At 37.6% G+C, this 57413-nt stretch carries 57 protein-coding genes and 2 tRNA genes; 4 read left to right on the top strand and 55 right to left on the bottom strand.

The features are described from left to right. Positions 1 to 541: 541 nt before the first annotated feature. The 19 genes from lysS to spoIIE all read right to left on the bottom strand — a co-directional run bounded on the left by lysS (position 542) and on the right by spoIIE (position 20870). Entirely contained in the window at positions 542 to 2041 is a 1500-nt protein-coding gene (lysS, locus tag H9655_RS20215; RefSeq protein ID WP_191817041.1) for a lysine--tRNA ligase, read from the bottom strand. 236 nt (positions 2042 to 2277) lie between these two features. Next, positions 2278 to 3279: a tRNA dihydrouridine synthase DusB gene (gene dusB / locus H9655_RS20210; protein ID WP_191817035.1), complete on the bottom strand. Its 1002-nt coding sequence runs from the start codon at positions 3277 to 3279 to the stop codon at positions 2278 to 2280. Positions 3280 to 3296: 17 nt separating this feature from the next. Beyond that, positions 3297 to 3521: a helix-turn-helix domain-containing protein gene (locus tag H9655_RS20205; RefSeq protein WP_191817034.1), complete on the bottom strand. Its 225-nt coding sequence runs from the start codon at positions 3519 to 3521 to the stop codon at positions 3297 to 3299. Continuing rightward, a complete protein-coding gene (gene folK / locus H9655_RS20200; protein ID WP_191817033.1) occupies positions 3437 to 4000 on the bottom strand; it encodes a 2-amino-4-hydroxy-6-hydroxymethyldihydropteridine diphosphokinase in 564 nt (187 codons plus the stop codon). The genes H9655_RS20205 and folK overlap by 85 nt, the downstream gene beginning before the upstream one ends. Then, entirely contained in the window at positions 4000 to 4362 is a 363-nt protein-coding gene (gene folB, locus H9655_RS20195) for a dihydroneopterin aldolase (protein WP_191817032.1), read from the bottom strand. The genes folK and folB overlap by 1 nt, the downstream gene beginning before the upstream one ends. Then, the gene (gene folP, locus H9655_RS20190; RefSeq protein WP_191817031.1) at positions 4355 to 5191 is read right to left on the bottom strand and encodes a dihydropteroate synthase; all 837 of its coding nucleotides are present in this window, start codon (positions 5189 to 5191) and stop codon (positions 4355 to 4357) included. Before folP ends, folB begins: the two co-directional genes overlap by 8 nt. A gap of 10 nt (positions 5192 to 5201) precedes the next feature. Continuing rightward, positions 5202 to 6062, bottom strand: coding sequence for an aminodeoxychorismate lyase (gene pabC, locus H9655_RS20185; protein ID WP_191817030.1), 861 nt, complete (start codon positions 6060 to 6062; stop codon positions 5202 to 5204). Beyond that, a complete protein-coding gene (pabA, locus tag H9655_RS20180; protein WP_191817040.1) occupies positions 6052 to 6654 on the bottom strand; it encodes an aminodeoxychorismate/anthranilate synthase component II in 603 nt (200 codons plus the stop codon). The genes pabC and pabA overlap by 11 nt, the downstream gene beginning before the upstream one ends. Further along, positions 6651 to 8060 carry an anthranilate synthase component I family protein gene (locus H9655_RS20175; RefSeq protein WP_191817029.1) on the bottom strand — a complete coding sequence of 470 codons (1410 nt, stop codon included), beginning with the start codon at positions 8058 to 8060 and terminating at the stop codon, positions 6651 to 6653. The genes pabA and H9655_RS20175 overlap by 4 nt, the downstream gene beginning before the upstream one ends. Positions 8061 to 8230: 170 nt before the next feature. Beyond that, positions 8231 to 9154 (bottom strand): cysteine synthase A, encoded by a 924-nt coding sequence (cysK, locus tag H9655_RS20170; protein ID WP_191817028.1) that lies wholly within the window; start codon positions 9152 to 9154, stop codon positions 8231 to 8233. Between the two features lie 177 nt (positions 9155 to 9331). Beyond that, positions 9332 to 10204: a peptidyl-prolyl cis-trans isomerase gene (locus H9655_RS20165; RefSeq protein ID WP_191817027.1), complete on the bottom strand. Its 873-nt coding sequence runs from the start codon at positions 10202 to 10204 to the stop codon at positions 9332 to 9334. 107 nt (positions 10205 to 10311) lie between these two features. Then, positions 10312 to 11190 carry an Hsp33 family molecular chaperone HslO gene (hslO, locus tag H9655_RS20160; protein WP_191817026.1) on the bottom strand — a complete coding sequence of 293 codons (879 nt, stop codon included), beginning with the start codon at positions 11188 to 11190 and terminating at the stop codon, positions 10312 to 10314. A 36-nt stretch (positions 11191 to 11226) separates the two neighbouring features. Next, on the bottom strand, positions 11227 to 12006 hold the full coding sequence (locus tag H9655_RS20155) for a type III pantothenate kinase (RefSeq protein WP_191817025.1): 780 nt from the start codon (positions 12004 to 12006) through the stop codon (positions 11227 to 11229). A gap of 434 nt (positions 12007 to 12440) precedes the next feature. Further along, complete coding sequence (gene ftsH, locus H9655_RS20150) at positions 12441 to 14438, bottom strand: ATP-dependent zinc metalloprotease FtsH (RefSeq protein ID WP_191817024.1); 1998 nt, start codon at positions 14436 to 14438, stop codon at positions 12441 to 12443. A 122-nt stretch (positions 14439 to 14560) separates the two neighbouring features. Continuing rightward, a complete protein-coding gene (gene hpt / locus H9655_RS20145) occupies positions 14561 to 15106 on the bottom strand; it encodes a hypoxanthine phosphoribosyltransferase (protein ID WP_095371268.1) in 546 nt (181 codons plus the stop codon). Positions 15107 to 15130: 24 nt separating this feature from the next. Then, a complete protein-coding gene (tilS, locus tag H9655_RS20140) occupies positions 15131 to 16522 on the bottom strand; it encodes a tRNA lysidine(34) synthetase TilS (RefSeq protein ID WP_191817023.1) in 1392 nt (463 codons plus the stop codon). 98 nt (positions 16523 to 16620) lie between these two features. After that, positions 16621 to 17568: a protein kinase domain-containing protein gene (locus tag H9655_RS20135; protein ID WP_318245525.1), complete on the bottom strand. Its 948-nt coding sequence runs from the start codon at positions 17566 to 17568 to the stop codon at positions 16621 to 16623. Further along, on the bottom strand, positions 17543 to 18280 hold the full coding sequence (locus H9655_RS20130) for a VWA domain-containing protein (RefSeq protein WP_191817021.1): 738 nt from the start codon (positions 18278 to 18280) through the stop codon (positions 17543 to 17545). Before H9655_RS20130 ends, H9655_RS20135 begins: the two co-directional genes overlap by 26 nt. Positions 18281 to 18395: 115 nt before the next feature. Beyond that, positions 18396 to 20870 carry a stage II sporulation protein E gene (spoIIE, locus tag H9655_RS20125; RefSeq protein ID WP_191817020.1) on the bottom strand — a complete coding sequence of 825 codons (2475 nt, stop codon included), beginning with the start codon at positions 20868 to 20870 and terminating at the stop codon, positions 18396 to 18398. 326 nt (positions 20871 to 21196) lie between these two features. Here spoIIE and H9655_RS20120 point away from each other — a divergent pair. Continuing rightward, positions 21197 to 21273 (top strand) — tRNA-Met (locus H9655_RS20120). A gap of 9 nt (positions 21274 to 21282) precedes the next feature. After that, positions 21283 to 21354: transfer RNA gene (locus H9655_RS20115), tRNA-Glu, on the top strand. A gap of 931 nt (positions 21355 to 22285) precedes the next feature. Here the strand turns inward: H9655_RS20115 and H9655_RS20110 are convergent. The 26 genes from H9655_RS20110 to metG form a co-directional block, all read right to left on the bottom strand. After that, positions 22286 to 22732 (bottom strand): S1 domain-containing RNA-binding protein, encoded by a 447-nt coding sequence (locus H9655_RS20110; protein WP_095371273.1) that lies wholly within the window; start codon positions 22730 to 22732, stop codon positions 22286 to 22288. Between the two features lie 95 nt (positions 22733 to 22827). Next, positions 22828 to 23238, bottom strand: coding sequence for an FtsB family cell division protein (locus H9655_RS20105; protein WP_191817019.1), 411 nt, complete (start codon positions 23236 to 23238; stop codon positions 22828 to 22830). Between the two features lie 22 nt (positions 23239 to 23260). Beyond that, entirely contained in the window at positions 23261 to 23893 is a 633-nt protein-coding gene (gene yabQ, locus H9655_RS20100) for a spore cortex biosynthesis protein YabQ (RefSeq protein ID WP_191817018.1), read from the bottom strand. Then, the gene (yabP, locus tag H9655_RS20095; protein ID WP_191817017.1) at positions 23890 to 24189 is read right to left on the bottom strand and encodes a sporulation protein YabP; all 300 of its coding nucleotides are present in this window, start codon (positions 24187 to 24189) and stop codon (positions 23890 to 23892) included. Before yabP ends, yabQ begins: the two co-directional genes overlap by 4 nt. A gap of 82 nt (positions 24190 to 24271) precedes the next feature. Further along, complete coding sequence (locus tag H9655_RS20090; RefSeq protein WP_191817016.1) at positions 24272 to 24535, bottom strand: RNA-binding S4 domain-containing protein; 264 nt, start codon at positions 24533 to 24535, stop codon at positions 24272 to 24274. A 32-nt stretch (positions 24536 to 24567) separates the two neighbouring features. Next, on the bottom strand, positions 24568 to 26010 hold the full coding sequence (locus H9655_RS20085; RefSeq protein ID WP_191817015.1) for a bifunctional methyltransferase/pyrophosphohydrolase YabN: 1443 nt from the start codon (positions 26008 to 26010) through the stop codon (positions 24568 to 24570). A gap of 43 nt (positions 26011 to 26053) precedes the next feature. Further along, entirely contained in the window at positions 26054 to 27616 is a 1563-nt protein-coding gene (locus tag H9655_RS20080; protein ID WP_225230778.1) for a putative polysaccharide biosynthesis protein, read from the bottom strand. A gap of 448 nt (positions 27617 to 28064) precedes the next feature. Then, positions 28065 to 28601 (bottom strand): stage V sporulation protein T, encoded by a 537-nt coding sequence (gene spoVT, locus H9655_RS20075; protein WP_191817014.1) that lies wholly within the window; start codon positions 28599 to 28601, stop codon positions 28065 to 28067. Between the two features lie 410 nt (positions 28602 to 29011). Then, positions 29012 to 32548 carry a transcription-repair coupling factor gene (mfd, locus tag H9655_RS20070; protein ID WP_191817013.1) on the bottom strand — a complete coding sequence of 1179 codons (3537 nt, stop codon included), beginning with the start codon at positions 32546 to 32548 and terminating at the stop codon, positions 29012 to 29014. A 332-nt stretch (positions 32549 to 32880) separates the two neighbouring features. Further along, complete coding sequence (locus tag H9655_RS20065) at positions 32881 to 33111, bottom strand: anti-sigma-F factor Fin family protein (RefSeq protein ID WP_191817012.1); 231 nt, start codon at positions 33109 to 33111, stop codon at positions 32881 to 32883. 74 nt (positions 33112 to 33185) lie between these two features. Beyond that, the gene (pth, locus tag H9655_RS20060; RefSeq protein ID WP_191817011.1) at positions 33186 to 33749 is read right to left on the bottom strand and encodes an aminoacyl-tRNA hydrolase; all 564 of its coding nucleotides are present in this window, start codon (positions 33747 to 33749) and stop codon (positions 33186 to 33188) included. 75 nt (positions 33750 to 33824) lie between these two features. Continuing rightward, positions 33825 to 34433 (bottom strand): 50S ribosomal protein L25/general stress protein Ctc, encoded by a 609-nt coding sequence (locus tag H9655_RS20055; protein ID WP_191817010.1) that lies wholly within the window; start codon positions 34431 to 34433, stop codon positions 33825 to 33827. 148 nt (positions 34434 to 34581) lie between these two features. Next, positions 34582 to 35535: a ribose-phosphate diphosphokinase gene (locus H9655_RS20050; protein ID WP_095371283.1), complete on the bottom strand. Its 954-nt coding sequence runs from the start codon at positions 35533 to 35535 to the stop codon at positions 34582 to 34584. 19 nt (positions 35536 to 35554) lie between these two features. Further along, complete coding sequence (glmU, locus tag H9655_RS20045) at positions 35555 to 36928, bottom strand: bifunctional UDP-N-acetylglucosamine diphosphorylase/glucosamine-1-phosphate N-acetyltransferase GlmU (RefSeq protein ID WP_191817009.1); 1374 nt, start codon at positions 36926 to 36928, stop codon at positions 35555 to 35557. Positions 36929 to 37134: 206 nt separating this feature from the next. Further along, positions 37135 to 37428, bottom strand: a complete 294-nt coding sequence (spoVG, locus tag H9655_RS20040) for a septation regulator SpoVG (protein WP_095371285.1) — start codon at positions 37426 to 37428, stop codon at positions 37135 to 37137. A gap of 238 nt (positions 37429 to 37666) precedes the next feature. Beyond that, positions 37667 to 38041, bottom strand: a complete 375-nt coding sequence (locus H9655_RS20035; protein ID WP_191817008.1) for a RidA family protein — start codon at positions 38039 to 38041, stop codon at positions 37667 to 37669. 24 nt (positions 38042 to 38065) lie between these two features. Next, positions 38066 to 38887, bottom strand: a complete 822-nt coding sequence (purR, locus tag H9655_RS20030) for a pur operon repressor (RefSeq protein WP_191817007.1) — start codon at positions 38885 to 38887, stop codon at positions 38066 to 38068. A gap of 65 nt (positions 38888 to 38952) precedes the next feature. After that, a complete protein-coding gene (gene ispE, locus H9655_RS20025; protein WP_445662508.1) occupies positions 38953 to 39831 on the bottom strand; it encodes a 4-(cytidine 5'-diphospho)-2-C-methyl-D-erythritol kinase in 879 nt (292 codons plus the stop codon). A 376-nt stretch (positions 39832 to 40207) separates the two neighbouring features. Continuing rightward, a complete protein-coding gene (locus tag H9655_RS20020; protein WP_191817005.1) occupies positions 40208 to 40381 on the bottom strand; it encodes a small, acid-soluble spore protein, alpha/beta type in 174 nt (57 codons plus the stop codon). A gap of 146 nt (positions 40382 to 40527) precedes the next feature. Then, a complete protein-coding gene (gene veg / locus H9655_RS20015; RefSeq protein ID WP_095371290.1) occupies positions 40528 to 40791 on the bottom strand; it encodes a biofilm formation stimulator Veg in 264 nt (87 codons plus the stop codon). 270 nt (positions 40792 to 41061) lie between these two features. After that, positions 41062 to 41970, bottom strand: a complete 909-nt coding sequence (yabG, locus tag H9655_RS20010) for a sporulation peptidase YabG (RefSeq protein WP_191817004.1) — start codon at positions 41968 to 41970, stop codon at positions 41062 to 41064. A gap of 209 nt (positions 41971 to 42179) precedes the next feature. After that, entirely contained in the window at positions 42180 to 43061 is an 882-nt protein-coding gene (rsmA, locus tag H9655_RS20005) for a 16S rRNA (adenine(1518)-N(6)/adenine(1519)-N(6))-dimethyltransferase RsmA (protein WP_191817003.1), read from the bottom strand. Continuing rightward, positions 43054 to 43614 (bottom strand): ribonuclease M5, encoded by a 561-nt coding sequence (gene rnmV / locus H9655_RS20000; RefSeq protein WP_191817002.1) that lies wholly within the window; start codon positions 43612 to 43614, stop codon positions 43054 to 43056. Before rnmV ends, rsmA begins: the two co-directional genes overlap by 8 nt. A 247-nt stretch (positions 43615 to 43861) precedes the next feature. Then, the gene (locus H9655_RS19995; protein ID WP_191817038.1) at positions 43862 to 45064 is read right to left on the bottom strand and encodes a G5 and 3D domain-containing protein; all 1203 of its coding nucleotides are present in this window, start codon (positions 45062 to 45064) and stop codon (positions 43862 to 43864) included. A 444-nt stretch (positions 45065 to 45508) separates the two neighbouring features. Beyond that, entirely contained in the window at positions 45509 to 46276 is a 768-nt protein-coding gene (locus tag H9655_RS19990; protein WP_191817001.1) for a TatD family hydrolase, read from the bottom strand. A gap of 204 nt (positions 46277 to 46480) precedes the next feature. Continuing rightward, positions 46481 to 48442 carry a methionine--tRNA ligase gene (gene metG / locus H9655_RS19985; RefSeq protein WP_191817000.1) on the bottom strand — a complete coding sequence of 654 codons (1962 nt, stop codon included), beginning with the start codon at positions 48440 to 48442 and terminating at the stop codon, positions 46481 to 46483. A gap of 521 nt (positions 48443 to 48963) precedes the next feature. On the opposite strand from metG, the gene H9655_RS19980 reads away from it, so the two are divergent. Next, a complete protein-coding gene (locus tag H9655_RS19980) occupies positions 48964 to 49254 on the top strand; it encodes an AbrB/MazE/SpoVT family DNA-binding domain-containing protein (protein ID WP_191817036.1) in 291 nt (96 codons plus the stop codon). Positions 49255 to 49290: 36 nt separating this feature from the next. Here the strand turns inward: H9655_RS19980 and rsmI are convergent, their stop codons facing one another. From rsmI to H9655_RS19930, 10 genes are all read right to left on the bottom strand, one after another. Next, positions 49291 to 50166 carry a 16S rRNA (cytidine(1402)-2'-O)-methyltransferase gene (rsmI, locus tag H9655_RS19975; RefSeq protein WP_191817037.1) on the bottom strand — a complete coding sequence of 292 codons (876 nt, stop codon included), beginning with the start codon at positions 50164 to 50166 and terminating at the stop codon, positions 49291 to 49293. A 5-nt stretch (positions 50167 to 50171) separates the two neighbouring features. After that, positions 50172 to 50441 (bottom strand): GIY-YIG nuclease family protein, encoded by a 270-nt coding sequence (locus H9655_RS19970; protein WP_191816999.1) that lies wholly within the window; start codon positions 50439 to 50441, stop codon positions 50172 to 50174. After that, a complete protein-coding gene (locus tag H9655_RS19965) occupies positions 50431 to 51171 on the bottom strand; it encodes a tRNA1(Val) (adenine(37)-N6)-methyltransferase (RefSeq protein WP_191816998.1) in 741 nt (246 codons plus the stop codon). The genes H9655_RS19970 and H9655_RS19965 overlap by 11 nt, the downstream gene beginning before the upstream one ends. Positions 51172 to 51308: 137 nt before the next feature. Then, a complete protein-coding gene (gene yabA, locus H9655_RS19960; protein ID WP_191816997.1) occupies positions 51309 to 51665 on the bottom strand; it encodes a DNA replication initiation control protein YabA in 357 nt (118 codons plus the stop codon). 13 nt (positions 51666 to 51678) lie between these two features. After that, complete coding sequence (locus H9655_RS19955) at positions 51679 to 52503, bottom strand: PSP1 domain-containing protein (protein WP_191816996.1); 825 nt, start codon at positions 52501 to 52503, stop codon at positions 51679 to 51681. Further along, positions 52496 to 53503 carry a DNA polymerase III subunit delta' gene (gene holB, locus H9655_RS19950; protein ID WP_191816995.1) on the bottom strand — a complete coding sequence of 336 codons (1008 nt, stop codon included), beginning with the start codon at positions 53501 to 53503 and terminating at the stop codon, positions 52496 to 52498. Before holB ends, H9655_RS19955 begins: the two co-directional genes overlap by 8 nt. Before the next feature lie 13 nt (positions 53504 to 53516). Further along, positions 53517 to 53957: a YaaR family protein gene (locus tag H9655_RS19945; protein ID WP_095371305.1), complete on the bottom strand. Its 441-nt coding sequence runs from the start codon at positions 53955 to 53957 to the stop codon at positions 53517 to 53519. Between the two features lie 18 nt (positions 53958 to 53975). Continuing rightward, complete coding sequence (locus H9655_RS19940; RefSeq protein ID WP_191816994.1) at positions 53976 to 54305, bottom strand: cyclic-di-AMP receptor; 330 nt, start codon at positions 54303 to 54305, stop codon at positions 53976 to 53978. Positions 54306 to 54398: 93 nt separating this feature from the next. After that, positions 54399 to 55037 (bottom strand): dTMP kinase, encoded by a 639-nt coding sequence (gene tmk / locus H9655_RS19935; protein ID WP_191816993.1) that lies wholly within the window; start codon positions 55035 to 55037, stop codon positions 54399 to 54401. Then, complete coding sequence (locus H9655_RS19930; protein WP_191816992.1) at positions 55030 to 56463, bottom strand: aminotransferase class I/II-fold pyridoxal phosphate-dependent enzyme; 1434 nt, start codon at positions 56461 to 56463, stop codon at positions 55030 to 55032. Before H9655_RS19930 ends, tmk begins: the two co-directional genes overlap by 8 nt. 166 nt (positions 56464 to 56629) lie before the next feature. On the opposite strand from H9655_RS19930, the gene H9655_RS19925 reads away from it, so the two are divergent. Next, positions 56630 to 56818 carry a sigma factor G inhibitor Gin gene (locus H9655_RS19925; RefSeq protein WP_318245524.1) on the top strand — a complete coding sequence of 63 codons (189 nt, stop codon included), beginning with the start codon at positions 56630 to 56632 and terminating at the stop codon, positions 56816 to 56818. Positions 56819 to 57413 lie beyond the last annotated feature (595 nt).

Below are 57413 nucleotides of genomic sequence, written 5' to 3'. Positions count from 1 at the left end.
CTTTGTTGCTGATAAATCAGCTTTTTTAGAATTACGCTTGACGTTTTATGTTCGTTCAGTTTTCAAAGAACAATCTCATTCGCTTCAGAAGCGACTTTATTATCTTAACATCCCGTCATCATCATGTCAACTATTTTTTAAAAATAATTTTTGATGAATGATTGAGCAAATCTCTCTCTTTCTTGGGGACAAAAACTACTATATCACGATTAAAAAGTGTTTGCAATATAATTTTTAAAGTTTTTATAAAGAAACTTCTTTTTTTAAAAAACAAACTTCAAATCTGTCATTTAGCTTCTCAACTAATCTTTTAATAAGTTTTTTCTATTGTACTATTACTTTAATTAAATAAGTAAAATCTTCACCATTAAAAACCAGTCTCTTTTTATATTCTATACCGAATCCTTATACAAAAACATCTATTTGTTCCTTAACTTCCACATAACCTCCATTCACACCGCTTCATCATATTTAAGTACAATCAAAGCCAGTGGAAGTCCCCTTTTGTGAACTTCCACTGGCTTTTTTCATCAATTAATATTTATTTCTGACGCATATGCGGGAACAACAATACATCTCTAATAGAAGCTGCGTTTGTTAGTAACATAACTAAACGGTCTACACCAATACCTAGTCCACCTGTTGGCGGCATTCCGTATTCTAGTGCTTCAATAAAGTCGTTATCCATCATATGTGCTTCATCGTTTCCTTGCTCACGCTCTTTTAACTGCGCTTCAAAGCGTTCTTTTTGATCAATCGGATCATTAAGCTCAGTGAATGCATTAGCGTGTTCTCTAGCGACTATAAATAACTCAAAACGATCAGTAAAACGTGGATCGTTCTCATTCTTTTTCGCAAGAGGAGAGATTTCTACCGGGTGTCCGAAAATAAAGGTAGGTTGAATTAACTTCTCTTCCACTTTTTGTTCAAAGAATTCATTGACGATATGACCATATTGCATATGCTCGGTAATTTCCACACCATGCTCTTTTGCAAGTGCACGTGCTTCCTCAACTGATGTTTCTTTCCAGAAGTCTACACCCGTATATTCTTTCACCGCATCTACCATATGAAGTCTTTTCCACTCTGGTTTCAGATTAATTTCATATTCTCCATACTGAACAGTTGTTGATCCTAGTACTTCTTCTGCAATATGTGCAATAAGGTTCTCTGTCAAACTCATAATATCACGATAATCAGCATAAGCCTCATATAGTTCAATCATCGTAAACTCAGGGTTATGTCTTGTAGACACGCCTTCATTACGGAATACACGACCGATTTCATACACTTTCTCCATCCCACCAACAATCAGGCGTTTTAAGTGTAGTTCAATGGCAATACGCATATATAATTCCATATCTAACGCATTATGATGAGTAATAAAAGGTTTGGCTGAAGCCCCACCTGCAATGGCATGCATCATTGGTGTTTCTACTTCTAGATAACCCTGATCGTCTAAATAACGTCTCATAGATTGTATAATACGACTACGTGTAATGAAGGTATGTTTACTTTCTTCACTCATAATCAAATCTAGGTAACGCTGGCGATATCTTTGCTCAACATCTTTTAAACCATGGAATTTATCAGGTAAAGGACGAAGCGCTTTTGTTAATAGTTCAAATTGTTTTGCTTTAACAGACAGTTCCCCTACTTTTGTTTTGAAAAGAACACCTGAAATACCGACAATATCACCCAAATCTGCAGATGTAAAAACTTCATATGCTTCTTCACCAACAGCATCCTTACGAACGTATAATTGGATTTGTCCAGATAAATCTTGAATATGTGCAAAACCCGCTTTACCTTTACCGCGTTTTGTCATAATTCTACCTGCAATGGTGACAGGAATTTCTTTTTCCTCTAATTCCTCTTTTTCAAATTGAGAGTATTCCTCAACCAATTGCTGTGATTGATGTGTGCGATCAAATCTTTTTCCGAAAGGATCTACGCCTTGTTCACGAAGACTGTTCATCTTTTCACGTCTAACCACTAATTGGTCGTTTAATTCTTCATGATTTTGACTCACAGATACCATCTCCATCTTAAATCTTTTATGTAGACGCCTATGGGCGGTTTACGAAGATTTAGTATTTTATATCTCTATTATTGTACACAATACAACAACGACAGACATCTATAAAGTAAAAAATAGAATAAAAACTGCCAGCAAGTGACTGGCAGTCGTTCATTATTTCACAGAAATATTATAGTTAAATATAAAAATGATGTCAAACCAGCTATTGAACGCTGATTGCCACTAATTGTAGTTAATCAGACTGCTTTTGAAGCTTGTCTTTCTTTTTCTTCCATTTCCACTACTAACGAAGAAAGGACGTTTACAACATCTTCCCTTGTATTACATTCATTAATAGCAGCACGAGCTTTTGCATTTCCTTTGATTCCCTTTAAATACCATGCCGCATGTTTACGCATTTCACGGACAGCAATATGTTCATTTTTCAGTTCAATCAATCGATCCATATGCAATGTGCAGACATCCATTTTCTCACGAACGGACGGCTCCCCCATTAGTTCCCCTGTTTCTAGATATTTGACTGTTCGATAGATCATCCACGGGTTTCCTAAAGCTGCACGTCCAATCATCACCCCATCTACACCTGTTTCATCTAACATTCTTTGTGCATCTTGGGGAGTCTGTACATCTCCATTACCGATTAACGGGATTTGAATATTTTGTTTTACTTCTCGAATGATGTCCCAGTTAGCTGTACCTTCATACATTTGAACTCTCGTACGACCGTGCAACGAGACTGCTTTACCTCCAGCACGTTCAACCGCTTGGGCATTTTTCACAGCGTATATATGGTCTTCATCCCAACCCATACGCATTTTGACCGTTACAGGCTTTTCTACCTCCGATACGACCGCTGAAACCATCTCATAGATCTTATTTGGGTCTAAAAGCCATTTGGCACCCGCATCACACTTTGTAATTTTCGGCACCGGGCATCCCATATTAATATCGATAATATCTGCATTAGTATTTTGGTCAACAAATTTCGCAGCCTCAACCAGGGTTTCTTTTTCCCCTCCGAAAATTTGTAGACTTAACGGCTTTTCACGCTCATCTATATACAGCATATTCATTGTTCTTTCATTTTTTAAAATAATGCCCTTATCGCTCACCATTTCGGCACATACAAGCCCCGCTCCGAATTCTTTCACTGTTAATCGGAATGCGGAGTTACACACACCAGCCATCGGTGCAAGGACCACTCGGTTCTTGATGTTCACATCACCAATTTGAAACATGTCCGAGAGACCTCCTTCTATTTATGGATTTCCTCCTCTTTAGGTGGAGCTAAATCCTCCATTGTCACATGTAGTAATGTTGTGATTTTTTCCAGTAATTGTTCCGTAGGCATACGATTACCTCTTTCAATCTCACCAATAATAGAAACTGATATACCTAACTTTTTCGCAAAACCTTCTTGGGTGTATCCTTTGAGCTTTCGAAAAGCGCGAATACGTCTCCCCCATTTTTCCGCTTCCATATCCGAACTCCTTTTTTGTCTGGGATTGCCTCTAATTTCTCATGTAAAGGCTGTTCCTCATCCGGTAAGCAAATGTTGGGTTGAATCTCTAGAAGTGGAATGAGCACGAACGCTCTCTCATGCATACGTGGGTGTGGAACGATTAACGTCTCTGTCTCAATATTTTCTTGATTATATAGTAAAATGTCAAGGTCTATATTTCTTGGACCCCAGCGAATAATCCTTTTTCTACCAAGATCTTGCTCAATTCTCAGTAGTGCTTTTAATAGTTGCGAAGAAGATAATGTCGTATGAACTTGGATGACCATATTCAAAAATTGCGCTTGGTCTTCAAACCCAACGGGATCCGTCTCATATATCGAGGAATAATTCACCACCTCAATCTCTGTATTCTCCAGAAGGGTAGTAATTGCCTCATATAAATGTACGTCTCGATCTGTCATATTTGAGCCTAAGCCGATAAAAGCTATATTTGTCACTATTTCCTACTCCTTGTCATTTCTATTGCTACAGAATCATAATGACCTGGAATAGGGGGATCCGGTTTGACTACTTTTACAGTTATTTGAGAAATTTGTTGAAAGTTGACCAATGCTTCTGAGGCAATTTTTTCCGTTAGTGCCTCTACTAACTTGAATGGTTTCCCCTCTACTATTTTCTTACACAGCTCATATAGATCTGCATAATTGATCGTATCATTTAAATCATCACTTTTGCCCGCGTCTCTTAAATCTAACTCAATTGTTAAATCCACATAAAAACGTTGACCTAATCGATTCTCTTCAGTAAATACCCCGTGATATCCATAAAACGCCATGCGATTTAAATAGATTTTATCCAAGATTAACATCCTTCCCAATGAGTGCATCCATCATTTTGGCCATACGGCTCATTTCCTTTACATCATGTACACGCATAATCTGACAGCCTTTTTGAATACCATAGCAGACTGTCGCCCCTGTCCCTTCCATTCTTTCATCAACAGGTAAGTTAAGTACATTGGCAATCATTCTTTTCTTTGATGTACCTAGCAATACAGGATAACCAAACGCCACAAGCTGATCAAGATGGCGCATCATTTTTAGATTATCTTCATGGCTTTTCGCAAATCCTATGCCTGGATCTAAGATGATATTGTCATCCCTAACTCCCGCTGCCTTAGCAATCGCGATACTTTCATATAAGTCATTCATACAATCTCTAAAAAACGAATCATATTTTTCATTATCTCGATTATGCATTAAAATAATGGGGACATCTTTTTCAGCAGCTAATGGTGCCATTTCTTTATCTCTCTTTGCCCCCCAAATATCATTAATAATATGCGCACCTGCTTCTAGGGCATGCTTCGCCACTTCCGCTTTATACGTATCAATAGATAGAGGAACCCGGACTTCCTTTACAATCGCTTCTATTGCAGGAACCACTCGTGCAATTTCTTCCTCAACGGAAATCTCTTCATATCCTGGCCGCGTAGATTCGCCACCAATATCGATAATATCTGCTCCAGCTTCTACTAATTCCTTCGCTCTCTCTACCACATTCTCTAATTGATTATATTTTCCACCATCAGAGAAGGAATCAGGCGTGATATTAAGTATGCCCATGATTAATGTCTTCTTACTATAATCTAAGGTATAAGAACCACACTGTAATAAACTGTTTGTCATGCTTTTCCTCCTAAAGTGAATCTCTACTCCACAAAATCTCTCTTTGTTGTTTGTATACACTCTGCAACAAGGTCACCATCGCTCCATTTAGACCCGGAAGCTGTCGACCTTCCATTGTTTTAAGCGGGACAATTTCCTGAATAGAGTTGGTAATAAATATCTCTTCAGCCGCAACGATCTCGTTATAGTGAAATACACCTTCTTCAACCTGCCATCTTAACTTTTTAGCTATCATTATAATAAATTGCCTCGTAATACCGTTTAAAATACCCGTTTCAATCGCTGGTGTGTATAATACTTTTCCTTTCGTCCAAAAAACATTAGATGAAATACCTTCAGCCAAAAAACCATCCTTCGTTAAGAAAATTCCCTCTAACGTATCATCTGCACCTAATTCCTGTTTAGCTAAAATATTGTTTAAAAAGTGGTGTGACTTTAAACGCTCAGCCCCTTCTGGTGTATTTCTTCTAATAGAAAGGATTTTTCCGTTTTTTTCAACCGGGAGGGGGGCTTGAGGCAATTCATTGGCAAAAATAATAACGGTAGGTTCTAGATAATGGTCAGCTCTTAAACCTACTTCGCCTATTCCCGCAGAAACATTTACTCTTATTCTAGCATTTCTTAATTGATTCATTTCTAATAAGCCAGCTAAATGAGATTGTAACTCTTCTCGTCCATTAAATGGACTACGAATACATACAGCATCTAACCCTTGATTCAAACGTGCTAAATGGTCATCCAATAAAAACGGATGTCCATTGTATATACGAAAGGTCTCAAATAAGCCTAAACCATATAAATATCCATGATCAAATGGAGAAATACTCGCTTCTTCTTTTCGCACAAGCTTGCCATTAACACTAATATACAACGTGTTTGCCCCCTTGTTGAAGGAGGTCATGCTGGATTAAAAAGTTTAAGAGCAAGTCTTTTCCTGCTGATGTCATAATGGATTCAGGATGAAACTGGACTCCTTCAATTGGTAGGTGTCGATGTCTTAACCCCATAATTTCACCTTCCTCCGTCCACGAAGAAACTTCGAAACAATCTGGAAGGGTTTCTTTTTCCACAATTAAAGAATGATAGCGCGTAGCTAAAAATGGCACTTCAATCCCTTTATAGATCGTTTGTTTGTTATGAAAAACGGGTGAGGTTTTCCCATGCATTAATCTATCTGCCCGGACCACCTTGCCTCCAAATACTTGTGCAATTGATTGATGGCCTAAACATACACCGAAGATAGGGAGCTTCCCAGCAAAGGCTTCTATGGCTGCTAAACTAATGCCTGCTTCATCCGGACTACATGGTCCTGGTGAGATCATTAAGCACGAGGGGGATAGTGCTTCAATATCAGCAATTGTGATTTCATCATTACGCTTAATAACCATTTCCGCACCTAATTCCCCTAAATATTGCACCAAATTAAACGTAAAAGAATCAAAGTTATCAATCATTAATATCACTTTTCCCATTCCCCCTTCTTTTCTGCTAACTCTTTTGCCCGCCATAGCGCCTTCGCCTTCTTTAACGATTCTTTATATTCTAAATGAGCTTCAGAATCAATAACGATTCCCGCTCCTGCTTGTACATACGCCATTCCCTCTTTGACTAGCATTGTTCGAATCATAATATTCAACTCTAAGTCACCATTAAAGCCGATCCAACCAAGTGATCCTGTATAGATACCTCTTCTTACTGGTTCTAATTCATCAATTATTTCCATCGTTCTAATTTTCGGTGCACCTGTGATTGTGCCGCCTGGAAAAGAGGCATCTATTAAATCGTACCCATCTCTACCGTTAGCTATTTTCCCTCTTACATTCGACACAATATGCATAACGTGGGAGTATTTTTCAATCACCATAAATTCATTGACTTCAACCGTACCATATTGGCACACACGTCCTAAATCATTCCGTTCTAAATCAACAAGCATAACGTGCTCAGCTCGTTCTTTTTCATTTTCAATCAATTCATTGGCTAATCTAAGATCCTCTGCTTCATCCTGACCACGTGAACGAGTACCTGCAATAGGTCTTGTACTCACTTCATCGCCTTTTTTCTTTACTAATAATTCCGGTGAACCACTGACAATTTGGTAATCAGGGGTATTTAAATAACCCATATAAGGAGATGGATTCAGTTCACGTAAATGACTGTACACTTCAATAGGAGGAACGTTCAGCTTTTGAGTACCCCTTACAGAAAGATTGACTTGAAACACATCACCACTCGCAATATATGCCTGTACCTTTTCCACTGCTCGAACAAATGTTTCTTCACTGATGGAAACGTCTTTTAAAGTAGGTTCCTTATCCCCAGCTAACTGATCCTCTCCTTGTTCCACTTCCTCTGTCCAACAATTCAGCCATGCGGTTTCCCTTAAGGTGATATCGTCTCCTTTATCATGGACAAATATCAACCATAATTCTTCTGTATCATGATCAAAAACGAACCATTCTTCAAATAAGAAAAAATGCGTATCAGGCATTTCTAAATCATCTTCAGTCAAGTCTGGTAAGTTTTCAATATAACGTCCGTAATCATAGCTTACAAATCCCAATACACCTCCGTGAAAATCTGGTAAATTTCCTAAAGGCTCTTCGATTTCATATTGCTTTAACCACTTTTTCATTTCATGTAATGGGTTACCATGTGCCACGTGCAACCCTTCACTTGTTTTTATGTATAGCTTACTATCTTTCCCCTTAAACTCAACAACTGGACCAAAGCCAGCCACACTATAACGGCCACTTCTACCGCTCTCTAATAAAATATGTATATCATAGTCCTTAGCAATCTTTTTGTATAATGGAAAAAACCATTCCTTCGAATAGCTTAACTTTTTGGTATGGATCATTTTTTTCATTGAATCTCACCTCATACTCATCATACCGAATTGCTTACAAATTGCTAGTCATTTCCTCATTGTAATAATTGTTAATCAAAAATGAAGGCTAGTCACCAAGTAGAATGGTGCCAGCCTTCATATTAAAATAAAAAACAGCAGTGCTCATCACTGCCGTTTTCTCTATCGTTTTAATCAAATTGATAAAGTGGTGTACTTAAGTAACGTTCTCCATTACTTGGGATAACCGCCAATACTTTCTTGCCTTCTCCTAGCTCTTTGGCTACCTTTAAAGCCGCGTGAATAGCTGCACCTGAAGAAATACCACCTAAAATCCCTTCCTCTTTAGCCGCTCGACGTGCTTGAGCAAACGCATCTTCATTGGCAACAGCGATGATTTCATCATATACCTTCGTATCTAAAATCTCAGGTACAAATCCTGCACCAATACCTTGAATTTTATGCGGTCCCGGCTTCCCACCTGAAAGAACGGGAGAATCAGCAGGCTCAACTGCATATATCTTAATATCCTTGTATTTTTCCTTCAGTATTTGACCAGCACCTGTAATCGTTCCACCTGTACCAATACCAGCAATAAATGCATCTAATTGATCGCCCATTTGCTCAACAATTTCTTTTCCTGTTGTCTCGCGATGTACTTCAGGATTTGATAAGTTTTCAAACTGTTGCGGCATGAAGTATCCATGCTCTTTCGCCAACTCCTGCGCTTTTCTGATTGCTCCGCCCATACCATCTGGACCCGGTGTTAACACTAATTCCGCTCCATAAGCGCGAAGTAGATTCCTTCTTTCCATACTCATCGTCTCAGGCATCACCAAAATCGTTTGATACCCTTTTGCTGCAGCAACCATAGCAAGACCAATACCTGTATTCCCGCTGGTTGGTTCAATAATCGTATCTCCTTCTTTTAACTCACCACTTTTTTCTGCGGTTTCTATCATTGCATTGGCAATACGATCTTTTACACTGCTTCCAGGATTCATATACTCCAGTTTTAAGTAAATATCCGCACTTCCGTCTTCTACCATACGATTAAGCTTCACTATTGGTGTTTGTCCAATAAGTTCAGTAATTGAATTAGCAACACGTACCATCTTCTCCACTCCTTATTCCGAGTATTATTATTGGTTTTATTTAAATTTATCAATCACACAACCAATTGTCAATGAATATGCAGGCAGAAAGCCCTTGTATTATTAGAAAATTTAAAACTTTATACCTGAGCGATTCATGTTAGCTTATGCTAAATGAACTCTATAAATAACAAAAAACTACAATGCCCCATCATAAAAAGTTTCGATGTCCACTTCATCCTTAAAAGGCTCAGTAGAAACAGGAAGATCCATTTGCTCTAAAGCCATTTGTCTCCGTATTTGTGATTTGACATCCTTAAAGGAATACGTTTCCCCCTCAACAAACTCTTGTAACAAAACGATGGCATACCCTTCATCGGTTTTTACAGGGTTAGACCATTCTCCAGCTTTTAAATCTTGCGCTGCTTGAATGATGGTTTCATAATTATCGTCATCAACTGTCACATAACCAAGGTCACCACCCTGTGCAGCTGTTAATGTATCTGTTGATTTCTCCAACGCCATGGCTGTAAAGCTTGAGCCATTGTCTAATTCTTTCACTGTTTGTTCTGCTTCTTCCTTAGTAGCCAGTACAATTTGTGATAGATGATATGTATCCTTGATTTCATATTGAGCTTGGTTATCTTCGTAGTATTGTTGCAGCTTTTCCTCAGAAATACTAACTTCCTTTGTTAAAAGCTCCTCAAGCATTAAACTATCTTTAATTTGCTTTCTCCATTGTTCTTCGTTGATTGATAAAGCAGCCGCAGATGTGCCATACGCTGATTTTAACATTTTGATTTCACGGTCAATCTCTTCTTTACCAATTTGAACATCGTATTTATCTCCAGCAGCCTCGATAACCTTCCCATCAATCATTTCGTCTAGCACTTCTTTCCCGTAGCGACCCTCCATTTCATTTAACCAATCTTGCCTTGTAATTTCATCTTTTCCAATCTGCGCCACCACTTCAGATTGACTCGGTTCGCTCTTCCCAAGAAAATAAGCAACGCTCATAAAGTTAATCGCAACTAGTATGATTATGATTAACCATAAATGTTGTCTTTTCAAAGCTCCTCCCCCTACTACTTTGCATATATTTCTATAAAAAAAGACTTAGGTGCACCTTCCATTCCCCTATTGTTCTTAAGAATCAAGATACGCCTAAGCCCTCACATTTAGTTTGCTTCTTGTTTAAATGCCTCAAGTTCTTCTTTATTATAATGATAAGCTTCATTACAGAAATGACATTGTGCCTCTGCACTACCTTCTTTCTCTATCATATCTGCAATTTCCTCTTTTCCTAAACTAATAATCGCATTGCCAAACCGTTCTTTTGAACATGTACAAGTAAAACTAACATCCATTTTTTCTAAGAAATTCACTTGATCTTTACCGAGAACACTTTGTAAGATTTCTTCTGGTGTTAAGCCCTTTTCAATCATTGTTGAAACAGGTTCAATATTGGATAGTCTTTGTTCAATGGCTGTAATTGTTTCATCATCTGTCCCAGGCATTAACTGGATAATAAAACCACCTGCAGCTAATATACTATTGTCATCATTGACTAATACACCCACTCCAACAGATGATGGTGTTTGTTCAGATGTGACAAAGTAATACGTAAAATCTTCCCCAAGCTCTCCTGATACAATTGGTACTTGTCCAGAAAAGTTTTCTCGCATGCCAATGTCCTTTACTACTGTCAAAGTACCTTCTGTTCCAACCCCACGACGAACATCAAGTTTGCCCTGTGCATTAGATTCAAAATGAACTTGAGGATGAGTCACATAACCACGCACTTCCCCTTTTGCATTACTATCAACTAGGAGTGGGCCAAGTGGGCCATTACCTTCAATTTTAATTGTGATTTTGTCTTCTCCCTTTACCATTGCCCCCATCATTACACCAGCGGACATTGCTCTCCCGAGTGCTGCTGAAGCAACCGGCCATGTATGATGCCTTCTTTGCGCTTCTCCTACTGTTTCTGTTGAACGAACGGCAAATGCCCTCACTTGTCCTTCATAAGCTAAAGCTTTTACTAAATAATCACTCATTTTAATACTCCTTCCATGACGAATACAGACGTTATTCTACTTTTTTATCGTGTCCATATTCCGTTTATAAATAAGCTGTAAACCTTTTAAGGTTAAAAATGGATCAATAATATCTATGATCGTTGATTCCTTTGAGATCAGCGAGGCCAACCCACCTGTACCAATTACAAGCGGTTCCTCTTTTGCTTGTAACTTCATTCTACTTACAATCCCCTCTACTTGACCCACATAGCCAAAGAGAATGCCTGATTGCATAGCTGAGACAGTATTCTTTCCGATAATATCATCAGGCCTAACAATTTCTATCCGCGGTAACTTCGCCGCCCTAGAGTATAGCGCTTCAGTAGAGATACCAATACCAGGTGCAATCGCACCACCCATATACTGTTTATGCTCATTAATATAACAATACGTAGTAGCTGTGCCAAAATCAACAATTATGAGCGGTCCGCCATATTCATGAATACCTGCCACTGCGTTGACGATTCTGTCGGCTCCCACTTCTTTTGGATTATCATACTTAATATTCAAACCTGTTTTGATCCCTGGACCAACAACTAATGGTTTGATATGAAAGTATTTTTCACACATTCGCTCCAAAGCAAACATAATCGGAGGCACAACGGAGGAAATAATAATACCATTTATATCAGCAAAAGTTAATTGCTCATGCTCAAACAACGATTTCACAATCATCGCATATTCGTCTTCTGTTTTATGACGATCAGTCTCTATTCGCCAATGATACTTTAACTCATCTCGTTGATAAACACCCATCATCATATTCGAATTCCCTACATCAAAAACAAAGATCAAGCACCCTCACCACACTCACTTTAAAATAATTACACTTTAATACTGAGAACATCATATCACACCTCTGTTGCGATTATCCAAATTATGAAATGCAAACTTAGTACCTTGAATAATTATCTCCAATGGAAGATGCACCACTTGCCTTTGATAAGGCAATTCCTTTAAATAATTACTTAAATCCAAGCTTTAAGTCTATTGTTAGGCTTTTCAAAATCAATAAGGGTAAAAGGGAGAGTTATGTGATTACTGCACTGTTATAGACCAGGAATGATAAGTGGATAGCAGAAACGACCTTTGCTGAGCTATCTTTTGTGAATTGCCTTTCTCGTTACATGTAACACACGCGATTGTACTTGAAACGCCATTTTTATGATAGAACAGAAATCAACAATAAGAAAAAAGCACCTCATAGTGAGGCGCTTTTTCTTTATTGATTAAGATTTACGATCTTCATCAATTGCTGGAGGCTCTTCTTCTTCAGCAGGGGATTGTTTTTCCCTTGTTTCAGTGATTTCACCTTCATTATCTTTACGATCGTCATCTTTTCGAATATTTACTTTAATGTTTGAATCTTCAATTGTTTCATTTGATTTAGAAGCTGGGCGCTCAGGTAGTGTACCATGGTCAGATAGATGTTTAATTTGCTCTGCATCTAGCGTTTCCACTTCTAAAAGCGTTTTAGCAATGATATCTAGTTTGTCACGGTTCTCTGTAAGAATTTGCTTACAGCGTTGGTAACATTCTTTAATCATGCTTTGAATTTCTAAATCAATCTCATATGCAATGGCATCTGAGTAATTACGCTCGTTATTGAAGTCTCTGCCTAAGAATACTTGCCCACCTTGTGATTGACCAAATTGTAGCGGTCCAAGTTTATCACTCATACCAAATTCAGTTACCATTCGGCGTGCAATTCCTGTTGCACGTTGGAAGTCATTATGTGCACCAGTAGAAACTTCACCAAACACGATTTCCTCTGCCACACGTCCTCCAAGTAAACCAACAATCTTATCAAGTAATTCCGGCTTCGTTTGGAAGTAGCGATCTTCTCTCGGAAGCATAACAGCATATCCACCTGCTTGCCCACGAGGAACAATTGTTACTTTATGGACCATATCCGCTTCATCTAAGATTAAGCCGATGACAGTATGCCCTGCCTCATGGAAGGCCACAATATTTCTTTCTTTTTCAGATATCACACGACTCTTCTTAGAAGGACCTGCGATTACACGGTCAGTCGCTTCATCCACATCGGTCATATCCACCTTTTTCTTATTCTGACGAGCGGCAACGAGTGCTGCTTCATTTAATAAGTTCTCAAGGTCTGCACCAGAAAATCCTGGCGTACGTTGAGCAATCGTTTTTAAGTTAACCGACTCATCTAACGGTTTATTTTTCGCATGAACCTTTAATACCGCTTCACGACCGGTTACATCTGGGCGATCAACCGTAATTTGACGGTCAAAACGACCTGGACGTAATAACGCAGGGTCAAGGATATCTGGACGGTTTGTTGCAGCAATGATAATAATTCCTTCATTAGCACCGAAGCCATCCATTTCTACAAGCAATTGGTTGAGTGTTTGCTCACGTTCATCATGCCCACCACCGACACCGGCGCCACGCTGACGACCAACCGCATCAATCTCATCAATAAAGATGATACATGGTGCATTTTTCTTCGCATTCTCGAATAAATCACGCACACGAGAAGCACCAACACCGACAAACATTTCAACAAAGTCAGAACCACTAATAGAGAAGAAAGGTACGCCTGCTTCTCCAGCAGCTGCTCTTGCTAATAATGTTTTACCAGTACCTGGAGGTCCCACTAATAGAACACCTTTAGGAATTCTCGCACCAAGTTCTGAGAATTTCCGTGGGTCCTTCAAGAATTCAACAACTTCCACTAATTCTTGCTTTTCTTCGTCCGCACCTGCTACATCTTTAAAACGGACTTTCTTTTTACTTTCATCATATAACTTCGCTTTACTTTTACCGAAGTTCATTACACGGCCACCGCCGCCTTGAGCTTGGTTCAATAAGAAGAAGAATAAAATGAAAATAATGATGAATGGAATCATCGTTGTAAAGAATGTTACCCAGCCATTTGCTTCTTCTGCTGGTAGAATTTCTAATTTGGAATCACTTGCTAAATCTTCCACTCGGTCAATCACAGAGTCACTATTAGCAATATATGTGATAAAATATTTACCTTCTTCATAGTCTTCTAATTGACCACGTACTTCATAAACGCCTCTTACAGGCTGTAAACTAAGGCTTTCAACTTGACCAGACTCTAAATTTTCAACAAATTGGTCATAAGTCATTGCCTCTGTTGGCTCGTTATTGCCATTAAAGAAACTGACAACCCCTATAATGACTAAAAATATTAATAAATAAAAGATGGTGTTACGGAAAATCCGATTCATCCCTTACCTCCTCCCACGGTAAACAAACTACATAGTATCGTATCATACAAAATTGTGCATATACAAGGAATTACACTTGGTCAGACTGGGTTTTGTAAAGTATTTCACACATCGCTATTCACTTAATTATTATTGCTATACACCTCAGGTTTTAAGATGCCAATATATGGCAAGTTTCGGTATTTCTCGGCATAATCTAATCCATAGCCAACAACAAACTCATCTGGTACATTAAAACCTACGATATCCGCTTTAATTGCTGCTTTTCTGCCAGTTGGTTTATCAAGCAGAGTAACAATTTTTATCGATTTTGCTTTTCGATAACGGAATAACTCTACTAAATAGCTCAAAGTTAATCCACTATCAATAATATCTTCTATGATGAGGACATCACGTCCCTCAACAGAAGTATCAAGATCTTTCAAAATCTTTACCTCTCCTGAAGAGACCATAGAATTCCCATAACTGGATACATCCATGAAATCCATTTCAAGATGGGTATCAATTCGTTTAATTAAATCGCTCATAAATGGCATTGCGCCTTTTAAGACACCTATTACAAGAGGAAAACGTCCATCATACTCCTCTGTTAATAAGCCACCTAACTCTCTAACCTTTTGCTGAAGCTCTTCTTCAGTAATTAAGATTTTTTCAATTTCGTTTCGCATCTTATTCCTGTGCCCCCTAGAAGATCATTGCTTTATGTATTTCAGAAAAATATAGCTTGTATCAGGTGAATATTCAGCTGCTTGATCAGACTTTTTTAATCCTGGTAGCCATATTATGTTACCCATTGCATCCGTAACAACTGGCCATAAATCCCGTTTTTGCCGCGGAATTTTCTGATCGATAAAGATATCCTTTAACTTTTTGCTACCATTTATTCCTTTTAACTTCATCCTGTCACCATTTTGCCTTGTACGAATTGTTAATGGTAAGGCGATATCCGCTTTAACCAAAAGATAATTCATTTGTTGAAATTCCTGTAATGGTTGATCGGCATAATGCAAGCTGATTTCGCCTACTTCAGGAATAACAAACTTTCCTGGCTCTTGTATTTGAAATAAATACGGCTGTACGGCTGTTTTTTCACTAGTAGAGAAACAGCAACAATCATATGAACGTACAACGGTTAAACCATTTGGGAAATGTAAGGTTCCAGACGGATGAGGATGAGTAATTAAGGAAAAAACATTTTCAATATGTGTAGCGGATAAAGAAGATGGCCTTTCCTGATATAGATAATTTAATATTAGTTGAATCACTCTTCTTTGTAAAGGTTTTGGGACATCTGTAAATCTGTCAATATAAAGAAGAATTTCACTGGCACTTTTCCTCTCTGTTACACTATTCAATTGAGCTTCTGCTAATTCCTGCATAAATACCTCATCTTCGCTCAAATCCTCACTAAGGCGCTGAAAATGGTTGTGCACTTGAGGGTTTTCCCTTTTTAAAAATGGCAAGATATTTTTTCTAAAACGATTTCTACTATAGATTTCCTTTACATTGCTAGGGTCTATTCTAGGGTCTAAGTGATGAGTCTCCACATAGGAATCAATTTCTTTTCGACTTAAGCAAAGGAACGGCCGTATAATTGCCCCTCTACCAAAAGGTCGTATAACTGGCATACCGGCTCTAGCAAGACCACTACTCCCTCTTGTCATTCTCATTAACATTGTTTCAATTTGATCATCACCATGATGACCTAATGCGATGTAATCAAGCACTTCTCTTTGCATAACTTGTTCAAAGAAACGATAGCGACAGTCTCTCGCAGCAATTTGCGAGCTTTTTCCAGTTTCCTTCATATGTGCAGAAACATCAATTCGTTGCATATGAAAAGGAATGCCTGCCTTCTGACAATAGCGTTCTACAAACTTAGCGTCTTCAAATGATTCTTCGCCTCTAAACATATGATCGACATGAATCACTACTAATCGAAAACACTCTTGTTTACTTAAATGTTGCATAAAATGCAGTAAGCTTAGTGAGTCTGGCCCTCCTGAGACAGCAACTCCTACATGCTTACTTTCCAATTTAATGCTTTTTTGTGATAAAAATGCTTTGACCTTTGCATAAAACATAACATTCTTCCCTTATGTTAAACTATTACTTCTACTAAAAGGATATCACTTTTTTAATGTTTATTTCCAAATAAACGATTATTTTTGCCTAAGCCCACTCACACCATTTGACTATATAAATAGAAAAAGTAAATACAGCCAATAAATAAGATGACAACAATCGCTCCAGTTGTTCCATGGCGCTTTCTTTTAGTCTTTCTAGTTGGTTGCCGAGTTTGTGGGGACACACTGTTCCCCTTTGATCGAGTTTGCTTATATGAACAGGTGAGCAGAGCTTGTCTCATATCACTAGCACTTTTAAACCTGCCTTGAAGCGCTGGTATGAGTACGTCTTCATAGCATTTTAAGTTTTTATGTTTCTTTACCTTATCCGTTAATTGTTCTAAACCTCTTCCGTCTTTAGAGAAACGACTAGGATAGGCGCAGTGAATAAAAACCATAGCTGTTGAAAATAAATCATAAGTCGGCTCAGCTTTTCTACTACCAAGCCCCCAATACCCCCGATCATAAAATTCTGTAAACTCCTTAATTGCTCTGCCTTTTATTGTTGTTCCTCCTACATCTATACAACGAATGCGCGGGGCCCTGCCTGTAACAATCAGATTCTCAGGTTTTAAATCTCCAAATACCCACCCCGCTTTATGCAACTCCTCTAAATCAGAAAGTAATTGCAGCATGAGCACAGGCACCCATGCCTCTCCTTTCTGTTTAACAAAAGAGAGGAGGTCAGGACCGTGAATATATTCCATCACATAAAAAGAATACAGCTTAGAGGAAGATTGCCAATCATCTACATCCAACAAAGAAGGCCCTAGGGTAGACCCTTGGACCTTCGTAAAGGATTTAAGCACATTGACTTCAGAAGTTACTGTATACCCATTTTCACTTATTTTTAATGCAACGAGTTGCCCTTGGTATGTGGCAAGATAAACAACACCATTAGCCCCTGCACCTAGTTCTTTTTCGATGCGATAATGCTTGTGATGCCATTTCCCATTAATAACAGCACCTGATTGTAGATTAAATTGACTCTTCATAGTACTCATCGTCATCTCTAGAAATTAAATTACGTAATGATCGCTTCTTATCAAAATAGGTGATCGCCTCTCTTAAAGCTGGACCAGTAGGCGTAATACCACCTGTTGAGAGTTTAGCGAACACAGAAGTTAACGATTCGAGCTTTGGTGTCCAATCTAGCAATTTTTCGACATCATTCTTTTTCCCGGGAAATACAAACAGTGCAAATTTATTTTTTCCCGTTCGTGCATTTAAGCTTAAAGATAGATCGAATAAGGCTTCTTTTACTGTTGGCAGCTTATGTTTCATACTTGCACTCGTATCGACAAGAATCAACACTTCCATTTCAACCGTTTCCCCTAACTCATCCACGACCTCCATTACCTCGCCCCTTTGTTCTGGAGGCAAATCTTCAATCGTTTGTTTATTTCCTAAGATTTGCGTAAGTTCACGATTGACTACGCCTTGTAATGTTTGTGTCATTGCCTGTCTTGTTACCATTTGTACGGTATGCGACAACTGTCTAGCATATACGATTTGACTTACCCCACCACCAGAAAGGGCAATACTTTCAATTTCCTGCATCCCTTTCTCATCAATAACGTCATTTTCCATTACACCTATTACATTTACGGAAACTCCCTGCTCTTTTGCTAAAGCTGACATCGCTATAGGATCTTCACCAACGTTTGAACATCCGTCTGTAATAAGTAAAATCTGTTTTAGGCTACCTGTTTTCATCTTTTTCCCTCCTAATCTGATAGAAGTTACTTAGTGATTACTAACCATTTTCAACGGATTAGAAAAGAAATATACATAAAACTCGCATCTATTGGAGATTCTATTCTGTTTACCATTAATTTGCTTGTTTATGGAGTGGTATACTCGACCATTTCGGGATATTGTGCTTCACTTTTGCCACCATCACTGTCATATCATCATCAATACGTCCCGCTCTTGAACGAATTACCTCTTCCATAATTAAATCTGCCACCTCTTGTGGATCATTCGTTTTTAACTCGGTTATTTTCCTCTTCATCCAAAGATCAAAGTTCTCCACATGTTTCGGCCCTTCAAATACACCATCACTCATCATAATTAATAAATCCTCTGCTTTTAATTGCTTGCTGACAACATCCACATCGAATTCCTCAATCATGCCTATAGGTAAATTACTTGCTTGCACTTTCATTACTTGGCTGCCCCTTTTAATAAAACTCGGTGTGGAGCCTATTTTCAAAAATTTAGCATCTGCATTTTGTAAATCGATCATCGCCAAATCTAATGTGGAGAAAATTTCATCTGTTGTCCTTAATGAAAGAACAGAATTGACCGATTTAATGGCCACTTGCTCTTCAATACCTGATTGTAATATTTTCTGTAATAATTCTAACGTCTCTTTGCTTTCTATATGTGCTCGTTCTCCATTCCCCATCCCATCACTAATGGCAATGGCATACTTACCGCTACCTAATTCAATTGTTGAATAACTATCTCCTGAGATTAAACCACCGTCCTTAGCCGCATGCGCCACTGCCGTATCAATGACATATGCCTTTGCTGAGCGAAAGGTTACATGACAATAATCGTTGGCATAACTCGCACATTCCTCAGATTTAACTAAAATGGTTTCTCCTAATATATCTGAAAGCATTGGCGCAATTAATTTCTCACATTCCCCGTGCCCATTGCAGTAAGGAATCGTCATCTCTATATCAACATCCCCTTGCTCCAGGCTATAAATCTCCACCTGTTCTACCTCTACCCCAAACTCTTGGATGGCCTCTAAAATCAGTTCTTCTTGTTTATGATGATTCTCTCTTTCTCTTTGAATTTCTTTTGCGAAATCCCCCATCACTGCAGACACACCTAATAATTGATCAGCTACAAGCTTCCTACTTTCTTGCACCTGTTTTTTCAACCGCTGATTTGCTTTATAAAAAGTAAGCTCCTGTTGAATCACTTCTGTCGTTTTCTTTGACCGTGTACAGTGTTTTTCCCACTCTCTTTCTAACCGTGAAGAAATTTGTCCATCTTTTTCATCTAAATCATGCATAATGTTTTTCATATAATCATATGTTGTATCAAAGTTCCTTGCCCAACAATGATCCTTTTTAAAGCAAGTTTGGCATGTTTTCTCTGTGACATTACTTAGGAAATAATCCAATTCTCGATCTGTCTCCTCATTTTCCACTACAGGAGCCTGATGTTGCATGGCAAAGCTTTGCGATAACGCTTGAAAAACATGAGAAAACTGAGAAACTCTGTGCGCAGTTACATCCCGCATTTTTCTCATGTACTGTTGTTGTTCCGCTGCATATTCTGCCGTCCCAGGAATATGTTTCGCTAGCTTTGACGTAAAACTTTGCGGTGTTAATAGAAAGAGAAGTATTGCTACACCAGTTTCGTACAAACCAATTAATAAGTTTGACTGATTGTCCCCATACATTCCCATGAGTAAGGTAGCAATGAGCAGACCAAACGCCACACCTATTTTTTTTCCTTCTTTCAACAGCCCACCTAGCAAACCAGAAAACGCCAATAAACTCATATGGAAGAAACTAGCTATATTAGCCAAACTGAATATTAACCCTGTCACGACACCGACAGTTGAGCCTACCGTGGCTCCAGCAACAAACGAAAACACAAGAACCAAATAGCGAGACATCACATGTTCGACTGATAAGTCATATACGGTCCAACCTATTGTTCCTGTCATTACTGAGGCCAACATAATAATAAGACATACGATTTCCTCTGTTTTTAACGATTGACGCCTCCGGTTAAAAAATAATAACGGCAGGCTTTGCAGGAATATTAAACATAGTATAAATCCTAAACTCGCCTCCACACTAGCCATCATCAAATCATACATCGCCACATGTCCCGTTAAGATATAAGATTGGATAATCGAACTGATTAATAATGTCACAGCGACAAATACAGGCATTACCTTTAATTCATTGGTTATCCACTTTTTACTTATCCGAAAAACAAATAGAAAAAAGAAGGATGTTAAAAACGTAGTCACACCATGAGTAAATGATAATGTCGAAGCTCCTCCAATCAATCCAATTAAAGCAAGCGGTGCTTTATCCTTTCTTACTAAATACATCGCAGCAAAAAAAGGCAGAGTGAATGGCGTCAACTGGGACAATATAAGGGCTCGTCCAAGTAAAAAACCAATAATTAAAAATAAGTACCCCTTTTTAATAAAGAAAGTTTCCAGGCCCGTCTGTATTTTCCCACCTATTTTTGAGAGCTCCATCTTGGGACGACGAAGATTCACTTCCCCTATCGGCTCTGCAATTGTTCGTTCGAGTTTTTCCATCATTCCCACTCCCTATTTGTTTCTTTTTTGCCATTATAAAGGGCTATGACTTAAAAGTTTGTCAAAATAATGGACAAGTACCTCTTTTTCGTTCGACTGATTTCTTTATAAAGCGCAAAAAGAGTACAAAAGCAGCAAGAATTAATGGATGGGAATGGGGCCATACGTTCTCCTGTTGTCTAGAAAACTAGCCATCACAGGCTTCCAAAAAATGACGAAACCTCAGCAACAATTCCGACAAAAATTTTCTGGGGAAAATAATATTGACAGACTTATAGAATCTTTGTATTATATATCTTGTGCTTTTAAAAGAAAGAAACTCAAATGGCGGTGTAGCTCAGCTGGCTAGAGCGTACGGTTCATACCCGTGAGGTCGGGGGTTCGATCCCCTCCGCCGCTACCATTTTTTATTGGCCCGTTGGTCAAGCGGTTAAGACACCGCCCTTTCACGGCGGTAACACGGGTTCGAATCCCGTACGGGTCATCACATATATGAGATAAAAAACAAACCTGGGCAGCTTCAACTGTTCAGGTTTGTTTTTACTCATTTTTAATGATAATAACAGCAGCCCTAGCATGTATTTTATTTTTGTTTGATTTCTGATTTATTTTCGTCTAATCCAATCAAGATTTTAACTCTGGTCTGATTTCTGACTCGTTTCTCGTCTAATCCAATCAAAATTTTAACTCTGACCTAATTTCTGACTCGTTTCTCTCCTAATCCAATCAAAATTCTAACTCTGACCTGATTTCTGACCTGTTTCCCTCCTAATCCAATCAAAATTTTAACTCTGACCTAATTTCTGAACCGTTTCTCTCCTAACCCAATCAAAATTTTAACTCTGACCTAATTTCTGACTCGTTTCTCTCCTAATCCACTCAAAATTTGCTCTCTGGCCTAATTTCTGACTCGTTTCTCTCCTAATCCAATCAAACTTTTCTCTCTAACCTAATTTCTGACTCGTTTCTCTTCTAATCCAAACAAAATTCTAACTCTGGCCTAATTTCTGACTCGTTTCTCTTCTTATCCAATCAAAATTCTAACTCTAACCTAATTTCTGACTCGTTTCTCTCCTAATCCAATCAAAATTCTAACTCTGGCCTAATTTCTGACCTGTTTCCCTCCTTATCCAATCAAACTTTTCTCTCTAACCTAATTTCTGAACCGTTTCTCGGCTAATCCACTCTATCAATCTTCCGTACCCTATCCCCCACAAATGCACAATTCTTTTGCAGGCTTATACACATAATTTCTTTTTACCTACCTAAGTCTCCACACTTAATCGTTATAAGTTACAATCATCGCCATTCGTCACATAAGTTGCGGAAAAAAATAAAAAGCAATCCCAATAAGGATTGCTTCTGCAGGAATCGTCGTGATTCCCTTGCTCGTATATATTAAATTCAGCAGCAAGTTAACCTCGTTTAGCTCCTCTGCCACCACGTTTTGATTCTGTATTTCTCTTAAGAGAAGATAAACGATCTTCGCTGTCTTTCAAAAAGCGAGCCATTTTAGATTCGAATGTCTCCTTTGAAGGACGGTGATTATCGTTTGTTCTACCTTGACGTGGGCGCCCAGAATAGCCTCTAGACTCTCTTCTTTCAGGCCTTTCCGTTCTCTCAGGACGATCAACAGCTTTCTTAATTGATAAACCAATTTTACCGTCTTTCTCCACATTAATAACTTTCACTTCAACAGTATCGCCTACTTTGAGGTGATCATTAATGTCCTTCACATAATTGTCTGCAACTTCACTAATATGCACAAGGCCTGTTGATCCTTCCGGCAGCTCTACAAACGCTCCGAAATTAGTGATGCCTGTAACCTTTCCTTGTAACTTGCTGCCTACTTCGATTGACATAAAAAGATATTTCCTCCTTAAAGATATAAAGTAAACCCAAATGTATTCATACTTATACTATATTATACCGAAAGATAAAAATAGGTGTCAACTTCTCATTGAGCTGACTCATTTTCTTTTTTTTCTTTTTCATCGGTTTCATCCGGCATTTTGAAGATGATTTCACCTTGTTCAGAAAGATAATAATCCCTCCTAGCAAGTTTTTCCAAATACTCTTCATCATGTAACCTAACAATCTCTTCATTCAAGGCCTTTTCCGACTGTTCTAGTTCTTTCAATTGTTGAGCAAGTTTTACCTTTTCTTCTTTCTTTTCATCTAGGGCAGCAGATTGGGATACGATAGTCGTAATCATAAACACTGAAACCACAGCAACAAATACAAAAAAGACAGTCAGTCTACGATAGAGAAGCTTCTTTCTCCTTTGAGAACTGATTTTATTGGCTTCCTGTTGTTCAATATAGCTTGAATGGATCTTGGCTACATTTTTATTCTTGTTGGCACTCATACAACTATCTCCCCCTTCTAAGTTATTCTTTCTTCTTCTTCCACTTTTCCGCTAGTTTCTTAACATATTCTTTCCCTTTTTGGAAATATCCTCTTAATTTATCATAGAACTTATCGACTGATTTTTTAAAAGGCTCTGGTAACATACGAATAAGAAGTCGAAATATCCACCTTACTGGTGATAATAGTACTTTTAAAATGAAAAGTAGCAGATTACTTGTCCATTTTATCAGTAGCAGAAGAAATTTGCCCACTAATATCAAGAGCCCTATTAACGTAGTGAAAAAAAACTGAACCGGTCGAATGATTAATAGGCGAATGACCTTCACAATAAAGTAATAACTAGAAATAATCGTAGAAATGACTATCTCTAATAGCTTTAGGTAAATATTCTTCATTAACGCTTGATAGGCTGCAAAACCGCAAAGCAAAGCTAAAAAGATGTAGAATCTTAACTCTCCTTCATTGACAAGGAACAAAATATAAAAAACAGCTAGTCCTTGTAATAGCCAAAAAAGGATGTCGTTTACAAAGACAACCCAACTCTTTCTTACTGGCCGTTTGAGAAAGCGCTGATACGTATCAAAGCTCGCGCCAAAAAGGGAACCCATCCCGATCATGGAGAGCATCGTCATAAATTGGACCGATAGCGTCATCGGAATAACTTGCTAAAGAGCCCTTTAGCTTTTTCTCCATGTTGATCATCTAAATAGACTAGGTCGAAGATTTTCCCTTTGATGGAGACAATTCCTTTATCCACATCTAAATTCTTCATTTGTAGATTTTGCCCTTTGATCGCTAAAAAACCCATGACAGTTTCTAATAAAAACTCTTCATTATCAAAGCTTTCTACCTGCTTCACTCCCGTAATATCTAGCAGTCTTCTGCCACGCATGATCACATCATGATCAGAAGCAGTTGGTTTACTCGAGTTCTCATGGTATTGGCTCATCTCTATCCCTCACAATCCATAGTACAATCCTTTAATACATATGTATGAAGATTGCGCAGGGATTAGAACAAGCGCCAGTTATTTATTCTTGATTCATTCTTTCTTCACTTAAAATCGTGTACATTTCTGCTGCATCATCTTTTCTTGTTGTTTCCTGAATTTTATCTATTCGTACCTTTGTCACTTTTTGCCCAAATCGAATCGATAATTCATCACCAACTTTTACATTGGTACTTGCCTTCGCTTCTAATCCATTTATAGCAATACGCCCTTGGTCAGAGACTTCCTTTGCCAATGTACGTCTTTTTATTAATCTAGATACTTTTAGAAATTTATCTAATCGCATACTTTCACTTCCTTTTACCCTTAAAAGTTCATTTAGTAACCTTTTTTCTTCGCTTCTTCCCAAAAACGATCCATTTCCTCCAGGCTCGCCTCTTCTAGATTCTTACCTAGATTTTTCTCTATATATGAAAACCGATTCGTAAATTTCGTATTGGTTCGATTTAATGCTTCTTCTGGGTTGATTTGATAATACCGAGCAATATTGATAAATGCAAATATTATATCACCAAATTCTATTATACGATTGTCATTATTATTCTCGGCTTCCAATTGGAATTCTTTAATCTCTTCAAACACCTTATCCCACATGGGTTGGGTGTTTTCCCAATCGAAACCGACCTTTGCAGCACGTTTTTGTAATTCTTCTGCCCGCAATATGGCTGGATATGACTTTGGAACACCCTCCAATAACGACAATGTTTTTTCGCCTTTTTCTTGTTGTTTCATTTCATCCCAGTTACGTAACGCTTCATTTACATCCTCTGCTGCTTTTTCACCAAACACATGTGGATGTCTAAAAACCATCTTTTTAGATAGACCATCTATTATATCATGTATCGAGAAGTACCCTTCATCTTCTCCTATCTGCGCATGCAGCATCACTTGCAATAATACATCCCCGAGCTCTTCAATCATATGATCAATATCATCTTCTTCGATCGCTTCAATTAATTCATACGCTTCCTCGATTAAATACTTCTTCAAAGATTGATGGGTTTGTTTCTTATCCCACGGACATCCATTTGGACCTCTTAAGGTAGCAATGATTTCTTTTAGTTTAGGGAATGTTGGGTAAAGAATCTCTTCATCCGTAACAGGAGGAACATAAACAGATGTTAAATTAGTTAAAGCTAAATCATGGTCTAGTTCATAAAGTGGTACTTCCTTGATCACTTCTTCACTACTTCCGGCTGCTGTTACAATTTTCACTAAATAATCATCCGGTAAATAGTCCATTAACGTTAACTTCACTTCAGATGCAATAAATGCATCATACACTTGTCCGATAATCATATGTTGCGTAAGAACAAGTTCACTTCCCTTTAAGTCCGTACCATCTAGTAGTGAAAAACCTTCAACTGGATCAACCCTTAACGCTTGGAACATGCTATCTAGAAAACTTTGTCCACCCTTAAAGTCTAAAGTCACTTCATACTCATCCGCTCTTTCAATGAGTAATTGCACCGTTTTTTCTGCTACAAGCGGGTGTCCTGGCACAGCATAAACAATGTTTTCTACTTTTCCTTTTTCTAATAAAAGTGTGCTTATTTCTTCGTACACCTCTGCAAATTGATCATGTGATTCATAGATCGTATCAAAGGATTCAAATTGCACCCCTTCGGCTATTAAGGCTGTTACCACAGGATGTTCTTTTGTTCTTAAATAGACTTTATCCACACTGGTTAATAGCTTATATACTCCTAGTGGCAGTTGATTAAGATCTCCTGCTCCAAGGCCAATAATTGTTACCTTCATTATAAATAATTCTCCTTTATTTTACTTTTTGTGTCGGTTGTTTTCATCTTCTTTTCATAAAATGGAGAAGCTTTTCTCCGAAAGGTAACTGACGTAACTCTGCTGCTGTAAATATGTTGCTGCGAATCGTAAGAAACAAATAAAGAATTGCACCGAGAGCGGCGCCAGTTAACGCTTGAAAGGTAGCAAGTACTCGTCCACTCATGAATGAGAGTTCCGTAACAGAGAGATACAAATTTAAAAGAATCGCCATCATAATAGCAGAACTAAGGATCGTCAATAACACATGTACAGAAATGAGTTTGACACTTTGGTTCCATTTTAACCGAAACAGCAAAGCAATTACCATCAACGCTAACGCAATGTATGTCGCGTACACAGCCCCATAAATGCCATCATGTGGTACAAATAAGCGATTCAGAAAGTACTTCAGTCCCACTCCGATTAGAATCGTCCACGCTGGAAAAAAGCTATTTCCTAAGCCTTGATGAACTGCTGCCAAGGTAATGACAAGGGAACTTAGTAAAATAACAAAAGAAAGTAACCCTAAAACGGCTGAACCTTTATCATTTTCAAATAGCATGACATTTGTTTGTCTCACAATCGTCCAAAGCCCTACTGAAGCGCCAACGCCAAATAGAAGGCTCACCCTTATGACCAATTGGATTTTTTCATTGAGAAGCTGAGGTTGCTTCATTTTTACGTATGTAAGAATAGGTACAAGTGATAAACTCATCGAAGTAGCAACAACAGAACCTAATTGAATAAGTGGCTGGCCTCTGTCATATACACCCTTTAATGTTTTCGCTTCAATCTCAGAAAAACCTGATGTCGTCAATAATGCATAAAGATTGAGGGCATCTGCTAACTGGATAAAAATGAGTAATAAACTACTTACACAAATAGCAAAGCTTTGGACAATAATCTCTTTAGACAGCTGGAAAAACGAGCTCACAGGCTTGTGCTTCTGTCTCATTCTTGGTTCTCTTTTTATTTCTTTAATAAAATAGAATAGCAAGATTGCAAAAGCTGCCAAAGAGGCTAAAATGACACCATAGTAAACGCCACCGCTAACAGAATAAATCGAAGCACCCATCTTAGTGAGTATATAGGCATAAAGCAAAATAAACAGCACTCTTATAAGTTGCTCACTCACTTGAGAAACAGCTGTTGGCATCATATTTCCTTTTCCTTGAAAAAAGCCTCTAAGCACTGATACCAGTGGTAAAATTAAAAAACTAATAGCAACAATACGCAAGGAATCAGCCAATTGAGGATCGTTCATATAGTGAGCTAAGGCATCCGCACTAAAATACATTGCGAAGCAACATAAAACAGCGATCATTGATAACAATAATCCGGCGACTTTTAATAATCGCCGTCCACCTTCCTCACCATTCTTTGTTCTTTGCTCAATATATAGTTTTGAAATCACAACTGGAAAACCTGTTGTGGCTAATACAAGAAAGATCCCATAAAAAGGGTATACTTGTTGATAAATATAAAAACCGATATCTCCTACTATGTTTTGGAAAGGAATGCGATAAACCGCGCTTAACAGTTTGACAATCATTCCTGCCACAGTCAAAATAACCGCACCTTTCATTATACTCGTAGAAGTTTGATTGGTATCCAGAAGATATCTCCCCCTATAAGCACGACGATACCGCTTAACTATGAACTTCGAAATGTATTATAGCATATTCATTTATGGTTATTTGTCTCACCGCTCCTTGCCTGAAGGAGGCATTTTAAATATTTGAGTTGAAGTTTTGCGGTAACTGGATGCTTGTCTATGATTTCTCCTCTTGTTTAATCAATTCCTACTTGTATGTATCAACTTTTTCAGGATAAGTGAACACATAAGCGTCATTAATTTCTTCATAATCGGGTTCCTTTGATTGAATGCTCCCATCATCCAAACAAATTTCATTGAGTTCGTTTTCATCGTTACAATATCTACACAAAAATAAAACGAACAATCATCATTAAGAATGTGATTGTTCGCACTTAGATGAAGCCGGAATAAAATCCTAGCTCATATTACCTTTATACTATGATTCCATTTGTCTCGCTAAAAATCCAGCTGCGGTTTCAACGGATTTTTGTTCAACTGCACCAATGGTGTCATCTTTCGCAAGGATTACGACGGCGCCAATTGGATCGCCATTGGCTACTATTGGTCCTATTGTGTAAGATGCGACGGATTCTGTATGATTGTCTACAAATGAAATTTCGCTTGATTGGGTCACAAGAACAGAGCTACGATCCTCCATTGTCTTCTCTACTAGATCACTAATACTCTTATTTAAGTAATCCTTCTTAGAGCCTCCTGCAACAGCGATATATGTATCTCTATCGCAAATTAAGACCGGATTTCCTAAGCTATCATATAATGCTTCTGCATATTCTTTTGCGAAGTCACTAAGCTCAGAGATTGGTGAGTATTTCTTTAAAATCACCTCTCCATCGCGGTCTACAAAAATCTCAAGTGGATCTCCTTCACGGATTCTTAAAGTTCTCCGGATTTCTTTAGGAATGACGACACGACCCAAATCATCAATACGACGAACAATACCTGTTGCTTTCATTCAACGTTGCCTCACTTTCATCTGATGATTAAATTACTGAAAAGAAAAAGCCGCTTAACTCTAACCGATACATGGCCATTAGGACGATACAACGAGAATTCTTCCCATTTATTCCTTCACTAATGATAAATATTTCCCTTTACAGATGATATTCGGTTAAAAATACAGCTTTTACTTTTCAAAATAGCTATGATTCATAAGGAAGATATCATGAATGCATCGCCATGTTTGAACTTAGTATCTTTCATAAGGAAAGTTATATACACGTCCAACTATTTTTTCTTTTAGGTGTGATTCATTCCAGAAAGGGATAAACATTCCATTTATTTGCTCTATCCTTGAAATACCCTTGTCCTTACTCAATCAAACATTGCCACTCTTACAATAAAATTACCAATATTTTTCTACTGTTACTTGGCGGTTTTTTCAGGAACCTTCTTTGTATCTTGTAATCCTTTCATAAAGGTAAACGCGTTTTCTAACCATTCTTTCGTGGCAATTCCTTTTATATGGAGAACGGCTTTTAGTTTTTTCCCATCCATACCAAGCCCAATCATACGGCCAAATTGATTGCTAAGCTTGAATACTTTTTGCCCATCAGCTTCCACACTACCTTGCTCAGATAAAAGGACAAGCACTTCATCTTTTGATTGCTTCACTAGTTCGACTCCAGCCACTTCACCATATACTTTCATTTCAGCAATTTTAAATAAATACGCGACTTCTTCCGGATAATCACCGAAGCGGTCAACCATCTCATCTTTCAATTCATCAATATCCTCTAGACTCGTAATCCCTCGGAAGCGTTTATACATTTCAATTTTTTGATGCCCATCAGAAATAAATGCATCTGGAATATAAGCATCAATTTCCAAATCAATTTCCATTGGTTCTTTTCTCGGCTCACCGCCCATGGATTCTTTTCTCTCTTCAATTGCTTCTTTTAACATTTGTGAATATAGATCAAACCCAACAGAATCAATAAAGCCATGTTGCTCCGCTCCAAGTAAATTACCTGCACCTCGAATCGTTAAATCTCGCATGGCAATTTTAAATCCAGAGCCAAGCTCCGTAAATTCCTTAATCGCCTGCAGACGTTTCTCTGCCACTTCTGTAAGGACTTTATCTTTACGATAAGTAAAGTACGCATAAGCCACACGGTTAGACCTACCTACCCTACCTCGCAATTGATACAACTGTGATAAGCCCATGCGGTCAGCGTCATGCACAATTAATGTATTTACATTTGGTATATCTACACCAGTCTCTATGATCGTTGTACTTACTAAGACATCATATTCCCCGTCGAAGAAACCAAGCATGACGCTTTCTAATTCATTCTCTGTCATTTGACCATGCGCATAAGCGACCCTTGCATCAGGAACAATCATAGAGATTTCCTCTGCTTTACGCTCAATATCCTCTACGCGATTATAAAGGAAATAGACTTGACCACCGCGTGCTAATTCTCGCTCGATTGCTTCCCTCACCAATACACCGTTATATTCCATCACATATGTTTGTACAGGAAAACGATTTTCAGGTGGTGTCTCAATAACTGATAAGTCCCGAACACCCAGCATGGACATATGCAATGTACGTGGAATTGGTGTCGCAGTTAATGTTAAAACATCAACATTAGTTTTTAATTTCTTGATTTTCTCTTTATGCGTCACACCAAACCTTTGTTCTTCATCTATAATCAACAAACCAAGATCTCGATAAGTCAAATCCTTAGAAAGAATACGGTGTGTACCTACGACCACATCGACTGTCCCCGCTTTTAATCCTTTAATCGTTTCAGTTTGTTGTTTTTTCGTACGGAATCGACTCAACATACCGATTTTCACAGGGTAGTCTTGGAATCGCTCTAGCATCGTTTCATAATGCTGTTGGGCAAGGATCGTTGTCGGCACAAGAAAAGCAACTTGCTTACCATCAGCCACTGCTTTGAAAATCGCTCGTATTGCCACTTCTGTTTTTCCATAACCCACGTCCCCACAAAGCAAACGGTCCATTGGCCTTTCTCTTTCCATATCTTTTTTAATCTCATTGATGGAATGAATTTGATCTTCTGTTTCTTGATATGGGAAAGCAGATTCAAACTCTCGCTGCATATCACTATCAGGACTAAAAGCGTATCCTTTAGATGCTTCTCTTTCGGCATATAATTTAATAAGATCATCCGCGATATCTTCAACAGAGGATTGGACTTTTTTCTTTACCTTCTTCCAATCGTTACCGCCAAGTTTATAAATCTTCGGTTCTTTTGATTCAGACCCTACATATTTTTGTACAAGGTCAATTTGTTCAACAGGAACATACAGTTGATCACTGCCTTGATAGCGAATATTCAAATAATCTTTATGGACACCATTAATCTCTAACGTTTCAATTCCTAAGTACTTCCCAATACCGTGGTTAACATGAACAACGTAATCACCAATCTTTAATTCAGAATAGCTTTTAATTCTTTCTGCATTGGAAAGTTTTTGTCTTCTCTGTTTCTTTCTTGTTTTATGATTAAATAGCTCTTCTTCTGTAATCACAGCAATCCGTTGATTATTAAGCTCAAATCCTGTTTGAATTGCCCCTTCTAAAATCTGAATTCTTCCTTGTGCAAGGAGAGAGTCCTGCTTGATGATAGCGGATTCAATATCATAGTCCTCTAACACATTCTGCAATTTATGAACCCGTTCTTCATCTACAGCAAGAAAAACAATCGCATAATTACCTTTTTTCCAACGATCGACCTCTGTTTTAAGCACATGCATTTGCCCATGAAAATTTTGCATCGGCTTACAGGAGATATTGATAATATTTTGCGGATTTGTATTCGGTACATGTCGTAAAAATAATGACATATAAACAATCGGGTTTTTCTTTGAATACATTAATTCTTTTAAAGAATGAGAAGTGACAACGTCATGAATAATCTGTCCTTCTTCAAGTAGGTTCGTGTACCACTCTGCTTCTTCTTTATCTAGCGAATCATTCATTTCTTGTACACGACTGACTTCATCTACAAAAATCAATCCATTCGCGGGAAGATAGTCTACTAAACTACTGCCTCCCTCATAGGCAAGAGATAAATATTTATATAATTGTTCTGGCTTGGTACCAGTCTTTAATTGTTCTAGTTCATAACCGATATTTTGTGTAAGGCTTTGTTTGGCTTGGTCATTTTTTAATTTTTTTAAGCTTTTACCCAACCCTGACTCTAAAGCATGAATAAGCCGCTCAAAATGTTCCCCTTCCATTGGTGTTTCCGTAGCTGGCCCTATTAACACACGATCAACCTTTGACTTTGAACGTTGATCTTCTAAAGAAAAGAAGCGGATAGAATCAACTTCTGTATCGAATAATTCAATCCTAATAGGGTCTGACTCTGTTAACGGATATATATCGATAATACCACCACGAACACTAAATTCACCTGGTGAGGAAACCATCTCCACTCGACTGTAGCCCATTTGGATAAACTGATTTAATTGTTGTTCGGTTAGCTCATCGCCCACTTTTAACGTTAACTGAAGTTTACTCCACAACTCTTTAGGTGGGAGGACCTTCTTTAATCCTGCCATTGGCACAATCATGACACCATTATTTGCTGACATCATATGGTTGAGAGTTTCAATTCTTTGCCCTTTTAATTCTGGGCTAGATATACTTAATTCAGCTGCAATTAACTCATTTGCAGGATACAAGAATACTTGCTCTTCTCCGAGAAGTTGTGTTAAATCATCATATAATTTTTGAGCTTGCAATAAATTGTGGGTTGTCACAAGTAAGGGGCGTTTAGATTGTTCATATACTGCCGCCAGAAAAAGCGTTCTGGCTGAACCCGTTAAACCTGCCACCATTTGTTCATTTAACCCTTCATCTATGCCTGATAGTACAGACAAGACCTCATCCTGTTGTGAAAATATTTTTTTAAGCCCTAACATGCAGTAATCCTCCTATTACAAAAAGCAACATCTCTCCCTCAACCAGAGAAAGCTACTACTCCCCTATTTGCTCTTCTTTTTAAATACTTTTTTAAAGCACTTTAAGCTCCCTAAACCTCATATAGGTTAGGAAGCCTAATTTTTCTTACTTACATGTTTATACTCACATAGCGTATAAATCATGCGAGTTTTTTCAAACAATGGTTGTTAACTTTATATAATATTCGATTTAAATAATAAAAGTCCCTCTATTATCGTACTAAACTTTTTTCCTATCTATCGAAAAGTAGTATAAAGAAACAGAAAAATGCTTTGGAAAGAACTCCAAAGCTTTAATGAATAAGAAAGTCTTGCTGATAGTAGTCTGGATTACGCTCTAGTGATTCATGGCAATCCTCACAAATTGCCTTCACATAAACGTTTCCCGAATGGTCATACTGAATCATTTCATGTCTTTCTTCTTCATTTAATTTATGAAAGCCTAATTGCTCTGCTTGAACCGTTTGTTTATCGACAGTCCCTAAAGATACCCCACAATGGCGGCATGAGTAATGAATAGCCAACAATAACACTTCCCTTTATCCATCAATTGTCATTATTATTGACGTTTTATTGGAAGGTTATGCACATCATTATATCATGATTGATTATATACATTCATAACTTGAAGGAAAGGTATATTTAACCATTCTTCACACGCATCAGTACATTTATTAATGACTGTTCTCATTTCGTTCATTTCTTCCTCAGTAAACTTACCAAGTACATAATCGGGGACTTTCATTCCTTGAGGTGGGCGGTCTATTCCCACTCGCATGCGGTTGAATTCTTGTGTACCGATATGGGCAATCGTTGATTTAATCCCGTTATGTCCTCCAGCACTTCCTTTTTGTCGCAAGCGAATCTTTCCAACCGGCAAGTCTAAATCATCATAAATGACGACAATATCTTCTATCTCGATTTGAAAATAATCCATCAGTGGTCTAATGGATTCTCCGGATAAATTCATATATGTAAGTGGTTTTAATAAAAAAACCTTTTCTCCTTTTACAAATCCAGCACCATACAATCCTTTAAACTTTGATTGATCAAGCGGAATATCCCACTTTTTAGATAATTCATCGATCACATCAAATCCAATATTATGTCTAGTATGATCATAGGGCTTGCCTGGATTACCTAATCCTACAAATAGTTTCACTAAGCACACTTCCCCCTTACCTCAAATAAGGACTGACCCATTGGTGCTCTGGTCAGTCCCCACCTCAGATTGATATTATTCTTTTTCGTTTATCACTTCTGGTTCTTCCTTAACTTCCTCTTCTTGTGGTTCTTCTTCCACACGAGGAGGGAGAACAGAAAGAATGGTCTCTTCGGCATCATGTTCAATTTCATACGAGGAAGCACCTTTTAAATCTTCAATAGTGACAACATCGTTTATCTCTAATTTAGAAATATCCACATCAATTGATTGCGGGATATTGCCAGGTGTACCTGTGACTGTAATCTCATGTAGTGCTTGTTGCAAAACGCCACCTTCTTTAACACCTGGTGACTCACCGACCGTATTTACAGTCACTTCTGCAGTAATTTGTGTAGATTTATCTACAGATAATAAATCCGCATGTACAACTGTATTTTTTAGTGGATCAGCTTGATACTCCGTTAAGACAACATCTACTTTTTCACCATCTATATTGACTGAGAAGACACCATTTCTACCGACTTCTCTAATCGTTTTAATAAAATCTGCCTCAGTAAAAAAGATTGGCTTACTCTCCATCTTCGTGCCATAAACAATTGCTGGAACATTACCATCTGCACGAATTTTAGTTAAAAATGAGTGACGAAACTCTTTTCTTTCCTTCGCTTCTAAAACAGTCATTCTAACGTCCCCTTTCATAATTTAAGGCTTATTCTTTAAAGATTCCCTAATTAACTGAAAGATAAACATCGCTCAACTTTTTTGTAAGCAAAATGCCCATAATCTAACTAGATATGATGATTCAAGAGATGGCAGGCTTCAGAATTGATTAATCGAACAACACGCTTACAGATTGCTCTTCGTGGACACGAATAATTGCTTCTCCGATAAGAGATGCCACAGATAGCTCGACGATTTTTCCTGTTTTCTTCTCTTCATCAAGAACAATAGAGTTAGTTACTACTAGCTCTTTAATTTGTGAGTTTTCAATACGATCAATTGCCGGTCCGGATAAAACAGGGTGTGTACAGCAAGCATACACTTCTGCAGCTCCATTTTCGACAAGTGCATTGGCAGCCAAAGTGATTGTACCAGCCGTATCGATAATATCATCAATAAGAATAGCGATTTTCCCTTCAATATTACCAACAATATTCATTACTTCTGCCACATTTGGTCTAGGACGGCGCTTATCAATGATGGCAATTGGAGCTTTTAATTGATCTGCCATCTTACGTGCTCTTGTTACACCACCATGGTCAGGTGAGACAACAACAATATCTCCCTCTACCTTGTTCTTAAAGTATTCAGATAGAATCGGTACACCCATTAAGTGATCGATTGGAATATCAAAGAATCCTTGAATTTGTGGAGCGTGTAAGTCGAGCGTAATCACACGTGTTGCGCCAGCTGTTTCTAATAAATTGGCAGCAAGTTTCGCAGTAATCGGTTCACGCGCACGTGCTTTACGGTCTTGACGAGCATATCCGTAATAAGGCATAACGATATTGATTGTTTTAGCAGATGCTCGTTTTAAGGCATCAATCATAATTAATAATTCCATTAAATGCTCATTTACTGGATTACTAGTTGATTGGATTACATACACATCACAACCACGAATACTTTCTTCGATATTAATTTGGATTTCACCATCGCTAAAACGCGTAACCGAACATTTACCTAATTCTACACCGATAAATTTAGCAATTTCACTGGCAAGTCCTTTATTTGAATTCAAAGTGAATACTTTTAAATTGGGATCTAAATACTGGTTTGACATGATGCGCCTCCATAAATTTTTATTTCTTTTGATTTAATTGATCTACATAATTTTCTTTGTTTACTTGACGAGCACGGGCGATAGATAGGGCATTGCCTGGTACATCATCTGTAATCGTAGATCCAGCTGCAATATAAGCACCTTCACCAATTGTAACTGGGGCAACCAAGTTTGAGTTACACCCAACAAATACACCGTCTTCTATCTTTGTTAAATATTTATTCTTTCCATCGTAGTTAACTGTTATTGAACCACAGCCTAAATTAACGTCTTTTCCGACCTCAGCATCACCAATATAGCTTAAATGTGAAGCTTTACTACCCTTGCCAAACTTTGCTTTCTTTATTTCTACAAAGTTGCCAATTTTAACTTCGTCATCAATTTGCGATTGTGGTCTAATATGGGCAAAGGGACCAATCTTTACTGCCGCACCAATTTCACTATCATGTGCCACTGATTGCTTTATGACCGTTTCTCTGCCAACTTGACAGTTTTCAATCTGAGTAGAAGGGCCAATTTCACAATCCTCACCAATAATGGTATGACCCATCAACATAGTACCAGGGTAAATAATTGTATCTGAACCAATTTCGACATCGACACCGATATAAGTATTTAATGGGTCAACAATTGTTACACCATTTTTCATATGACGTTCGTTGATACGTTTCTTTAAATACATCTCAGCTTGTGATAACGCCACCCGATCATTTACTCCTAATGTTTCCTCGAAGTCAGGTGTTTGATACGCTGTAACGATTTCACCTTGGGCTTTTAAGATTTCAATGACATCAGGTAAATAATATTCACCTTGGGCGTTATCATTAGATACTTGTGATAGCGCTTGGAATAAAGCTTGGTTATCGAAACAATAAGTCCCCGTGTTGATTTCTTCTATCAATCTTTCTTCTTCTGACGCATCCTTATGCTCAACAATTTTCTCTACATGACCAGCAGAATTCCTCACTACACGACCATAACCTGTCGGCTGACCAGTATGTGCTGTTAAAATAGTTGCTTTCGCAGATTGTTCTTCATGATGTTTAAATAACGCTTCCATTGTTTCTGCTTTGATCAATGGTGTATCTCCGCATATAACAAGCGTGACACCTTCTTTATCCTGCAACAAATCTTTCGCTTGAATAACGGCATGCGCCGTACCAAGCTGTTCTTCCTGCAAACGGTATTCACTCGCTTCTCCCAGCTGTGATTGAACTAGATCTGCTCCATGACCAATGACAGTAACAATATCTTTTATATCAAGTGAAGATACTTGATCAAAGACATGCTGAACCATTGGTTTTCCACAAACAGGGTGTAGCACTTTATATAGCTTAGATTTCATCCGTGTACCCTGACCAGCAGCTAAAATGACCGCATATCGATTAGACATTTAAAGTCCTCCAATTAACCTTTTTATCCATTAAAAAATATATCCTAAATAGCATATGATTTCAAGGAATGAAAGGAAAGTACATATTTTTGTCAATTAGAATGACTTTTTTACACGTCTAAACCCACCCTTATGCTTAAAATAATTTATACACAAAAAAGAGCCCATACCTTAGATGTATGAACTCCTATTGCATGTCTATTTTTTTACGAAGCACCCGCTTCTTCAAATTCTACTTCCTCTAATTCTCCTAAACGATGGTACTCTGCTAATACTGCTTCCTGGATTTTACCGCGAGTCCCGGAATTAATCGGATGAGCAATATCTCTAAACTCTCCATCCGGAGTACGTTTACTTGGCATCGCTACAAATAAGCCGTTATTACCATCAATGACACGAATATCATGAACGACAAATTCCTGATCCAAAGTAATAGATGCAATCGCCCTCATGCGGCCATCCGTATTAACGCGGCGTAATCTTACGTCAGTTACTTCCATTCTGTTCACCACCTTTTCCCAGTAGATAAAATCCTTTACTTACAATTCCACATATAATTTCAAACTCCTTCTTAATTAGAAAAAATATTTCGTAATTTTAGGACAAATGGATGACTCTCATTAAAATTCTTCCAAATATCATACTTCTTTTACTGTATCTATTGAGTGATAGTTACTTTTTTCCTCATAAAAAATACACCATCCTTTTTTTAGAATGGTGTATGTTGTCACACGAGATTTACTTCACAAGTGCGATTACTTCTATTTCAATTTTTGCTTCTTTTGGCAATTTTGCTACCTCTACACAAGAGCGAGCGGGTTGATGGTTATTGAAATACTCTCCATAAACTTCATTCACAGTCGCAAAGTCGTTCATATCTTGGATGAAGACGGTTGTCTTGATGACTGTTTCAAGTGATGCACCTGCTTCTTGTAATACTGCTTGTAAATTTTTAAATACTTGATGGGTTTGATCCTTTACATCACCATCTACCATCACACCATCTTTGGTTAATGGTATTTGTCCCGAGCTATAAAACATATTATTTACAACAATACCTTGAGAATACGGTCCAATAGCCGCTGGAGCTTCATTCGTTTGAACGATTTTCATTTCAACCTTCCTCCCTCTCCCAACTTAAATCCTTTTGAAGTAGTTTCCTTCTGTTACATTAATACGTTTCTCTCTAACATCTACATCTGCTAACTGCACGAGAGATACATACTCATCAACTAAACGTTCATCTGCATTTTCTGATTCTACTAAGACAGCAATCCCAGCTAGTGTAGCTTTAAATTCGTCTAGCATACTAATCATGCCATTAATTGTGCCGCCAGCCTTCATAAAATCATCAACAATAAGCACTTTCGAACCTTCTTCTAAACTTCTTTTAGAAAGAACCATCGTCTGAATCCTTTTTGCAGACCCTGATACATAGTTAATGCTGACAGTAGATCCCTCTGTCACTTTACTATCTCTTCTGGCAATGACAACAGGAACATTAAGATAATTAGCGACTGCATAAGCAAGTGCAATTCCTTTTGTTGCAACTGTCATAACCATATCAATATTTTTATTAATATACGCCGATGCAATTAACTTACCGCATTTTTGTACAATCATAGGGTCACCTAAAATATCAGTCATATAAAGGTAACCGCCTGGCAAGAGCCGATCAGGACTTGCAATTAACTCACATAATTCAGCAATGATCGGTTTCGCTTCTTCATCTCGTACCTTCACCTGATATCTCACGCCACCCGCTGCCCCAGGAACTGTTTCTAACGTGCCTATTCCGCGAAGCTCAAAAGTGTCTTTTATTATCGCTAAATCTTCACTAATGGATGATTTAGCTGAACCATATCTTTCTGAGAAAAAGGTTAAGGATACCAATTGTCTTGGATGCTCTAAAAGATAATGTGTCATATCAATTAGACGTTCACTACGACGAAATTTCATGATTGGCCCTCCTTTTAATTAAAAAACCGAATATTATAACGATAATATTACATTATCATACGCCTTTAATCAAGTTTATGCTGTTCTCCAAGCAGTCTAACTGCAAAAACTTGGTCACAAAATCCCCTTAGCCCATTATAAATACGGTGCATACGAGAATCATGCTGCGCTAAACCAAATACAGTCGGACCACTACCACTCATTAATACTGCATCCGCACCAAATCTCTGCATCTGTTCTTTAATTTGGTTAACCTCTGGATGCATTTTCAACGTCACACTTTCAAGGACATTAGACATATGTGCGCAAACCTCACTATAAGACTGATTTTCAATAGCCTTCATCATTCCTAATGTTTGCGGATGTTCGATTCCTTGTAAATTTAAGCGACGATACACCTCAGCAGTCGAAACACCAATAAAAGGTTTAGCTAAAATCACCCAGCATGTTGGTGGAGCTGGTAAAGCTTGAATAAGCTCTCCTCTACCTGTAGCAAGGGCTGTCCCTCCATAAACGCAAAAAGATACATCAGAGCCGATTTCTGCACCGATTTCCGCTAACTCATCAATCGTTAACCCTAATTGCCACAGCTTATTTAAGCCTCTTAACGCGGCTGCTGCGTCACTGCTTCCCCCAGCTAATCCTGCAGCAACAGGAATCACTTTTTCAATCGCAATACTAACCCCTTGCTTCACATTAAACCTGTGCTTTAGCAAATGTGCTGCCTGATAAGCTAAGTTCCTATGGTCATCTGGAACAAAACGATTATGTGAAACAATTTTAATCTCATCTTTATCCAATAACGTTAATTCAAGACGATCTGCCAAATCAATGGTTGTCATAATCATTTCTACTTCATGATAACCATCCTCTCGTTTACCGAGGACATCTAATGATAAATTGATTTTAGCAGGAGCCTTTACTAAAAGTTTCAAACTCTCCACCTACTTTACAAATTTCAGGACGACTCCATTTTTTGTCCTATTTTACCACAAAACAAGAAAAGTAAGACGTATGCAATAATATTATTCAATATTAAGATTAATTTTTTAACATTAGCCATGGGATAATATGCGTTTTCACACTGATAAATAAGCAAGCAGAAATTAGCCTTTCGATGGATTGTTTTAAACATGATGTCCCGCCAAACCCTAAGGGAGTTGTGGTGTAGATGCTTGCCCAATGAAAAATCGTCCACCTAACTCTTGTTCTATTTTTAAGCACAAAAAAACTCCTCCATAGGTAGCCAGTTTTTGTCTACTTTATGGGGGAGCATATAGCGTTTATTCATCTCTATTTCTTAATAAAAGCACAATGAATTCATTTTGTACGATAGGATGCTAAGGCTTTCTCTACTGCTCTTTTCACCATGTTGCCAGCATCTTTAGAAGTAATTCCGCCCCAGCCTTCTTGTTGAACTGTATCATAAAAGCCTAATTCTTTAGCGAGTTCTTCTTTCATTCCTTCTGACATGATTCGCCTTCTTCTACTCATCCTTAAGTCACTCCTTATTCATTGCTACTCCTAGCGTTCCTCAAAAGAGATGCTTCCATAACGGTAATTACTAGTAGTTGTACTAACCTTTATAAAACACAAAAAAGCAGCAATTCGTTTGCCGCTTTTGTTGATGTTATATAAGGTTAGCTTAAAGCAACTTGTCCTGATGTGTCTTCATAGAAAGTAATTTGAACCGTTTCTGTTAAAACATCCGCATAGCTGTAAGATACGCGTTCAAATGCATTTTCATCTTGATCTAACTCGATGACAAATACAGATGGATACGTTTCAGCTAAAACGCCAGACCGTTCAATTGTCTTTCTGCGTCCGCCATTAGCCTTGAGCATGAGCCTTTTACCAAGATTTGAATCAAGTGCCTTTTTAATATCCAATAATGTTTTTCCCATTCGGTCCACCTCACTATAAAAAGTATACCACCATACCACAATTAAGTCAAGTAAAATTATTAATTATATCAATAAACAAAAACAGTTGCAACACATTTCGTTCTACTTTTTTTGCTAATTTTCTACATCCCTAACATTCCCCATCTTTTTGGAAATTATGTAAAATAAATGAGAATCTAATTTTTCCAAATAAAAAAGAAGCCCTACCGACGTTGGCAAGCCTCTCTAACATAACCTTATTTATCATTTCTCCAAAAAGGCAAACTCCTTTTACAATGTCCCAAACGGATCAATAGGTTGCTCTTCTTCTTCCTCATAATGGAATGGCATACCGGTTCTAAGCACACCTTTTGTTTCTACACCACCTAAACCTCTTTCCCCAGATAGTGTATTTCTTAACACATCCCAAACACGAATATGCTCATTATAAGGAGTAAAACTAATTTTACTTACAATATAAACCGGATCTAGCGCATGAATATTTACTCTAGATGGAGAACTGGCAAAATTCGCTCCAGCATGTATGAGGGATTCAAAGTGAGATTGACAAGCTCCAGCAAAGATGACCAGTTGGTCTAAATGAGGAACCTTCTTCCTCGCTTCTTTTACCGTTTGTACAAAATGCTTAGAGTGGCGGTAAGCTTCTATATCTGACTTACTTCCCTTTGCCTTTGTATATGCGTCATGACCAGTAATAACTAAAATATCCGGTCGATAATAATCCACTAATTCCCCAATAACACGAGGCATATCTTTTTCACTTAAGTGTAGTCCAGTAACTGGAATTCCGATTTTTTCATATACCGTTAAACATTTCTTTAAATACCCTGGGTCACCATCAAGATGTAATACTTTCCCAGGCAATTGAAAATAATTAGCTGCTTTACTATATCCCTCAGTCACTGTATATTCTCTTTTCTCCTGCAATAGATGAACATCTTGACGGAATAATTCAAGAGATTGTTCTTCAAGCGTGCGGAATTCCTGCATAATTCTTCGCTGATCAGACTGACTCATGATAATAAGATCCTCATAAGGAGCATCTGCAATGAGCCTTATATCTTCTCCATATAATACCGCCATCTTTTTCCCATCATGCTCTCTTATGTCAATAACACGGAACATAATATCACAACGATAGGAAACCCTCCCAACGATATCCATTAATTTTATAGTCACAGTCGTCACTCCATTTTGGGCCATTTCCCTGAGTCTGTTTCTTTAGTTAAATTATGCGCCAATGCTTGGACCTGTGCTTCTCTATAGCGCCTCTTCACCTTAACTAAGGAAATAGCCAATGCCAACATCCAAATAAAAAACCGGACTAAACACTTTTAAAAAAAGTCATTAGTCCGGTTCATGTGCTAATACCTATTTATTAGTAAATCCTATGAACGAAAGTGAGGTAGTAATGCATCAGCCAAACGAGCGAATTCTTCTAACCCTAACGTCTCTCCTCTTCTCGTTGGTTCAATCCCTGCTTGATTTAAAGCTTGGACAATGAACTCTTTTCTTTCTTTCCCCTTCTCTAACTGACTCGTTAAATTATTGAGGATGGTTTTTCTCCTTTGTGCAAAGCTTGCTCTTGTTACTGTAAAGAAGAAGTCTTCATCTTGAACTTTCACTGCTGGTTGATCTAATTTTGTTAAGCGAATAACAGCTGAATCGACATTCGGTTGAGGAATGAAGACAGACTTAGGAACAATCATGACAGTCTCTGCTTTTGTATAATATTGAATCGCAATCGAAAGAGAGCCATAGCTTTTAGTGCCTGGACTCGCAGAAATACGCTCTGCGACCTCCTTTTGCAACATACATACAATACCTCTAATCGGGAGCTGATCCTCTAATAACTTCATAATGATTGGCGTCGTAACATAATAAGGTAAATTAGCAACGACCATTAAATCATCGATATTGGCAAATTCTTGTTGTATCGCTGCAATAATATCCGCCTTTAACACATCTTCATTAATGATTTTTACATTTGAATAAGGCGCAAGTGTATCTGCCAATATTGGTAATAGGCGCTGATCGATTTCGAAAGCTAAAACCTTCTCACTTCTCTTAGCCAGTTGCTCCGTTAATGCACCAATACCAGGTCCAATTTCAATTGCACCAGACTCGGGTGTTAATTCAGCATGATCTACAATGCGATTTAATATATTCGTATCTATTAAGAAGTTTTGACCTAAACTCTTTTTAAACGAAAAGCCATGCTTCTCTAAAATTGCTTTCGTTCGTATCGGTGTGGCAATATCCTTATTCATAATCAAGCTCCTTGTCCATTTTAGCTACCGCTGCCAAAAAGGCTTTCTTTGTAATTTGAAACATTGTTAAACGTTTATGCAGTTGCTTGCCATTGGCATAACCTATCTTTAAAATCTTGCCTAGCTCTTCTCGGCGCTTCTTTGCGTCATTGCCACCAATTAGGCCAGCATCCATTAAATCAGCTTGCGTCACTTCCGCCACAGCTTCCTCTGTCATGACATAGGCATGAGAGAGTGCCTCTCGTATCACTTCAACAGAAGCATGCTCTACACCTACACCTTTACCATGCTTAGCTATGGCAAACTGTTTATCAATAAAGGCGTGCTTGCACTGTGGTACGTGCTTTGTAATCGTATGTCTGATTTTCTCACCAGGAAAATCAGGGTCTGTTAAAACAATTACACCTCTCGTTTTTTGTGCCAGTTTTATTTTTTCTAATGTCTCAAAATTAATCGCTGAGCCATTTGTTTCAATTGTATCGGCATCTAATGCCCTTTTAATTGCGACAGTATCGTCTTTACCTTCTACTACGATAATCTCTTTTATTTTCATTTTAACACCTATCCGTTCACTAAAAAGTTCCAATATATACTTGTTCAGCAAACTTACTTTAAAAAGAATGAATTATTTGCAAAAAAAGTGAAACATTTCTGTAATGTTAATCGTCTAAATATATATAATAATAGTGCAGCAAGTTAGCATGCATTTTATTATATATGAAACATCCTTCGAAAGAAAATGCGAAAATGAACTAACAGAAAAAGAGCAGAGGACGATTTCCTCTGCTTACAAACACCATCTAATTAAGTACACGTATTTTCACTTGCTTACGTCCCCAACGATAAGCATCAGACTTACTAGAGAAAAATACGTCAATCTTATTCCCTTTAATAGCAGATCCCGTATCGGAAGCTACAGCATAACCATAACCTTCCACATATACTTTTGTCCCTAAAGGAATAACGCTTGGATCTACCGCTATCACTTTTGCTCCTGGATTAGATTTTAAATCTAATCCCGTCGCTGTGACACCTGAACAGCCGTTACAGCCTGCAGTATAGGCTGTCGAGCTAACATACATCTCTTTACCGCTAGATTCATTCGTCTCGCCGCGAGAAGCCACTTTTGTCGCTGGTTGAGAAACTTTTGTTCCAACTGCAACGATATGATCTTTTGATTCTTTTACTTTTTCTTCACTAAGTAATTTACGAGAGATTTCTTTTCCATTTTCACGAGTAATTTCAAATTCTTTTTTCAAAAGTCCCTCTTTGCCTTTCTCAAGAACCTTTTCACTACCCTTGTTCAAGCTGTCGTCTTTTTTAGTTACGACCGCATATTTAATTGGTTCTTCCACTACATCGGTGACCTTTTCAACTCTGATGACTTTTATTACGTCATTTTCTTTGACTGTCTCATCCAACTTTGGTTCAACACGATCTAATTTTCCTAGCTTAATATCTTGTTGCGATAAAAAGTCAGCGACCGTAGTCGAAGTTGACCACACTTCTTCAGTTTTATCGTTCGCACCGTCTGCTAATTTTATTTTGAACGCGCGATCAATCTTGATGTCCATCTTACTTGTAATTGCATCGCCTAGCTTAGGCTCAATGACATCATGTTTACTTAATTCTATATTCTCTTTATCTATCAGCTCTTGCACAGTATCAGCTGTTGTCCATATGACCTCGGAATCTTTTTTGTCAGTAATCTTCACCTGCACGGCAGGGTTCCAGACTACTTCCATATTGTCCTTAACGGCTTTATCCACCGAGGGATACACATAGTCTTCTGAGCGTAATCCTATATCCATTTCGTCAAATATCTCTTGAATGGTTTTTGCGTGTGTATTTATTGTTCGTTCCTCACCATCTAATGTTAGCGCAACGGTTTTCTTTGTCATTTCAAAGATTAAAAAACCGCTAGCTGTAATCGTAACGATTAGACTAGCAAAGATAATTGCCCATTTTTTCTTGCTCAAAGACTTGGATAACAGGTTTTTCATGTAATTTATCACGATGAAAATTGCCTCCTTTTCTCTCGGAGTGATTATATAGACTATCTTGCTGACTGTCAACACTCACTATCTGATTTTTTGGAGGGAAAGATAAAACGGAACATCCCCAAGGATTCCTCTTCCCCTTATAAAGAGTTCAAGAAAAGAGCGTTCACCTTATCATCCACACCCCCTAAAAATACTGAATCGATCGAGCATTTCAGAAGTCAGGCAAACTGATATACCTTCTATTCTCCGAAACACTCTTTTTTCCCTCTTTCCATACAAGAAAAAATTTTTTCTGCACGTACGCTCTATTATGCAGAAAAAGCATTTTTTTGCAAAGTGAGAGATATCGACACGGTTATCCTATGAGGACAGATTCCTGTGTAGAACTTTTTGGTATAAGAAAACATTTGGACAAGCTTCTCTTTTTTTTGACAATATTTGCTGTCAATTTATAGCGAATAATTTTTTGGCATTTTCGGTAGTAATTGCTGCAACTTCTTCTACTGGTATGTTTTTAATTTCAGCAATTTGTTCACAAACTAGCTTCACATAGCTTGGTTCATTGCGTTTGCCACGGAATGGGTGCGGAGCTAAATATGGGCAATCTGTTTCAATCAACAATTTTTCTAATGGGATTTCTGCTGCCACTTCCTTTGGCTTTCTAGCATTTTTAAAAGTAACGGGGCCACCTAATGAAATATAAAAATTCATATCAATGCATTCTTTAGCTGTTTCAGGACTTCCACTAAAACAATGCATTATCCCTCCTACTTCAGCGGCATTTTCTTCTTTTAATATTTCTACGATATCCGCTGTTGCTTCACGGTTATGAATAATAATCGGTAATTTTACTTTTTTAGCCAATTGTATTTGTTGTCTAAACACGTCTTTTTGCACATCTTTTGGTGATTTATCCCAATGGTAATCTAACCCCATTTCTCCGATTGCAACAACTTTTGGATGCTTCGATAATTCCTCTATCCAAATTAAATCTTCTTCAGTCATATCAATCGCATCAACTGGATGCCAACCAATGCTCGCATAAAGGAAATCATATTGTTCAATCAGTTCCATTGCTCTTTCTATCGTAGGTCGATCAAAACCAACGACGACCATTTTTTCAACCCCAGCTTCCCTTGCCCGCTTAATCACTTCTTCCAAATCCTCGTCATATTGTTCCGCATTTAAATGAACATGTGTATCAAATAGCATCCTGATTTCTCCTTTTTTATTATTATTTTAGAAAACTAACAACTATTATATTCAATGAACAACTTTCTTCTTATATATAGATTTAACCTTAATAACTTTATTTAAATATATTATAGAAAAATAAAAAACATAGAAATGCATCATCGTCTTTATAACGGATCACATTTCTATGTTCTAAAACCTTCTGCTTCCATTAATCGGATATTATTTGACTCTCGCGCCTACTGGTAATGATTCTGCAATTGTCGCTAATGATAATGCGCCATCTTCACTTCCAGCAAGAATCATTCCTTCAGATAATTCCCCACGCAATTTAACAGGTTTAAGATTGGTTACACAAATGACTTTGCGGCCAACTAATTCCTCTGGTTTGTAAAACTTTGCGATACCTGAAACAACTTGACGTTTTTCATAACCTAAATCCAGTTGTAATTTTAATAACTTATCCGCTTTTTTGACTGGTTCAGCCTCTACAACTTGAGCAACCCGTAAATCCACTTTCATGAAGTCATCAATCGTGATTTCCTCACTATCTGGTTTCGCTTGTACTTGCTTCTCTTCTTTTTCCCCTTGAGGTGCACTACCTTGCATTTTTTGCTTAATATACTCAACCTCTTCACTAATTTCAAGACGAGGGAAAATAGGATCGCCCTTTTGTACTTTTATACCTTCGCCAATTTTACCAAATGTCTCAATGCTCTCCCAAGAGATGAGCTCTTCTTTGTTTACATTTAACTGCGTAAAGATCTTCTCTGGTGTTCTTGTTAAGAACGGTTGTAATAGAACGGCGATTCTTCTTAACGATTCTGCTAAGTGGTACATCGTCGTTGCTAGTTCCTCTTGTGTATTCTCTTCTTTCGCAAGCATCCATGGCTTTGTTTCATCAATATATTTATTCGTACGACTGACCAATTGCCATACAGCAGACAGGGCAACTGAAAACTCCATGTTTTCCATTGCTTCTTCATATTTTCCAACTGTCTCTTCATTCATTTGTACAAGCGCTTGATCAAATTCACCGTTTGACCCACGATAAGTTGGAATAAAGCCGTCAAAGTACTTATTAATCATGGCCACTGTCCGGTTTAAGAGATTTCCTAAATCATTGGCTAAATCAAAATTAATACGCTCGATGAAACCTTCAGGTGTAAATACACCATCAGCGCCAAACGGCACTTCGCGCAATAAATAGTAACGTAACGCATCTAGACCATAACGATCAATTAATGTAACTGGGTCTACTACATTACCTTTAGATTTAGACATCTTACCATCTTTCATTAATAACCAACCGTGAGCGAATACTTTCTTTGGTAATGGTAAGTCTAACGCCATTAACATAATTGGCCAGTAAATAGTATGGAAGCGCACAATTTCTTTTCCTACCAAATGAACATCTGCAGGCCAGTACTTCAAATACTTACTATCATTATCTGAACCATATCCTAATGCCGTAATATAGTTTGACAAGGCGTCAATCCATACATAAATGACATGCTTCGGATTTCCCGGAACGGGCACACCCCAATCAAATGTTGTACGAGATACAGCTAAATCCTCTAATCCAGGTTTAATGAAGTTATTAATCATTTCATTTTTTCTAGACTCTGGTTGAATAAAAGAAGGGTTGTCTTCGTAATATTGTAGTAACCGATCCGCATACTTACTCACTTTAAAGAAATATGACTCCTCTTTCACACGATGAACCGGTCTCCCACAATCTGGACAGTTGCCTTCAACCAATTGTGTTTCAGTAAAATACGATTCACAAGGCGTACAATACCAACCTTCATATTCCCCAAGATAAATATCACCTTGCTCTAATAATTGAGCAAAAATCTTCTCAACAACTTCTTTATGTCTTGTTTCTGTTGTACGAATAAAGTCATCATAAGAAATATCTAACTTTTTCCATAGGTCCTGGATACCGCTAACGATTTCATCCACATAACTTTGAGGAGAAACCCCTTTTTCTTCCGCTTTTTCTTGAATTTTTTGGCCATGCTCATCAGTACCCGTCAAATACATTACATCATAACCTCTTAGACGCTTATAACGTGCCATTGCATCACCAGCAACAGTCGTATAAGCATGTCCGATATGTAAATTTCCGCTCGGATAGTAAATTGGAGTGGTTAAATAAAAAGTCTTTAATTTTTCCTCCATGTTTATTTCCTCCTCATTTTAAAAAACCCGTCCTTATGACGAGTCTAATCTCTCATTTCTGACCCTATATTTTTTATTGTTTCTTCATTGCATGAAAAAAGAATATATATGAGTCATCTTAGCCTCTATCTTCCTCAAAATATACCTAAAAACTTGAATTTGTGCAACATTTCCGAAGGGAGAAGCCATGGTTTTATGGCAATCTCCGTGTTTTTTCTAACGCCATGTTCCAATTAAAGTTTCGACAGGAAAATAGACACATAAGTGGAATTTGTCGAATTTTGTCGGTATGTCGAATCGAGGTATGTACGTCTACTAAAAAATGGGTGAGTTTGTATCCATGACTTTTCCATCATAAATGTTGATAAATCAACATTCTTCGTCGTGTTAATTATTTCCACACAAAAATAAAATAAAGTAATTGACGATTATGGCAATGGTTGGTATTATAATATCAACAATGATTTTTGTCGAATAATGACGAAAAAGATAAATAATTAGATAGATGACTGGGAGGAGCAATTATTATGAAATCTACTGGTATTGTTCGTAAAGTTGATGAATTAGGTCGTGTAGTTATTCCAATTGAACTTAGACGTACGCTTGGTATTGCTGAGAAAGACGCATTAGAAATTTATGTGGATGATGAAAAAATCATCTTAAAGAAATATAAGCCAAACATGACTTGCCAAGTAACTGGTGAAGTATCTGATGATAACATTTCACTAGCGGGTGGAAAATTAATCCTTAGCAAAGATGGCGCTGAGCAATTAATTAAAGAAATCCAAAACAATTTTGAACTAACTAAATAAATAACAAAGAGACTCCTATTTGCGAGTCTCTATTTTTTACACTTCATCAATATGATAAATTTTATATACCTCACGTTTACTCATATCACGGTCTAGCGCCGTTTGTTTAATGGCATCCTTACTTTTCAAACCTTTTTCTTCTATATAATAGGTAATCTGCTCTTCAATAGATAACCCTTCCCACCACTTACTTTCTTCTACTGGCTCTTTGCAGCCCTCAATAATTAAACAAAATTCCCCGCGAATTTCTGATTGACTTGCCCATTCTACTGCTTCACTGATCGACCCTCTAATAAACTCTTCATACTTCTTCGTTAGCTCTCTACTTAAAACAATTGAGCGATCGCCTAATATATCTAACATGAGCTGTAAACTTTCCTTCAACCTATGAGGAGATTCATATAAAATAATTGTAGAAGATACTTTCGAAAGCGTCTCTAACTCTGCCTTTTTCTGCTTCTTTTGCCGATTTAAAAATCCATAAAAGTAAAACGGCTGTGTCGGTAGCCCTGAAGCAATCAATGCTGTAAGTGCGGCATTCGCACCAGGTAATGGGACAACAGTGAGATTCTCTTCAATGGCACTAGTAACCAGCTCATAGCCTGGATCAGAAATGGTTGGCATACCTGCATCACTGACAAGCGCAATTTTCTCTCCGTCTTGCAATTTTGCAAGTAATTTATAACCGCTGCTCTCTTTATTATGCTCATGGTAACTAATGATGGGAGTCTCTATCTCAAAGTAGTTGCATAGTTTTTTTGTATTCCTCGTATCCTCCGCTGCAATCCAATCGGCTTCCTTTAATATTCTTAAGCTACGATAGCTAATATCCTCTAGATTACCTATAGGTGTTGGCACTAAGTAGAGAATGCCTTTTTCATTCTCCATATGGAAACTCTTCTGTTGTTGCACATTACTCACCGACCTTCTTCTCTTTGGGTATTCATCCATTCAATTTTTTTCTGTCTACTCAATCGTTTAAAACGATATTCCATTTTCTGCGCCTCGGACTTACTTGCAAATATTTGATGGAAAATAAGCGTTAACGGTGCTCTTCCCCTTGTATATTTAGCTCCTTTTCCAGCATTATGCTTTTTTATCCTTTGTGTAAGGTTATTTGTATACCCAGCATAGAAGGTACCGTCATTGCATTCGAGAACGTAAAAGTAATGAGTTTCAGTCTCCAAACAACATCAACCTCATTTCCTTTGTATACTCACCCGATGGCTCATAGATATACAATGGCGGCAATATTTTTAAGTCAGGTTTTCCTTTTTTAATGCCTTCCACTAGAAGCACATTCGCTTCTTTTCCTTGCTCAGGATAAACGATTTGGATCCGTTTTGGTTCTATCTCATACTTTCTCATTAATGTCACAATATCTAATAACCTTCCTGGGCGATGAACAAAAGAAACTTTTCCGCCGTGCTTAACTAGCTGACTAGCTGACTGAATTGTATCTTCTAATGTACAGAGAATCTCATGCCGAGCAATGGCATAATGCTCGTTTTCATTTTTATGTTTATTGGTATCGACTGGAAAATACGGTGGGTTGCATGTCACCACATCATACTTAGCATACCCTAATTGCCGAGCAATGCCTTTCACATCCCCTTTTAACACCTTCACTTGATTCTCTAGATGATTATATTGAATACTTCTATTCGCCATATCAACAAGACGATCTTGTATTTCCACTCCTGTAATCATTCCTTTTGTTCTTGCACTTAAAAACAAAGGAATCACACCATTACCGCTACATAAATCAATGATATTTCCTTTTTGTATTGGTAAGTAAGTGAATCGAGCCAATAAAACGGCATCAACCGAAAATGAAAATACGGAAGGACTCTGAATAATTCTCAATCCCTCTGCTAACAAATGATCTAACCTTTCATCACCCTTTAAAATAACCATTCCTCTTCCTCCATTACTAAAAAGCACACTTCGTTCTACTTATCGGTTGAAGCCCCAAGGTGAAATGCCTCCACTACACCAGAAAACGAATGTTATATCTTTAAAAAAACCTTCCTTGTTTAGAAGGAAGGTATCGATTATTTTTTATTTAAAAATGATAAACAGAACAAGCAATCCCCATCTTTTCTAGGACTACCAAAATGAAGATTACAAATATGGAAGCCTTCTTGATATAGCCTAGCAAGGTTGTCATAGCCTTCCCCTATATCAAAGAGTTTTTCTTTCTCTGTTTCTTCCTTCTGCTGCTCATTTTTCTTTTCTCGGTCGGATGTAATCTTTAATCTTCTACGTAAATGTTCATTTTCCAACTTTAATGCATTATTCTCTTCTAACACCTCAGCAAGATGCTGTTTCAACTCACCAAGCTGAAAATGTAATTGACCGATTTGCGATTCCATATTACCTACAGAGTCAAAGATTTCTTTTTTATCCAAGCATTCCACCTCATTAATCTGTGGATTGAACTGACACGGTATTCTCACTAATTTCGTCTAACGTAAATTCAAGCACTCTTTCCTGTTCCTTCAGGTTAACTTGTAGAATTCTTTCAAGTATATTTAATCCTACTACCCTTCCAGAACCTTCGGGTGTCTTCACCCATTCCCCTACATCTGGGAGCTCTTTTTTAGCCGCTTCATACTCATCATTTTCATATTTCAAACAGCACATTAAGCGCCCACATAAACCAGATATCTTCGTTGGGTTCAAAGATAAATTTTGATCCTTAGCCATTTTGATCGAAACGGGGTCAAAATCACCTAAAAAGGTGGAACAACAAAGCATTCTCCCACACGGGCCTATGCCACCAAGCATCTTCGCCTCATCACGAACACCAATTTGACGAAGTTCGATTCTTGTCCGAAAAATAGCCGCTAAATCCTTTACTAGTTCACGGAAATCCACTCTACCATCAGCTGTAAAGTAAAAGATGACCTTATTGCGGTCAAAAGTATATTCAACGTCCACCAATTTCATATCCAATTGATGTGTAGTTACTTTTTCTAAACAAACTTGATAAGCTTCTTTAGCCGCTTGTCTATTCTCTTCTACAATCATACGATCCTTTTGATCAGCAATACGTAGAACTTTTTTTAAAGGTAGGACTACATCATGTTCTCCAACCTTTTTAGGAGCAATAACAACTTTACCGTATTCCACTCCTCTTACAGTCTCGACAATGACAAAGTCATCCTTTTGTATTTGAAGATCACCGGGATCAAAATAATATATTTTGCCCGCTTTTTTAAAGCGAACACCTACTACATCATACAAATGAAGATCCCTCCTGCATCTTTAACACTAGCTGTTCCATTAACAGCTGCGCATTCATGTTTGCTTGCAGCTTTCTTTTTGCACCTAAAACTGCAGACATTTGCTCTGTTAACTTTCTATTAGATGTATGAAGCGCGTGTTGTTCTAGCCAGCTAAGCTCATGCGTATAGGCGAGCCTATCACTCTTATCAAGCTGTATATATAACAAATCTTTTAATAAAAGAAGTAATAAGTCTAAACCTAAATCCTGATGTTCCTTCTCCTTAAAATGTGGAAACCATTCTTCTTGGAGAGTGACCATCGCTTGTAACGGATTTTTTTTAAGTACTTCGTATAATTTTAACACTATTTTTTGTGCTTGTACAAACCAATCATCATTACTATATGCTAAAGCATCGTCCAAATTATGGGTAATTTGCGCAAGTAACGGGGCATATTTTTCTTTTACACCATAATCTACGAATTGTTGTACTAAAAATTTTGCAGCGATTGGCTGAAATGAGATCGTTTGACACCTTGATAATATAGTAGGTAACATTCGCTGAGATTGTTCTGTCAGTAAAATTGCTGTAGTATCCATATGCGGTTCTTCGAGAAATTTCAGCAAACTATTTGCTGCGTTTGTTGTCATCCGATCAGCATGAACGATGATATATACTTTTCTACTGGATTCAACGCCTCGTTTTGAAAATTCTTCTTGTAATGACCGAATTTGCTGCTTCTTTATCGATTGCCCATCCGGCTCAACAAGATGTACATCCGGGTGGTTAAAATGATTAATCCTTTTACAATTATTACATGTTTCACATGGAACATAGCCGTTAAGTGGGGCAGTGCAAAAAAGACTCTTTGCTAGAAGCATACCCGTATCTTTTTTTCCTGTTCCTTTCAACCCTTCAAAAAGGTAGGCGTGGGCAAGGCGTTCCTTACTTAAACTATTTTTAAGCATCTTCAACACGACTGGCTGTAATTCTTCTATTTGATCCCATGTTTTTGTCATGCTGACCACTCACTTACGTATATAAATTTATTAATAACCCTTTGATTTCTCCAATTTTACTAAGAATATCAATGGCGCTTTTCTCTTGCAAAAGTAGGTCATCGGCTAGTTGAGCCAGCTTTTCATCAATCGTTTCTACAATTTTCAATGACCTACTTTGTCCTAGTTGATTCCAACTATGTGATTGCTTAATATCCAACCCATACTCGACAGTCTCTTTCACAAAACGCTTAACAAGCATTTTATATTTTGCTAAATCTTTAAAGCTCCTAGACTTAGCTACCCTCTGGCCAGCTGATTCTATATCACCTAAGAGCATTTGCATTTGTGTCATCTGCATTTTTTGACCACTTTTCTGCACCAGGTCATTAAAACGCACTTGCGATCCGATAGGGTGCTTACTATCTTGCCTTCTATTATCTATATTAAGACGTAAATCTTGATTAATCTTCATTTATGCCTCCAAATAGGTTTAGAAGTGATGGAATTGTTCTACTGGAAGAACAAATACCGTCGCTCCACCTACTTCTACTTCAACAGGATAAGGAATATATGAATCGGCATTACCACCCATTGGTGAAACCGGCGCAACAAGTTGCTCTCTCGATTGGCAATTATCCTTAATGACCTGTAAGCATTTGTCTACTCGAATATCTTCCGTACCAATTAAAAAGGTTGTATTACCCGACTTTAAAAATCCTCCTGTACTGGCTAATTTCGTTGCACGAAAATTATGATCCACTAATGCTTTAGACAATTTACTACTATCTTGATCTTGTATGACTGCTAATACGAGCTTCATCATACCACCCTCCTATATCCATACTTTCTTCTATTATATCAGTTATTCTATGCACAAACAGAGATATACTGACCGAATTTTTCGCCAAGTAGGTTAATCTTTATATTGAAGAGCTTTTCTCACAATATCCATCGTTTGCTCAAATACTTTTTCAACACTGGCATCGGCATTGATCGTTTGGATGCGATTAGATGCTTGCTTCCGTACAATTTCATATCCTTCATATACCTTTTGATGAAACTGTAAATCTTCTAAATCTAAACGATTTACTTCCCTGCCCTTATTTTGATTAATTCTCTGTAACCCTCGTTCTGGTGCGATGTCGAAATATAAAGTCAATTGAGGCATAGCATTTTCAATGGCAAACTGATTGATGGACCAAACTTCCTCAATACCAATCCCTCTTGCAAATCCTTGATAAGCAATAGAGCTGTCAACAAATCGATCACATAGTACAATCTTACCCATTTCAAGGGCTGGTAAGACCTTTTCAACTAAATGTTGTCGTCTTGCTGCGGCATAAAGTAAAGCCTCTGTTCTTGCATCCATTTCTGTATTCTTCGGATCCAGTATAACAGCCCGGATCTGTTCTGCAATAGCAATGCCACCAGGCTCTCTCGTATGTACGACATTATATCCTTCTGCTTCTAATTGCTCCTTAACCATTTCTGTAATCGTCGTTTTCCCTGCCCCATCTGGACCTTCTATTGAAATAAAGTAACCTTTAGTCATCATTGTCCCTCGCTGTCTTATATATTTCTATGCATGATTGATTTAAATTTTCCCTGTTCTGAATCCGTGCACCTTCATTTAAATAACCTTGCAAACTAGTGATATGCTCTTGTGTAATTCTTTCACCTTTATATATTAAAGGAATACCAGGTGGGTATGGTGTCACCATGCGTGCACTAATTTCACCAATTGCACTGGTAAAAGGAACTGTAACAATCATTGCTGCCTTGGGTACCTCTACTAATTCTGAATGAGATGGAATTGGATTCACCTTTACTTCTTTTTCTCCATTGGGGATGTCAGTGCTAATTTCTTGTAATGCATCTATTATTTTATTGAAACGATCCTCATCGTCGCATCTTAATAATGGAAGTACAAATAAAACATTCATCGGATCAGCTAATTCTGTATAAATACCTCGATTCTCTAGTAACCCTTGTAGTTGATAACCACTCATATGCTTAAACTTTAAAGCCAGTTTTAATGGGTCATCTGTTGGCATAATAGCTAGTCCAGCAATAGCACTCAATTCCTTCTTCACTTCATTTATTCGTTCGACTAAATGTTTACCATCTTCTTCTGTATATTGACTGACAAAGAATCTAGCCATATCTAATGAAGCCATAATAACATAAGATGGGCTACTTGATTGCAACATACTTAAATATTCCTGTATGTTGTCTTCATCCACTCGATCACCTTGAATATGAAGAAAGGCTCCCATTGTTAAAGCTGGCAATGTTTTATGGGCAGATTGTATAACTACATCTGCCCCTAATTGTAAACTAGAGGGTGGAAAAAATCTTGTATTCGCTATAAAATGAGCACCGTGTGCTTCATCGACTAAAACGAATACTTTTTTTTCGCGGCACAGTGCAATAATATCTTCTAATGGATACACTGTACCATAATAACTCGGATATGTAAGAATAACAGCTTTAATGTCTTCATACTTATTTAATGCTTCTTCAATATGAGTATAGGAGACACCTTCACTTATACCCCACTCTTTGTTGAATTCAGGCATGATAAAAATGGGTTCAGCTCCAATAAGTCTAAGGCCATTCAAAATAGACTTATGACTATTCCTTTGAACAAGCACACGATCCCCTCTTTTTAATGTGCCACAGATCATCGCTAAATTACCTACCGTAGAACCATTTATAAGAAAAAAGCTTCTTTTAGCCCCGTATAAATCGGCAAGCAAGGATTGAGCTTCTTTGATTACATCTTCAGCAGAATGAAGATCATCAAGCCCATTGATTTCTGTCAAATCCAATTGTAAAAGTTGTCGAAAATAATCATCAACCTCATTCACTCCAGTGAGCAGACTCCCTCCTTTATGACCTGGTACATGATAATTTTCAGGCTTTCTTTTTATATGCTGTATTAACTTTTCGACTAACGGCATTTGTTTCTGATCCATTGAACGCAAATCCTTTTTATTAGTTTAAATAAATTACTGTATAGACATACACCTATTGGTGATTACAAACATAAACTGTTAACAACTCATTTATGAGAGTTAAATTCTAAATATTGTATATATTTTATAATCATTGGCTATGATTGAATGTACGGAGGTGACATTTGTGAAAACGTTTAATGAAAAAACATGTGTAATCTGTGATCAATCACAATCTGCTGGTATCCATTTATATACTTCTTTTATTTGTATGGATTGTGAGGAACAAATCGTGAATACTGCAACAGATGACCCACATTATAATTATTATGTCCAACAATTAAAAAGAGTCACTACACCTGAAATTTTATCTTAGTTTCCCTTTTGCTTCTATACTTATCTTATGATCTTCTCTATTATTTTAACAAATATTAGGGAGTTTTTTTAATTTACAAGCCTGTCTACTGTGTGCTTTCGTCATATGGCGCACTTATCTCCCTATATGTATAAATGACTCTCTCAAAGGAGAATCTACAACTTCAATTATTGAAAGAAAAAGTCCGAACTAAACATACATTTTTGATTTCTATTAAACCATCAAGCTCAACAAGTTTATATTTTACTTCAGAATAAAATAACTCTTTATGAACTAGGCTCACATTCAAATATCCAATAACCAAACAAACGGATTAAAACTGTGTTCACCAATAATGAAAAATTGAAAATCATCTTCCGCTTTTTACTCACGCTACTCTCCCTTTTTCTTTTGAATCCTTTTCTCTACTAAGCCATTTCACGTTATCTTTTAATCATTTGCACATACTTAATGTTATTTTCTCATTTATAGGGGGCATATCATTTACCAACTTATATACACAAAAAAGAGCACATACAAAATATGTGCTCTTTCATCTTGCCCGGCAACGTCCTACTCTCACAAGGGGACAGCCCCTAACTACCATCGGCGCTGA

It is taken from the genome of Cytobacillus stercorigallinarum, assembly GCF_014836495.1.
Taxonomy (GTDB): Bacteria; Bacillota; Bacilli; order Bacillales; family Cytobacillaceae; genus Cytobacillus; species Cytobacillus stercorigallinarum.
This window is presented reverse-complemented; position numbering and strand designations above follow the sequence as displayed.

What these genes read in the sequence shown, in the direction of transcription:
- lysS (WP_191817041.1), bottom strand. Translation starts at nt 2,041, where the DNA reads ATGGTATCTGTGAGTCAAAATCATGAAGAATTAAACGACCAATTAGTG.
- dusB (WP_191817035.1), bottom strand. Translation starts at nt 3,279, where the DNA reads ATGTTTCAAATTGGTGATGTGAACATCAAGAACCGAGTGGTCCTTGCA.
- H9655_RS20205 (WP_191817034.1), bottom strand. Translation starts at nt 3,521, where the DNA reads ATGGAAGCGGAAAAATGGGGGAGACGTATTCGCGCTTTTCGAAAGCTC.
- folP (WP_191817031.1), bottom strand. Translation starts at nt 5,191, where the DNA reads ATGACAAACAGTTTATTACAGTGTGGTTCTTATACCTTAGATTATAGT.
- H9655_RS20175 (WP_191817029.1), bottom strand. Translation starts at nt 8,060, where the DNA reads ATGAAAAAAATGATCCATACCAAAAAGTTAAGCTATTCGAAGGAATGG.
- cysK (WP_191817028.1), bottom strand. Translation starts at nt 9,154, where the DNA reads ATGGTACGTGTTGCTAATTCAATTACTGAACTTATTGGACAAACACCA.
- hslO (WP_191817026.1), bottom strand. Translation starts at nt 11,190, where the DNA reads ATGAGTGATTATTTAGTAAAAGCTTTAGCTTATGAAGGACAAGTGAGG.
- ftsH (WP_191817024.1), bottom strand. Translation starts at nt 14,438, where the DNA reads ATGAATCGGATTTTCCGTAACACCATCTTTTATTTATTAATATTTTTA.
- hpt (WP_095371268.1), bottom strand. Translation starts at nt 15,106, where the DNA reads ATGCGAAACGAAATTGAAAAAATCTTAATTACTGAAGAAGAGCTTCAG.
- tilS (WP_191817023.1), bottom strand. Translation starts at nt 16,522, where the DNA reads ATGTTTTATGCAAAGGTCAAAGCATTTTTATCACAAAAAAGCATTAAA.
- H9655_RS20135 (WP_318245525.1), bottom strand. Translation starts at nt 17,568, where the DNA reads ATGAGTACTATGAAGAGTCAATTTAATCTACAATCAGGTGCTGTTATT.
- H9655_RS20130 (WP_191817021.1), bottom strand. Translation starts at nt 18,280, where the DNA reads ATGAAAACAGGTAGCCTAAAACAGATTTTACTTATTACAGACGGATGT.
- spoIIE (WP_191817020.1), bottom strand. Translation starts at nt 20,870, where the DNA reads ATGGAAAAACTCGAACGAACAATTGCAGAGCCGATAGGGGAAGTGAAT.
- H9655_RS20110 (WP_095371273.1), bottom strand. Translation starts at nt 22,732, where the DNA reads ATGTCAATCGAAGTAGGCAGCAAGTTACAAGGAAAGGTTACAGGCATC.
- H9655_RS20105 (WP_191817019.1), bottom strand. Translation starts at nt 23,238, where the DNA reads ATGAGTGCCAACAAGAATAAAAATGTAGCCAAGATCCATTCAAGCTAT.
- yabQ (WP_191817018.1), bottom strand. Translation starts at nt 23,893, where the DNA reads ATGACGCTATCGGTCCAATTTATGACGATGCTCTCCATGATCGGGATG.
- yabP (WP_191817017.1), bottom strand. Translation starts at nt 24,189, where the DNA reads ATGAGCCAATACCATGAGAACTCGAGTAAACCAACTGCTTCTGATCAT.
- H9655_RS20090 (WP_191817016.1), bottom strand. Translation starts at nt 24,535, where the DNA reads ATGCGATTAGATAAATTTCTAAAAGTATCTAGATTAATAAAAAGACGT.
- H9655_RS20085 (WP_191817015.1), bottom strand. Translation starts at nt 26,010, where the DNA reads ATGAAGGTAACAATTATTGGCCTTGGAGCAGGAGATCTTAATCAACTG.
- H9655_RS20080 (WP_225230778.1), bottom strand. Translation starts at nt 27,616, where the DNA reads ATGAAAGGTGCGGTTATTTTGACTGTGGCAGGAATGATTGTCAAACTG.
- spoVT (WP_191817014.1), bottom strand. Translation starts at nt 28,601, where the DNA reads ATGAAAGCAACAGGTATTGTTCGTCGTATTGATGATTTGGGTCGTGTC.
- mfd (WP_191817013.1), bottom strand. Translation starts at nt 32,548, where the DNA reads ATGTTAGGGCTTAAAAAAATATTTTCACAACAGGATGAGGTCTTGTCT.
- H9655_RS20055 (WP_191817010.1), bottom strand. Translation starts at nt 34,433, where the DNA reads ATGACTGTTTTAGAAGCGAAGGAAAGAAAAGAGTTTCGTCACTCATTT.
- H9655_RS20050 (WP_095371283.1), bottom strand. Translation starts at nt 35,535, where the DNA reads ATGTCAAACCAGTATTTAGATCCCAATTTAAAAGTATTCACTTTGAAT.
- glmU (WP_191817009.1), bottom strand. Translation starts at nt 36,928, where the DNA reads ATGTCTAATCGATATGCGGTCATTTTAGCTGCTGGTCAGGGTACACGG.
- spoVG (WP_095371285.1), bottom strand. Translation starts at nt 37,428, where the DNA reads ATGGAAGTAACTGACGTAAGATTACGCCGCGTTAATACGGATGGCCGC.
- H9655_RS20035 (WP_191817008.1), bottom strand. Translation starts at nt 38,041, where the DNA reads ATGAAAATCGTTCAAACGAATGAAGCTCCAGCGGCTATTGGACCGTAT.
- purR (WP_191817007.1), bottom strand. Translation starts at nt 38,887, where the DNA reads ATGAAATTTCGTCGTAGTGAACGTCTAATTGATATGACACATTATCTT.
- H9655_RS20020 (WP_191817005.1), bottom strand. Translation starts at nt 40,381, where the DNA reads ATGAGTAGAAGAAGGCGAATCATGTCAGAAGGAATGAAAGAAGAACTC.
- veg (WP_095371290.1), bottom strand. Translation starts at nt 40,791, where the DNA reads ATGGGAAAAACATTATTGGATATTAAAAAGGCACTTGATTCAAATCTT.
- rsmA (WP_191817003.1), bottom strand. Translation starts at nt 43,061, where the DNA reads ATGAATAAGGATATTGCCACACCGATACGAACGAAAGCAATTTTAGAG.
- rnmV (WP_191817002.1), bottom strand. Translation starts at nt 43,614, where the DNA reads ATGAAAATAAAAGAGATTATCGTAGTAGAAGGTAAAGACGATACTGTC.
- H9655_RS19995 (WP_191817038.1), bottom strand. Translation starts at nt 45,064, where the DNA reads ATGAAAAACCTGTTATCCAAGTCTTTGAGCAAGAAAAAATGGGCAATT.
- H9655_RS19990 (WP_191817001.1), bottom strand. Translation starts at nt 46,276, where the DNA reads ATGCTATTTGATACACATGTTCATTTAAATGCGGAACAATATGACGAG.
- metG (WP_191817000.1), bottom strand. Translation starts at nt 48,442, where the DNA reads ATGGAGGAAAAATTAAAGACTTTTTATTTAACCACTCCAATTTACTAT.
- H9655_RS19965 (WP_191816998.1), bottom strand. Translation starts at nt 51,171, where the DNA reads ATGGTTATTTTAAAGGGTGATGAAAGGTTAGATCATTTGTTAGCAGAG.
- holB (WP_191816995.1), bottom strand. Translation starts at nt 53,503, where the DNA reads ATGACAAAAACATGGGATCAAATAGAAGAATTACAGCCAGTCGTGTTG.
- H9655_RS19945 (WP_095371305.1), bottom strand. Translation starts at nt 53,957, where the DNA reads ATGAAGATTAATCAAGATTTACGTCTTAATATAGATAATAGAAGGCAA.
- H9655_RS19940 (WP_191816994.1), bottom strand. Translation starts at nt 54,305, where the DNA reads ATGAAGCTCGTATTAGCAGTCATACAAGATCAAGATAGTAGTAAATTG.
- tmk (WP_191816993.1), bottom strand. Translation starts at nt 55,037, where the DNA reads ATGACTAAAGGTTACTTTATTTCAATAGAAGGTCCAGATGGGGCAGGG.
- H9655_RS19930 (WP_191816992.1), bottom strand. Translation starts at nt 56,463, where the DNA reads ATGGATCAGAAACAAATGCCGTTAGTCGAAAAGTTAATACAGCATATA.